Source organism: Bradyrhizobium sp. S3.12.5 (assembly GCF_040548225.1).
Taxonomy (GTDB): domain Bacteria; phylum Pseudomonadota; class Alphaproteobacteria; order Rhizobiales; family Xanthobacteraceae; genus Bradyrhizobium; species Bradyrhizobium cytisi.
Window position 1 is genome coordinate 54,808 of sequence record NZ_JBEPRF010000030.1, and the last position, 41,888, is coordinate 96,695.

Below are 41,888 nucleotides of genomic sequence, written 5' to 3' on the forward strand. Positions count from 1 at the left end.
ATGGCGGCGATGGCTGATTGGGGGATCGAGCATCGTTCGGCCGTCGCTAAACCGGCAGGCAACACTAAGTCTGGGAGCGAGCGCAGAGGTTCACAGCGGTGACGGTGCTGGTTAACTAGGCACGACTAGGCACGAGCGAAGTTTAGTGCACTGTCACCGAAATTGCCCAAGCCTCCACCAACGTGCCGGCCTGCTCCTGCGTGCCCGGTACGGGGCTCATATCCGCAGGGCAGAGAGCTGCGCCACGAGGAATTCCATCGCGGCACGGACACGCCGCGGCAAAACGCCGGCGCCCCGCCTGACCCAGACGATCTGGAGTGGAATTGGCGGCGGCTCGTGGCCGACAAGGATTTGCTCCACGATCCCTTGCTCGATGAGCCTTCGCACCTGCCAGAGCGGCGCGAGTCCGATGCCAAGGCCTGACGCTACGGCCGCATTGCGCGCAGCGGCATTTTCCGATCGAAAGCGGCCATGCACTTCGATGCGCCTCTTGTCGTCGCCAAATATCCATCTGTCATCGTCGCCGGCCCGCAACACGCACGCATGATGGGATAGCTCTCGCGGATGCTCAGGACGACCGTGTGCGGCGAGGTAAGCCGGTGAAGCGAAGACCGCCCAATTCAATCCGCCGAGGTGGCGAACCCGTAAGTTCGAGTCCGGCAGGTTGCCGATGCGGACGACGAAATCCAGCTTCTCGGCGACCAAGTCGACGTGCTCGTCAGACAAGACAAGTTCGATGTCAACTTCCGGATTCCGCGTTAGAAATTGGCTCAGGGCAGGGCTCACATATTCGGGGCCGAACAGGCTCGATGTGCCGATGCGGATGGTGCCGGCGAGGCGCCGGTCTCTGGCAATCAGATCTTCCCGCGCACCGTCAATGGTCGTGAGTGCCAGACGGATGCGGCCGGCAAAATCGAGCCCTGCCGTCGTGGGACGCAGGCGCCGGGTCGTCCGCGACACGAGCTCCACCCCAAGGTCCTGCTCGAGCCGCGCCAGCGACCGGCTCACCGCCTGAAGCGATCTGCCCAGACGAACAGCCGCCGACGTCAGGCTACCTTCATCGACAATAGCGAGAAACGTCGTGTAGTCCCAAAGCGAGGTCAGAGCTATTCTCTCGTAAAGTGAGATAATGTATCCTCAGTATCATGTATTATCATCAGATGCGCGGTATGCTGTTGATGAGCTCTCACCAATCTGGAGCTCTCCATGATGAAAATTGACCCCTCTACGGCAGAGGCACCTCTGGCGGCCCTGACGCCTCTCTATGGTGCCCCGATCACGCTCGACGAGGCTGTGCTCGTCGCCGGTGCGGCGCGCGCCGAAGCGCAACGTCATGGATGGCCTATGGTGATCGCCGTCACCGACAGCGGCGGCCATCTCGTTCTGCTATACCGTCTCGATCAGGCTCAGCACGGCAGCGTGCTCGTCGCTCAGCAAAAGGCGAAGACGGCGGTCGATTTCAGGCGGTCGACAGGAGCGTTTGAATCCGCGCTTGCCGAGGGCGGCCTTCATCTACGGCTTCTGGGCATGACCAATCTGACGCCCCTGGAAGGTGGCCTTCCGATCGTGCGCGAGGGCAGGGTGATCGGTGCAATCGGCGTATCGGGCATGCAATCAACCCAGGACGCGCAGGTCGCGTCGGCGGGTCTTGCGGCTTTCGGATCCTGACCGGTCTTAATCCCGAGGCAGCGGAGAAGCGCGGATACTACGTGTCGGATGTCATGCGGCACGAGCTCACGGCGCCGGACACGCCGCTCCCGTCTTCACCCACGCCTCCACGAGCGCGCCGGCTTGCTCCTGCGTGCCCGGCGCGGGCGCGCGGCCGAAGCCGGGATGCCAGGCCCAGCCGACGAGGGTGTCCTTGCCGATGTGGTCGATCAGGGCTTCGACCTTGCGGCCGCCGTTGCGCGCGGGGTCTCTGATCTGCTCGCAGATCTCGCCGATCGTCTTACCTTCCCAAGCCATTTCGCGCGGCGCCAGATGCCATTCGGGATGGCCGGGAATGCGGCCGGGCTCGAAATTGGCCTTCTGGTGGCAGGTGTGGCAGCGCATCGCCTCCAGCCCATGGCCGTCGGCGCCGCGCGTCACCGGCGGCTGGTGGATGCGGGGAGTGTCGCCCTGGCGCGGGCTGTCGCCGGCCGGATGGCAGTTGGTGCAGCGCGGATGCGTCAGCACTCTTCCAAGTTCGGTGAAGATCGCGGCCGAGCGTTTTTCGGTGTCGGCGATCCCGTTAAAACTTTCGGGCGAGGCGAGGCCGTGGCTCGTCGTGTCCGATGCCGCGTAGCCGGCGCACAGGCTGCTCGTCAGCGCCGCCATCACGGCCATGATCCTGAAGCGCGCGTTGATCATCGCTGGCGCACTCATTTGGTGGCGACGAGGTAGCGGCTGGAATCGGCGAGGATCACATCGCGCACCGCCTCGTGATATTTGATGTAGCCGGTGCAACGACAGAGATGCCCGTCGAGCGCGTCCGCAATGGTCTGCTCCAGCGCCTCGCGGGCGACCGGGGCGCGCGACAGGCGTTCGAGCAGCACCTGGCCCTCGCCAAGGAAGCCGGCGGTGCAGTAGCCGCACTGGAAGGCGAAGTGCTCGATGAAGGCCTTTTGCAGCACCGAGAGCTCGCCGTCTTTGGCGTGGCCTTCGACGGTGCGGATCGACTTGCCATCGAAATTCACCGCGGGTGCGACGCAGGTCGGGCTTGTGTAGCTGGTGCCGTCAGGCGCGTCGACGATGATGGCGCAGCTCAGGCACTGCGCGGCACCGCAGCCGAACTTGGTGCCGGTCATGCCGAGCATCTCGCGCAGAAAATCGTTCATCGAGAGATCGTCGCGGACGTCGATCGGACCGTGCTTCCGGCCGTTGATGGTGAGGCTGAGGGTCGTCACGCCAAAACTCCCTTCAAGAGGCTTGCCGTGACCGGCAGCGCACGGAAGCGATGGCCGGTGGCATCGTGAATGGCATTGATCAGCGCCGGGACGATCGGGACCATCACGACTTCAGCCATGCCCTTGGGCGGCTCGTCCGGCGTCAGCGGCTTCAGCATCTCGATCTCGAGATCGCGCAAGGGCAGATCCGAACCGCGGGCGACCAGATAGCGCCCGAGATTCCATTCACCGTTGCCAGGGCCGCCCTCGAACGGCGGCAGCGCCTCAAGAAGCGCGTAGCCGACACCCATGGCGAAGCCGCCCTGGGACTGGCCTATCACCACCTCCGGCACCAGCGCGGTGCCGCATTCGAGCACGCTGTAGGCCTTGGCGATGCGCAACGCGCCCGTCGCGCGTTCGATCTCGACGCGGACGAGGGCGCCGCACATCGAGGTGTAGGCCGTGCCGATGCGGTTGTTGTCGGTCGGCGGAAACTTGACGCTGCTCCGGTTGATACGTTCGAACCTGCCGCTGCCACGGCGGATCGCGAGCGCGTCGATCTCGGCACGATATGGCTCGCCAAACAGTGCAAAGCGTGCGCGCGACCAGGCCCAGCGCGAAAAGCTGTGGGCGATGGCACCGGTGACGAAGCCGCGGGCATGAGCGGTCGCGGCGAGCGCCGGCAGCGCCAGCGGTTCGAGACCCGGCATCGTGAGCTGGCCGTCCTGCCAGCTTGCGTTCGCCCATTGCCGCGCGCGCGCGTCCGTCTTCGGAATGCGCCACAGCTCCAGCGCGGCGGGCCACAGGCCGAAGCGGAAGATGACGCGGGCGGCTTCCGCGGAGGAGTGGGTGCCGACATGGGCGCCGACCGAAGCTGATGTCGCCGAGCTGATCCTGGGCACCCAGCGCGGATTTCGCTGCGCCGCGTCCTGGGTCTTTTGATCCATCGTGTAGGGATCGCCTGAGGTGACGAGGCCAAGGACGTCATAGCCATCGACCCGGGCAATCGAGACCTCGTCGGCGATGGCGCCGAGATGGCTGGCGACGCGGTTGGCGAGCGCCGTGCCGATGCCGTTGCCCATCTCGACGTGATCGCAGAAGATCGCGATCCTGCCGTCGGGTCCGAGCTCGACGCGGCCGAGCGAGCAGTCGGCGCCGGCGCCGTAGTCCTTGGTCACGCAGGCAACCCCGGTGCCGACCAGGCGGTCTCCGGAGGCTTGCCTGAATTGCGCACGCTGCTGCCAGATCGGATGCTTTTCGAGCTTGTCGAGGATCTCGGGCGTGCGCACCGAGACGATGTAGGGATTGCCGGTCATGGTCCGGCCGTTCTGCTTCAGCGCATTGCGGCGGCGGAATTCGATCGGGTCGAGCTGGAGCTCGCCGGCGGCTTCGTCGATCAGCGCTTCGAGCGCGGTCATGGTCTGCAGCGCGCCGTAGCCGCGCATCGAGCCTGCAGTCACGCCGCGCGAATGCAGCGCGACCGTGGTGACATCGACCTTCGGGATATCGTAGATGCCGATCGCGGCGGTGGCGGCGACGGTCGCCACGTTGGCGGAGAAATTGGCCTGGCCGCCGCCGTCGAGCACGTGGTCGGCAGCGAAGGCCTTGATGATGCCGGTCGCGCGGTCGATGCCGATGCGCGAGCGCATCTTGATCGGGTGACGCTTGATGCCGCCCTGGAACTGCTGATAGCGGTCATGGGCGAGCCGCACCGGCTTTCCGGGGAAGAGAATCGCCGCCAGCGCGACGTAAAGGATGAACGGCGTGTGGTCGCGGCCGCCGAAGCCGCCGCCGACATGGGCAAATTGCGCGTTGATCTGGGTCGGCTTGTAAGGCGTGCGGGCCTTGGCCAGCAGAAACGCGAGCGAATCCGCCGCCTCATAGGGCGATTGCACGCCGAGCACCAGCTCCAGATTGCCGCCCTTGCCGGAGTACCAGGCGAGCCCGCATTCCGGCTCCAGGAACATCGGGTCGACCGACTGCGTCTCGAACTCGCGGTCGAGGACCAGCAGCGAGGCGTCGTCCGCGGCGAGCTCGGCGCGGATCTGCTCGCCAAGCTTCGCCGCCTTGGCATAGTCGGCCGGCATTTCCTTGGCGAGCGACGACCACACCGGAAGTGCCGTGGTCTGCAGCTTCCTGGGCGAGACCCAGCCGGCCTGGAGCGGCGAATAGACGTCCGGCTTCTCAGGGGAGGGACCTGCCACGCGCGTGAAGCGATAGGAGCCGTAGTCGGGCGCCATCACCGGGCCGGTTTCTTCGCCGAATCTGACGAAGGTGCCGTCACGCAAGGCGAGGCGGGCCTGGTCGAAGCTATCGAACGTCTCGAAGATCAACAGCGCGACCGGTTGGCCCAGATAAAGCGGCGTCTTGCCGGGCGGGCAGAACAGGTCGCCGGCATAGAACTCCGGCGCCTGCGTGCCGACACGGTCGAGATCGGCGGCGGTGACGACGACCGAAGGCTTCAGCGCGCCTTTGAGCCGGGCGAGGTCCATGCCGGTGTAGACATGCGTGGCGTCATTGGCGCGCACCAGGATCGCGTGCGAGGTGGTCCGCGGCCATCCCGGCAGATCGTTGGCGCGGAAGTCGGAGGCGTAGAGCTTTGCACCGGTGACCTTGGCGACGCCGTCGACACGGCCGGCGCCCTTTGTCGCCGGATTGAACTTGCCGCGTCCGGGCAGCGTCTCATGGGCCGCGAAGGGCGCGTTGGCCGCCCCCGCAAGATGCGACAGGCTGACCGAGATGCCGCCCGCCGATAACCACTTCACGAACTCGCGTCGCGAAGGCCGCATGGTCTCATCCTTGTGCAAGGTTTTCAGGAGCTCGCGATGCTGACGGCATCGTTGCCAAAGCTACGAAACGGGTACGCGCCAACGCTGGCCTGAAGCTGTCATGATTCGTCATGCGGGAATAGAACAGCGCAGCGCCTTACCACCTCGTGAAGACGCGGCCGCATTGCCGCCGCGTATCCCGATGTTTCGTGCGCTATTTGAGATCTGCGATCGTCGCGGGGCCGGGACCCGGCGTGACCAGGGTCGGCCACTGCCTGGAGCCGAACGGAACCAGCGGCGGCAGGAACGGCGTCATGCCGCGCTTTGCCGTCTCCGCGACGATCGCGGCCCGCCCGTCGCCTCCCATCAGTTCGTAGTCCATCAAATGATAATTGCCGAAGAACAGCGCACCAACCGAACGATCGGCGATGATCCGCGTCAGCGACTCCAGCATGTCGGCCGGTGTCGTCGTAAAGGAGACGGTTTCGATCAGCAGCAGGCGCGAGTTGACGGCATCGGGGCCGAAGAATTGCGCAAGCACGCTGAAGATCACGTTGTTCTGCCGCGTCACGTAGATCGTGTTGCTCGCGGCATAGGTCTTCTCCCAGTCCGGACCGAGCTGCGCCTTCCAGTCGGCCAGCACGCCCATCCAGTGCGCGACCTGGGTCTGCGCCGCCCACGCGACGTTCCTGGCGAGGAACGGGGCCTGCTGCTTGCCGAAAGCCTCTAACTTCGCGAACGGAATGACGCCGCTCGCAAGGCATTCGTCCATGAAGGCGATGTTGTTCTTCAGGATGGTGCGGTTGTTGTCGCGCCAGTCGGCCTGCATCGGGGTGGCGTCGAGGCTGTCCAGCGCCGACTGCATCCGGCTGCGGAACGCCAGCATCGCGCCGCGCCAGGATTTGTTGTCGGGATTGTCGAGATAGGGACCGACCACCTCGGCCAGCGCCATGGTGCTATGGCCGACCGATTTCAGCAGCTGGTACACGACCGGCACCTGCGGCGCATCGAGCGGCGGCTGGCCCGGCCGATACAGGATCAGGCGACCGCCGGCGCCGGAGAACAGGCCGAGGATTACGGGGTGCTTGTCGAGGATGTTCTTCTGGAACACCTTTGCAGCGTCGTCATAGAGCTCGAACATCGCGGTGTTCAGCGCAAGCACGTCCCTGGTGGCGATATCGCCCGGCGCGGCATTGGTCTTGCCGGAGATCGGCGCCATGTAGTCGGGCAGGGTCTGGGCGATTGCGGCGCCGCCGCCGAGCATCAGTGCGGCGGCCATGGCCAGGCCAAAGCGAGTTTTCATCGGTATTCCCCCCAAAGTGCATTCTCAGCAAGCGTCAGCTTAAGGACGTCCGTCAGATTCGCTGGACGGCGCCACCGCGTTTCTGGCTGAAAATTGCTAAGGATTTGTCAGGAAAGGACAAAACCCGTACCCCGCCGGGCTTCCTTTGGCCGCCCTCATGGCCTATTACGCCGCAACGCAACAATTCCCCCAAAAAGACCTCATGATCCGCCTCGACAACGTCAGCAAGCAAGCCGGCCACCAGATCCTGTTCATCGAAGCCTCCGCCGCCCTCAACAAGGGCGAGAAGATCGGCCTCGTCGGCCCGAACGGCGCCGGCAAGACGACCCTGTTCCGGATGATCGCCGGCGAGGAGCTGCCCGACGAAGGGCAGGTCTCGACCGATCGCGGCATCACCATCGGCTATTTCAACCAGGACGTCGGCGAGATGTCTGGCCGGAGCGCCGTGGCCGAGGTGATGAATGGCGCGGGTCCCGTCAGCGAGGTCGCGGCCGAGTTGCGCCAGCTCGAGGCCGACATGGCCGACCCCGACAAGGCCGACCAGATGGACGAGATCATCGCGCGCTATGGCGAGGTGCAGCACGCGTTCGAGGAGCTCGACGGCTACGCGCTGGATGGTCGTGCGCGCGAGGCGCTGTCCGGCCTCGGCTTCAGCCAGGAGATGATGGACGGCGATGTCGGCAAGCTCTCCGGCGGCTGGAAGATGCGCGTGGCGCTGGCCCGCATTCTGCTGATGCGTCCCGACGTCATGCTGCTCGACGAGCCGAGCAACCATCTCGATCTCGAAAGCCTGATCTGGCTGGAAAAGTTCTTGCACGATTACGAAGGCACGCTGTTGATGACCTCGCATGACCGCGAGTTCATCAACCGCGTGATCTCGAAAGTGGTCGAGATCGATTCCGGCTCGCTGACGACCTACACCGGCAATTACGAGTTCTACGAGCTGCAGCGTGCGCTGAACGAGAAGCAGCAGCAGGCGCAGTTCGAGCGCCAGCAGGCCATGCTCGCCAAGGAGATCAAGTTCATCGAGCGCTTCAAGGCGCGCGCCTCGCATGCCGCCCAGGTGCAGAGCCGGGTCAAGAAGCTCGACAAGATCGAGCGGGTCGAGCCGCCGCGCCGCCGCCAGACGGTGGCCTTCGACTTCCTGCCGGCGCCGCGCTCGGGCGAGGACGTCGTCGCCTTGAAGAAGGTGTTCAAGGGCTATGGAGCCAAGCGGATCTATGACGGGCTGGATTTCATGATCCGCCGCAGGGAGCGCTGGTGCGTCATGGGCGTCAACGGCGCCGGCAAGTCGACGCTGCTCAAGCTCGTCGCCGGCGCGAGCGAGCCGGACGAGGGCACGGTCGCCTTGGGCGGCAGCGTCAAGATGGGCTATTTCGCCCAGCACGCGATGGATCTGCTCGACGGCGAGCGCACCGTATTCCAGTCGCTGGAAGACCAGTTTCCGACCGCGGGGCAGGGCTCCTTGCGCGCGCTCGCCGGCTGCTTCGGTTTCTCCGGCGACGACGTCGAGAAGCGCTGCCGCGTGCTCTCAGGCGGCGAGAAGGCGCGGCTCGTGATGGCGAAGATGCTGTTCGATCCGCCGAACTTTCTGGTGCTGGACGAGCCGACCAACCATCTCGACCTCGCCACCAAGGAGATGCTGATCACGGCGCTGTCGGATTTCGAAGGCACCATGCTGTTCGTCTCGCATGATCGGCATTTTCTCAGCGTCCTGTCGAACCGCGTGCTGGAGCTGACGCCGGACGGCATCCACCAGTTCGGCGGCGGCTACACGGAGTATGTCGCGCGCACCGGCCAGGAAGCGCCGGGGTTGCGGAGCTAATCTTTGCTTTTGCTCGAGATCGTGGCGATTGCTTCGATCTCGTTGGTCCAGATGCCGCCGGAATAGCCTCGCGGGAGCCGGGCGAAGAATTCCGGCGTATCGATGCCGGTTGAGAACTCTCCGCCGCTGTAGGGGCCGAGCACGAAGACCGCGCTGTCGGCGCCGTTCATGCGATTGAGGAAGCGATCGGGCCAGCCCCAAAGCCAGGGTGCAACGTTGATCGGGACCAGCACCATCGCGTTTCGGCAGGCGGCTGGGACCAGGCCGGTCCAGCCATAGCCGATATAGCGGATCAGGCAGCTTCGGATGGCCGCGCGTGAAATCGTGCGGACTTCCGGGGTGAGGCGGCGGATCACCTCGATCGGCTCATCGCCGCCGTAGACCATGATCGTCCGGCGGCGATCGGCCGTGAGCGCGTTCAACATGGCAGCGAGTTTCTCGCCTTCGCCAGCGTCCCGGCTCTTTACATTGATGAGGAGTTTCTTGTCGGGAAACGCAGTGAACACCTCCGACAGTGTCGGCATCATCCCGATGCCCTTGCCGCGAAACGGAAAGGTCTTGCCGCCGTCGGCGGTGTAGCCATAGCCGATATCGAGCATCTTCAGCTTCGCCATGCTCTGCTCGCGCGTGACGCCCTGGCCGTCGGTGCGGCAGTCGAGCGTCCAGTCATGGAATACGGCGAACTCGCCGTCGGTGGTCGGGTGCACGTCGAGCTCGACCACATCGGCGCCGGCCTCAAAGCTCGCGCGCATCGAGCGCAGGGTGTTCTCCAGATAGTCGTGCGACGGCGGCAACATCCGCGCGGCAGTGCAGGTGTCGTTCTTCAGATCGCGCTCATCGAAGCGCTGCGCCATGCCGCGATGGGCCAGCAGCACCGGCTTGCCGTCGCGATGCGGCGCCAGCAGATTCGTGTTGTTGATGTAAATGCCCGCAGCAACGACAAGCATAGCTGTCGTCGCGAATCTCAGTTTCCTGCCCACCGATTCCTTCCCATTTCACGGACACCCTTGTCGGAGTTTTGGGTCGATTTGCGGCAATCGCCACGCATGGGAGGTGGACGCGCTTCACGGCTTGAACCGTCCAATGCTGCCCGTTACGCTTCCCTGAAAAAAGGAGCTAACGGCCATGAAACAACTCCGGATCGGCGACATCACCATCGATGCGGTGATCGAGCGGGAGGGGCCCTGGCGACGGCCACAGGACTTTTTCCCGGCTTACGACGAGGGCGTGTTTGCCCGCCACCTGCCGACCATGGAGCCGGAGGTGTTCGATGCCGCGCGCGGCATGATAGTCATCACCTACCAGACCTTCGTGGTGCGCACGCCGCGCTACACCATCCTGGTCGATACCTGCACCGGCGAGGACAAGGGGCATCCGCCGCCGTTCGACTTTCCCGGCAAGGAGCGCTGGCGGAACGAGCTGTTCGCACTCGGCATCGGCTTCGAGCAGATCGACTACGTCTTCTGCACGCATCTGCACATCGACCATACCGGCTGGAACACGACGTTGCGCGACGGCCGCTGGGTGCCGACGTTTCCGAACGCGAAATACGTCTTCCACAAGGGCGAGTACGCGGCCTGGGAAGCCGAGAACGCCAAAGGCAACAATCCGCCCGGCACGGTCTTTCGTGACAATTGCCTGCCGATCGTCGAGGCGGGGCAGGCGCTGCTTGTCGACGACGACTATGCGCTGGACGATACCGTGACGCTGACGCCGACGCCGGGGCATTCGCCCTGCCATTGCTGCGTGAACATTTTCTCCGGGGGACAACGCGCGGTGGTCACCGGCGACCTCATGCATCACCAGATCCAGTGCCGCGAGCCGGACTGGTCGGCGAAGCCGGATTGGGATGCAAAGCAGTCGGCGGTGTCGCGGCGGAAGTTCTTCGCTTCCGTCGCAGACACCGACACGCTGATCCTGCCGATCCATTTTCCGGCGCCGACCGTCGGCCTGATCAAGCCGCTCGGCGCCGCCTTTGATTACCGCTTCAGGCGCGAATAGAGCGGATGCTCTAATAGGTGTAGAACATCCGCTGGATTTCCTTGCTGTCGGTCGTCTTGGTCAGCGCCAGCATCAGCAGAATTCGCGCCTTCTGCGGATTGAGCGTATCCGAGACGATGAAGTCGTGTTCGTCGTCCTTGGCTTCGCCATTGCGCGCGACGATGCCGTTGCCGACACGGCTGCTGCGAACGATCGCGACGCCCTTCTTGTGGGCCTCGTCGAGAGCCGGCTCGACCGCGGGCCGGGCCAAGCTGCCGTCACCCGTGCCGGCATGCACGATCCCCTTGGCGCCGGCGGCGACAAAAGCGTCGATCGCGACCCGGTTCATGTTGGCGTAGCCGTAGACGATATCGACCTGCGGCAGCGTATCGAGGTTGGAGACGTCAAACTCGGAATCCGCCGTGTGCCGGCGGGTCGATTGGCGATAGAAATACGGCTTGTTGCCCTGCATGTAGCCGAGAAAGCCGAGCTCAGGTGTGCGGAAGGTGTCTGCCGTCGAGGTGTTGTTCTTGGTGACGTCGCGAGCCGCGTTGATCTGATCGTTGAGAGAGACGAGCACGCCCTTGCCGACCGCCTCCTCACTGCCTGCGAGGATCACCGCATTGAACAGGTTGATCGGCCCGTCCGCGCTGATCGCTGTCGACGGCCGCATCGCGCCCACGACGACGACAGGCTTTTTGCTCTTGACGGTCAGGTTCAGGAAATAGCTGGTTTCCTCGATCGTATCGGTGCCGTGCGTGATCACGATCCCGTCGACGTCGTCCTGCGCGAGGAGCGTGTTGACGCGCTTGGCGAGCTTGAGCCAGTAGTCATTGTTCATGTTCTCGCTGGCGATCTGGAAGACCTGCTCGCCCTTGACGTTGGCCACCGTCTTCAGCTCGGGGACGGCGTTCAGGAGGGTCTCGATGCCCACCGTGGCTGCGGTGTAACCGACCACGGTGGTGCTGCTCGCTCCGGAGCCGGCGATGGTGCCGCCGGTTGCCAGAACCATGACGTTAGGCAGACCGACGCCCCTCGCGTTCGCGACGTCAAAACTGATGAGCAGCGCGAACAGCAAGCTCAATGTTGCCAATATCCGATGACGCACTCGAAGTTGCCACATCTTGACGTCCTTTTGCTGGAAAGCCTTCTCGACGCGCCCCAATTCGCTCAGCATTGCATGATCCGTCAGCCGACGGCTTCTGTCTAGGGTTGTGACGTCATCGGATGATATGGCTTGGGCGCTCGGCGCGCGCAAGAACGTGGATGGCCGGGACATCTAGCGCGAAGACGCGCTTCGCGCTTCTGCCCGGCCATGACGGAGTTCGGTCGCTGATTGCTCGCTAAAGAAGCAACGAATTCGCAGCGCGCCTTACGCGCCCATCTCGCACTTCTTCATGAAGCTGTTCTTGGCGGCACCGGCGAGCGGCTTGCCGTCGGAGCCGACCGCCTTGGGCGCGCAGGCGTCTTCCTTGCACTTCTTCATGAACGAGGTCTTAGCCGCACCGGCGAGCGCCTTGCCGTCCTTGCCGACCGCCTTGCTCTCGCAGGTGTCGTCTGCAAGCGCCGAGCCTGCTGCAAAGGTGGCAACGATCGCAGCCAGGAAAATTCGCTTCATCATGGGTGTCTCCCTAAACCAAAAGATGGCGCGCGAATTGGAGCCCGAAATCGTGGCGCAATCAAGCAGGATCGCGCGCCGGGAGGTCGATCGCAGCTTCTTCCATTCATCCGTGGTTCAGACAGCCCGCTCCAGCAACGCCTTGAAGTCGGCGCGTGCACGCTGCGCTTCGGCGCGGGCGACCTCGGAGGCGTCGCCGAGGCCGAAATAGCCATGGATCAGGCCGGCGCCCTCGTGATGCTTCACCTTCACGCCGGCGGTCTCCAGCGCCCGCGCATAGGCGGCACCCTCGTCGCGCAGCGGATCGAACCAGGCGGTGGTCACGATCGCGGGCGCGAGGCCTGCGAGCGAGGCGGCACGCAGCGGCGAGACCCGCCAGTCGGTGGCGTGACTGGCATCAGCGAGATAATGGCCGGCGAACCATTCCATGACGGCTCGCGAGAGGAAGTAGCCTTCGGCATTCTCGGCGCGCGACGGAAAGCGCGCGTTCTCGCGCGCGTCGGCATAGCCGCCCACGACGTCGGTGACGGGATAGACCAGCAGCTGTGCGGCGAGCTTGATGCCGACATCGCGGCAGGCGATAGCTGTGGCGGCCGCGAGATTGCCGCCGGCGCTGTCACCGGCAACGCCAAGACGCTTTGCGTCGTCGCCAAATTCCGCGACGCGGTTGAACACGTCGCTGGTCGCGGTGAAGGCATCCTCGAAGGCGCCGGGAAAGCGCGTTTCCGGCGGGCGGCGATAGTCGACGGAGACCACGACCGCGCCGGTCTCGATCGCGAGATTGCGCGCCTGCCGGTCGTGGGTCTCGAGGTCGCCCGCGACCCAGCCGCCGCCGTGGAAGAACACCACGGTCGGCGCGGGCACGCTGCCGACGCGATAAACGCGTGCATTCAGGGGGCCGGCGCCGCCCTTCAACTTGATATCCTGCACGGTATCGACGGGCGGCGGCGGTACGGCGGCGCGCGAGGCAGCCAGTGCGCGCAAGGAATCGCGGGCGCTCTGTGGCGTCATCGTCGCGGGATCGCGCAGCGGCAGCAGCGGAATGATCTGGGCGATGACGGGATCGAGCGGTGCGGCCATGATCGGGTCCTTACGGGGGTTCTTGGTCTTGCTTGCGGGTTAGCATAGATTTCGCGCGCCGCATCGGCAACCGGCCAGGTGTTGCAGATGTGGCATCATGCGCTCCGACATCATGCGCGAGGTCGCAAAGAATCCCGAGGACGAGGTCATCATGACTTGCGTTGCGATGGGCTATCCCGACGACAACTTTGCCGCGAATGCCGTTCGTTCCGATCGCGAGGGCAACACAGAGTTCGTACGCTACGTCGGCTTCGCCGACTGACGCGGAAAGGCCGGAGGAGATTATTCCCTCACGAAATTTTTCGTGCGGACTCGTTACGTCCCCTTGCAATCTCTACCGTGCAGGAGGAACAATACGCAGACTCAAGGTTTGTTGCTGGCGCGAGGGAATTGACATGCGGCGGCTGGCTAGCCTGGTTCGATGGTTCTTCGGTCCGCGGATGCGGCGTCCGATCGATGATGATCCCAGCCTTCCTTTTACGCCTGAAGAGTTCAGCAGGCTGGTCCGCAGCGGCCGGCACGAGGACATGAAGCTGCTCGCCGAAGGACTGGCTTGTCGCTCGATGCCGCGCCGCATCAAATACCGGGCGACGCACTAGGCGCACCCGTGACGCCGTTGCCCGCCCGCTGGTTTGGCGCGCGCTCAGCGTGAGAGTGCGACCTCCTTGAAGGATCTGACCAGCGCCTTCTCCAGCCTTCCGGTTATCTCGCAGAGAATATGATTGGCCTCCGTGCGCGGCATCGTCGGCTTGTAGGGCCGGTGCTCGATCAACGCGTCGAAGATGTCCGAGATCGTGAGAATGCGCACGATGTCGTTGATGCTCTCGCAAGGGGCTGGCCAAGTGTGACGGCCGTGAACATCGATGCGATCGCGGTAATCGGTTGATGGAGTTTCGAGCCTACTTGCTCCGGGCGGTATTCTGAGCCGCCGCCGGTCTCTTCTTGCCGTCCGCGTTAATGAAATGAACACCGGCCATGGTGCCGTCGATCCAGACCAGCTCGCAGCGCCGGTACGCGAGCCCGGTCGAGGACAGCAGCATGAAGAACTCCTTGGCTTGCAGCACGTCGAGGGTACCTTCGACCTCGATCTTGGCGCCAGTCTGGGACACGTCGAGCAGCACGCAGCTGCGCCGCCAGGTGCCGTCCGAGCCCATCAGGTTGACGGACTGCTTGTGGTCCATCCGTACGCGAAGCGCCTTGCGACCGTCGAACTTCATCGGCTAACCCCCATTTTCGCGCCGCGATTTCCCGGATCGCCTGTGCTGGCGCTGGCTGCAATTTCCCCCCAGCGCACTGTCCATTGGCTGGTCGACAAAAGAAGCGTTTCGAAAATCAGTTGCGCGCGTTCGCGCTGGGCGAAGGAGAGGCGCGTACCACCTCGATTGCTGAGGATCGCGAGCGTGGTCGTCCAGTTCAGGCGCGAAGCCCGGCAGGCCATCACCAGGCCCTCGCAATCGTCATCGCTCATGACATGCTCGACGATCTCGATCGGAGCCCCCGACAGCACCGACAGGGCGGTGAACAGATTGGCGGTCTCGCCGCGGATGGCGAAGCGGTTCACGGTGGAATCGTTGAGCTTGCCGACGCGGCTGAGCGCAACGATCTCCGGTCTGGCGCTCGCATAGTCGGCGAGGGTGGGCGGCTTTGGCGGAATCGGCGCGGCTGCTTGCGCGGGCGGAGCGGCGGAGGGGTTGGGCTTGGCGGGTGCTGACTTGGCAGGGCGGGCGGAGAGCAGCTTCCGCACGATCAAGTCTGGGGTGCCAGGCCGCAGCACGAGCGCCTTCGCAATCTCGCCGTCCTGGTCGGCCCCACCAAGAGTGGCGTAAGCTGCCTCGGAGAATTTTGTTCCCGGGTTATTTATCAGCACAAGGCAGATCTGCTCGCCTCGCTTGATGAGCGCCTCGGTCACCGCAGGCTCGATGCAGTCGCGCGCCGCGATCGCGCGTTGGTGCCGCTCGCCGCACGAGGCCGCGACTGCCGCAAGATCGGCCGTGGAGAGTGCCTGCGATCTGAGCAGCACAGGACACGCCACGTCGGCGTTGTCATGGGAGGCAAGGCGCCGCAATGTTTCCGGCGGAGCCACCTTCAGGTCGGCAAGCGTCGTGCTGAGCTGAATTAGCGCACTGGCCTCAACCCGTTCCGTTAGTCGCAGCAGAACGCCATCGACCACACCGGACAGCAGTTCCTGAGAGCGGTCGCGGCTGCCGGTGAGCAACTGCACAATGCCGGAGAGAATGCGAGCGCAGCGGTCCAGCGGGCAGCTTGCGACCGCCTCTTCCAATTCGACCAAAATATCAGCAGGCAAATTTGCCATCATGGCAGGGGCCTGTACTCAAATAAAATTCGACTAAGCAATGCCCTTCATTCCGCACCACAGGCGTTAATTTGAAATTTAGACCCCGCCCCTCCGGGTATCAGCGCACCGCCTGCTTGACTGGAAACGCTATCGAAATTTGGCAGGAGGCGAACACCCTTCTTGTCCTTTGCATTGGACGCTCGCCAACTGATCGAGGGAGGCTCGCATGAGTCTCTCGGTCTCAGGGGAAACCGAAAGGGGGAATTCAGACCGGCGTAGTGCCGGACACGCGTCGTTTCCTGGCGCGGTTTTTCATTTGTCATGAACAACAGTGATGCTGCGCCAGCGCTGGCGCCCAAGATATTTCGTTTTGCAGACGTCGACGAGTTTCGCAACGCGATCCGCGGCCTGAATTTCGAGTTCACGCCGCTTGTGCGACGGATTGCGGCCGAGCAGACCATTCTGCAATTGCCCGGCTGCGACGTGAATATGACGCGGGCATTTCCGCGCGTCGTGGACGCGCAGCTCGTTGCCGATTGCACGGCGGTGGGCTTCGCGATGGACGACCTCGAAATCCCGATCCGCTTCAATGGCGCGCAGCGCGACCGCGCCGTCATCGTCATCGGCAGCAGCGGCGCGGCCTACAACACGATCGAGGAGGTGCAGCGGCAAATCGCCTCGGTCGTGTTCCACCCCGAGGTGAGGGATCGCGGCTGGCCCGAGACGAACTCCAGCTTCAAGATATTCGAGACCAGTCCATTGGCGCTGCATAGGTTGCGGAAGCTGGTCAGGGAAGTGCTGGCGGCTGCGCCCGAGCCGATCGATGCAGCCGAGGTGCCGCTGAAGGCGGCAGCGATGAAGGAGTCCCTGCTCGGTGCGGTCGATGCCGTATTCGCCGATGTCGTGCCCGCGCGCTGGACCCGGCGTCCGAACGACGAGCGGCAGTTCAAGCTGTTCCAGGACATCCGCGCACTGTTGTCCGACGACCTCTCGCAGCCGATCTACAGCGAGGAGATTGCGCGCAAGCTCGGCCTGTCCGTCCGCACCTTGCACGATGTCGTGCGCCGCTATCGCGGCATGAGCCTGCACCGCTATTTGCGCCTACGCCGCCTGTGGCTGGTGCGGCAGCGGCTGCTTGCCGGCGCCGACAGCGTCAAGGCCGTCGCGCTCGCGTTCGGCTTCTGGCATCTCAGCGATTTCTCGCGCAGCTATCGCGATCAGTTCGGCGAGACGCCGTCGCAGACGCTGGAATTCGGGCGAAAACGATAGTGCGGCAAATCGGTTGGGGCCGTCCCGCCGTTTCGTGCTAGCCTGCCGGCCATGAGCAATCGCATCCTCGTCCTCTACGGTTCCTACCGGTCCGACCGCATGGGCATCCGCCTTGCGAATTTCGTCATCGATCGCCTGCGCAGTCGCGGCGAGGAGGTCGAGTTCATCGACGCCAAGGCGATCGGCCTGCCGATGCTCGACCGCATGTACAAGGAGCACCCTGCGGGCACCGCGCCCGAGGCGCTGGAGAAGCTGGCCGGACAGATCCGCGGCGCCGACGGCTTCGTCTTCGTCACCGGCGAATATAATTGGGGCATTCAGCCCGGCCTGAAGAACCTCACCGACCACTTCCTGGAAGAGTGGTTCTGGCGGCCGGCTGCGATCGTGAGCTATTCCGCCGGCCGCCTGTCCGGCGCGCGCGCCTCGACCGCGTGGCACGGCACGCTGTCGGAGATGGGCATGGTGGTGATCTCGAGCACCATCGGCGTCGGGCCGATCGCGCAGACGCTGTCAGCCGAGAGCGAGCCGATCGGCGAGGGCGGCAAGGCGCTGGAACGCTCGTTCCCGCGCTTCGCCGATGACCTCAATTGGTGGATCGAGGCGGCCAAGGCGCAGCGCGCGCGCAAGGCGCCGCCGTATTAGGCGCGAGCGCCTTACGCCGCCCTGACTTCGCCGAGGAAGCGGTCGAACTGGCCGGCGAGATCGCGGGACTGCGTCGAGAGCTGCTCGGCCGCGCCGAGAACTTCCCTCGCGGCCGCACCGGTGTCGTCGGCGGCGCGCTGCACGCCTGATATGTTGGTGTTGACCTCCTGGGTGCCGCGGGCGGCTTCCTGGACGCTGCGGGATATCTCCCGGGTGGCCGAACCCTGTTGCTCGATCGCGGCTGCAATCGCGGTGCCGATCTGGTCGATCTCGGCGATGACGTCGGCGACGTTGCGGATCGCAGTGACGGTCTCGTCGCTGGCGGACTGGATCGCCGTGATCTGCTCGGAGATCTCGGTGGTCGCCTTGGCGGTCTGGCCGGCCAGCGACTTCACTTCGGACGCGACGACGGCAAAGCCGCGGCCGGCGTCGCCGGCGCGGGCGGCCTCGATGGTGGCGTTGAGCGCCAGCAGGTTGGTCTGTTCGGCGATGCTCTGGATCAGCGTGACGACGTCGCCGATCTTCTGCGCGCCCTCGGCGAGCGCACGGGCAGTGTCGCCGGTGCGGCGGGCGTTGTCGACGGCGCGGGCCGCGATCTCGGTCGATTGGGCGACCTGACGGCCGATCTCCGCGATCGACGAGGTCAGCTCTTCGGTCGCGCTTGCGACCGTCTGCACGTTGGTCGAGGTCTGCTCGGAGGCGGCGGCCACCACCGCGGCCTGGCTGTTGGTCTGGGCGGCCGTCGAGGTCATCGACTGCGCCGTCGTCTCCATGGTGGAGGAGGCCTGCGACAGGCCGCCGACGAGCTCGGTGACCTTGGCCTCGAAGGCGCGGGTCAGCTCGTCGAGCGCCTGGGCGCGGCGCATCTTGCCGTCGTTCTCGGCTTGCTTCTCGGCCGCGAGCCGGTCGGCCCGGATCATGTTGTCCTTGAACACTTGTACCGCCGCGGCCATCGCTCCGATCTCGTCGGAGCGCTCCGCGCCGGGGATGGCTTCAGCAACCTCGCCGTCGGCGAGCCGCGACATCCGGGTCGTCAGGCTGACGATCGGAGCGCAGACGCGGCGGCGGACCATCGCGATGAGGCCGGCGCTGGCGATCAGCACGGCGAGGAGCCCTGTGAGCGCGATCGCGAAGCTCGTGCGCGCGGCAGCGGACGCGCCGGAAAGGATCTGCTCGGCATTGTCGTAGAACGCATCGCGGACCTCGATGATGGTGCCGAGGCCGCGCTGCGTGGCGGCGTAATAGGTATCCATGTCGTGTTCGTACTTGCCGCTGATCGCACCGTCCCTCACCAGCTTGAGCTCGCGGCCGAACTCCTCGATATAGACCGAGTTGAACTTCTCCAGCGCAGCGGCGACGTTCGCCGGAGTTGCCGGATTGCCGCGCAACTCCTGCAGCGCCATCACGATCTGGTCGTTGCGGCCCTGTGAGCGGCTGATCTCGGCCTTCTCGGCGTCCGTCGCCGGTTTCTTGCCTCCGACGAGATTCTTGTGCAGGCTGGAATTGAAGCCGCCCACGTCTCGCAGCGTCATCGCGATGTTGGCGTAGCTGGCCTGCCGATAGGCGTCACCGTTGAGAATCGCCATGCGGCGGACCTGCTCGTTGAGCAGCGCGGTGACGCCGGCGTTGAGCACGGCATTGTCGGCGACGATCTTCTTGGCGGCGTCCTTGCGCGCCTCCGCCGGTCCCGCCAACGCCTTGTCGATGGCGTCGCGCAAGCCGGTGAATTTCGAATTGATGCCGTCGATGCTGCCGCCGATGGCGTTGCCGTCGTCGAACGGGCCAGGCAGCTCCTTGCGCAGCGCATTCATCCTGTCACGGGCGCCGTCGGTCTGCTTGCGCAGCCTGTCCTGCTCGGCGAGCAGCGCCGGGTCGACAGTGGCTGGACCATAGAGAATGTTGGTGGAAAAGCCGCGCTCGGGGTTGAGATAGCGCGGGATGTCGCTGACGGCGCGGACGATCGCGAGCCGCCCTTGCGCTTCGGTGATCCGCTCCATCGTCTGGTACTTCGTCACGGCGACGTAGACGGCGAGGCCGCCGCCGACGGTCGAGAGCGAGACGATGGCGGTGGTCAGCAGCGTACCGATTTTCATGATCTGTCCGGCAATTGGCGCGGGGAGAGAAAGAAATTCTCCGAAAAATAGGGGGCGCGTGTTAATCGCAGGTTTACGCTGCTCGCTGCGGTTGTCGCGGTCAGTTGGCCCCATCCAGTGAGATTGCTTCCGGCCGCGGGCCAGCTCCGCCAGAACGCCGCGAAAAACCGGGTCCTGAGCCCTGAGGAAGCGATCTAGATCGAAAGGATCGGTCATTGGATACCCTCAGGAGGGCTTGCCGGCCGCGATTATGCCTAACTTTTGGCTCCCAATGTGGTAGCTGGTAGAGAGTCTCCGGGTGGGGGTTGGGTCCCCCGGAGGTGTCGACTTGGGGATCTGATGGTTTCCGACCGCGCAAGCGCCGAGGGGCTTTTGCCGCGCCGCCGAATTGGGCGAGCCGAGACAATATTGCTGTCTATGGCTGCCATCGCGCTGGCGCTGGGCGCCGCCGCTTGGGTCGCGGATATCGGCGATTCCACCCCGCTGGTCACCGCCGCGCTGCCGCCGGCCAATACAACTTCATTCAACGACCGCTACACCTCGCTGTCGGGCAATCAGTCCGGCCTGCGGACGCTGGAGCGCTCGGCGCTGAATGCGGTGGAGCTCAAGCTGCGCGATGCCAAGGCGATGCTCGCACAAAAGCTCCAGGGCGATGACTGGCGCTCGACCTTGACCGATGACGACCGGACCGCGGTTGACGAGAGGCGGCCCGCGCAACGTGCCGACGCCGTGCCGGTGCCGCGCTCGCGGCCGGTTCAGGCGGACTTCAGCGCCCAGATCGCGTCCAGTCAGGCTTATGCCGACACCACGCCCAGGGCCGACAACCGCAATTTCTTCGAAAAGTTCACCGACAAGATCAAGCTGGCCTCGCTGACGCCCGACAGCGGCCTGTTCGGCAAGGCGCCGGATCTGGCCGCGCTCGGCTACGATTCGCGGACGGCGGTCTATGACATCAAAGCCAAGGCGCTGTATCTGCCGAACGGCGCCACGATCGAGGCCCATTCGGGCATGGGCGCGCTGATGGACGACCCCGATCATGTCGACCAGCGCATGGTCGGTGCCACCCCGCCTGCGACCTACGACCTCAAGCCGCGCGAAAAGCTGTTCCACGGCGTTCGCGCGCTGCGCATGACGCCGGCGGATGGCACCAGCGCACTCGGCCGTGTCGGCCTGCTCACCCACACCTACATGCTCGGGCCGCGCGGCGATTCCAACGGTTGCGTCTCGATCAAGGACTATGATCGCTTCCTCAAGGCCTACGACAATGGCGAGTTCAACCGCCTAGTCGTGGTGCCGAGCCTGAGCAGCCCGGCAACTGTCGCGCAACGCGCCAGCACCGATTCCTGATATTCGTCGGACGGCGGGGCTGCCGTTTTCCCTTCATTAAGCCGTTGTCGTCCAGAACCAGCCGATGAGTGATCCAGCAAGCTCCGAGACCCCGCTGCGCACGACGTTCAAGATCAAGCTGAACGGTGACACGCTGGCGATTGCGACGGTCGGCCAGGCCTATCAATTCCTCACCAACTTCAAATCGGTCGAGTGGATGGAATTCCGCTCGCTGCATGAGGATGCCGTCCACGCGCTGGAGGGTGCCGCCGACAATGCCATGCTCGTGGTGCAGGCGACGAACGCGATACGCGCGTTGTTCGTGAGCGCGAAGCTGCTCTGAAGCAAACGTTGTTCTCTTCGAGCTCGCTTAATCTCCTCTCGTGCCCCGGACGCAGCGCAGCGTCTCTTCGACAGTGCGCTGCCGAGCCGGGGCCCATGCTGCATAGGAATTCGTCGCCCCCGGGTCCCGGCTCTGCGCCGCAACGCTATAAGCGCGTTTACGCGCATCTTCGACGCGCTATGGGGCGTTGCAGCGCGTCCGGGACACGAGACTGAGCCGCTACGCTCAGTGCCTGTCGTTGCCGTGGCCGTCGTCATCGTCGTGGAAGTCGTGGTCGCCGCCTCGGCTGAAGCCGGGGTCGACGCACGCAAAGCTCGCGGCATCGCTGGTCAGGCCGCTGCCCTTGTACGCGGGAATGCTGGGATAGACGCAGAGCGGCCGCGTGCCTCCGGTCGGGAAGTTCTGGGCAATGCGCGGATCGAACACGCCGCCGGCCGGGTAGGGCGAGGTGGTGTTGGTATTGGCCGCGACGATGCGTTCCGGCGCGACGCCGTGTTCGACCCAGTCCGTGATCGCCTTGAGCTCGTTGGTGGCGAAGCTCGTGGTCGCTGCGCCGCCGCCGCAATGGGCCATGTTGGGCACCATGAACAGCCGCGCGAAATCGGTGGCGTGATTGTCCATGCGCTGGTTCATCTTGCGGTACCAGCGGGCGATTGCGGCGCCCGAGAAGATGCCGTCATTGACCGAGGACGAGATGATCAGCTTGCCGCCGCGCGCCCTGAACGGACGCAAATCGGTTGCAACCGCCGCCATGAAATCCATCGCGCTTTCCGGATAGGCCGCGGTCTTCGTGAAGATCTTCGGCGCGTCGGTGTCGAAGTTGAATTTGAACACGAAGGCTTCCTGTCCGTTCGGTCCGTTGACGGGCGTGACCACGGGCGGCGTCTGGAAGATCATCGGGATCGCGCCGGCGCCGAGCGTCAGGTTGATCGCGGTGTTGACACCGGGCACCGGCGCGGTGACGACGTTCCAGAATTGCCAGCCTGCGCCCGGCGCTGTCGGCGGCGTCCAGATGCCGGCATCCCAGAACCAGTTCGAATAGAGTCGCTCGCCCTTCGAATTGACCGGTCCGGCGTAGATCTTCTTGAGCGCATCGACCTGGGCGCTGGTGAGGCAGGTGCCGCCATGCGGCGTGCTGCCGTGCGAGCCGGTGCCGCAAGTGTAGCTCGCGAGTGCCGGATACACCTTCCTGGCCGTGCAGGCGTGGTAATTGTCGACGATGCCGTCGACGAGGCCATCGAGCGCGTCGCAGGCGCTCAGGATCGCAGCCGAGGCCACCTGAAGGTCCTGCTGTGGGAACGTGTCGGGAATATACGGTTGGCCGTTGATGTCCTTGCTGGTCGAAAGCGTGCCGAGCACCTGCTCGTTCCAGGCCTCCGCGAGGCCCGCCTGCGGCAGGTTGAAGCCGGGGTTTTGCGAGATCACGCCGTCGAACAGCCAGGGCGATCGTTGCGAGGCGACCATCGCGTCGCGGCCGCCGTTCGAGCAGCCCATGATGTAGGAATAGACGGTGTCGAGGCCGTAGAAGTAGGAGATGATCTGCTTGGCCGTCGTCGCGGTCTTCTCGATGCCGTTATAGCCGTAGTCGCGGCGTGCCTGCGCATCGATCGCGAAATGCGCGGAGCCGCCGGCATTGGCGTCGTCGTCCTGATAGCCGCCGAGGACATTGGTCGCGCTGTCCTCGTGGCCGCCGTCATCGGCCGCCACCGCCCAGCCCTGGCCGAGCTCGACGCCGGCAGCACCTTGCGGATCGCTTTGCAGGCTGCCGTCGGTGCCGCCGCCGCCCATCATCTCGAAGCGGCCATGCCAGGTGTTGGGCAGGTTGAGCGCAAAGCCGATGCCGTAGGTGAAGTGATCGGGATCCTGCGTGGAAACGCGCTTGTTGATGAGGCCGACCACGTTGCAATAGCCCGACTTCTGCGTCGCGCTCAGGATCTGCGTGTTCGGCAGAGTGAGCCCGGTGAGGGCGGTGCAGGACGAGCGCGGGGCCACGCCGCCCGGCGGCAGCCCGTGTGCGGCCGCTTGCGGCCCGAGAGAGGCCCATGTGGCGACGATCGTCGAGGCGAGGAAAAATCGTTTCATGTCATGCCCTCCCAGTTTCAACGTTGATGATTGAACGAAAGCACCCGACGCGCCGCGAGCTGACGAGGCGTCGCGTGGTCAGAGATGTTTTCTGAATTGCTGTCGGGAGACATGCGCATGCGCCGGCAATGAGCCATGACGCAGTTGCGGTTGCGCGCAAAACCATTCTTCCGCGATGCGCTGTGGCACGCGGATCGTCGCCCACCCCTGATGACGGCACGGACGTTCGCTCCCCTTGAACCTGCTCGCGAAACGGCAGGCTTTCACGATCCTTAGGCGAGCCATGTTGCCGTGTCAACATGACGCATTGCGCGATATTGCCGTGCAACCTGTCATAGAAGGTGTAGGGCGCGAGCGTGGGATCGCGTTCGGCTTCTCGATCCGGCTGCGTTGCGTTAGACTCGCTGTCCGAATCCCTGAGGATACCGCCGGATGCGCCTATGCCGGCTTTGCGAAAGATGCGCGGCGATGCAGCCAGGCAAGGCACGGGTCGGCAAACGGATGGCGCGACCGCGGCGGGCGGCACGCGTGACAAAACCATCGCGACCGGCACCGCGCGTGGTACCCGGCACCAAGACGGCTAAGGTGAAACCGCTTGCGCTCGGGGACCTTTCGCAGCTGCTGGGCTACAGCATTCGCCGGGCGCAGCTCTGGATCTTCAAGGAATTCAGCCGGCAGTTGGCGGCGTTCGAGATCAGTCCCGCCCAATTTTCCGTGCTCTGCGTGATCGACGCCAATCCCGGCGTCAACCAGCTCGCGGTCGCGCAGCTTCTGTCGATCGAGCGGGCCGGGCTCGGAAGGCTGGTGGATCATCTGGAGGCTCGTGGCCTGGTGCGGCGCACGGCGTCGGCGATCAACCGTCGCTATTACGTGCTCTATTTGACCGAGGCCGGAACGGCGCTGCTGGGCCGGCTGAGGCCGGCGGCCGCAGAAAGCGACAAGGCGCTCGCAGCCAAGATCGGACCGCGCGCCTACAAGGAATTGCAGCGGGCGCTATCGGTCTTTGTCGGCGATGCCTGAGCGATCCGCGGCGCCGACAACTATCTGCTCGGCAAGATGCGCAAGGGCTGAGGACGCCGTCATTCCGGGGCGCGCCTCTTGGCGCGAACCCGGAATCCATTTCACCGCGTGTCTTGCCGCCCGATGGATTCCGGGCTCGCGACTTCGTCGCGCCCCGGAATGACGGCGGAGGGGCTACCGAATATCACGCCGCGCCCAAGCCCAGCTTCGCATAGATCCGCCTCGCATACGCGCCGAACGCATCCGTGGTCTTGAGCGTCAGGTCGCGCGGGAAGGGCAGGTCGATCGGGAAGTAGTCGGCCATCTTCGCCGGGCCCGCGGTCAGCACGGCGCAGTGCGAGGACAGGAACACGGCTTCCTGGATCGAGTGGGTGACGAAGATGATGGTCTTGCCGCTCTCCCGCCAGATCCGTAGCATCTCCAGATTCATCTGCTCACGTGTCAGCGCATCCAGCGCGCCGAACGGCTCGTCCATCAGGATCAGCTTTGGATCGTGGATGAAGGCGCGCGCGATCGCGGTGCGCTGCTGCATGCCGCCGGAGAGCTCTCGCGGATATTTCTGCTCATAGCCGGCAAGCCCGACCAGCTTGAGCAGGTCGCGTGCCCGCTCGCGCGCAGCCTTCATCGGCAGGCCGACGATCTCGGCCGGCAGCAGAACGTTGTCCAGGATGGTGCGCCATTTCAGGAGCAACGCTTGCTGGAACACCATGCCGATGTCGCGGGTCGGGTCGAACGGACTTTTGGCGTTGCCGATTGTCACTGTGCCGCCGTCGGCGCCGTGCAGGCCCGCAAGAATCTTCATCACCGTGGTCTTGCCGCAGCCCGACGGGCCGACCAGCGACACCAGCTCACCTTCCTGCACGTCCATAGTGACGTCGGACACCGCGAGAAACTCCGTGCCGCCGCTGCGATAGACCTTTCGGACGCCTTGCAGGCTGATGAAGGGTTTTGAGCTCATGCCAGCCATTTATCCACATTGGCTGCGACGAAGGCATCGTCGCTGAGGTCGGCGTGCTCGCGCGTGACGCGGTCGATCTCGCCCGTCTGGCCCGGGCTCAGGCCCTCGTTCGGATCGAGGCACCACAGGCCCTGCATCAGGCCCTGGCGCCGCAGCACCTCGTGGCAGCCGGCGATGCAGCCGTGAAAATTGTTGGCGACGTCGAAGAAGGCGCTGTTGCAGTCGGTGACGCGGGCATCGAGCGCGAGCAGATCAGCCGGCACGCTGTCCTTGTGCCGCGCCGCCTTGCAGCGTTCGAACTGTTGGATGGCGCTCGCCGTCCACACCGACCAGTGGCCGAGCAGGCCGCCCCTAAAGTAAGTGCGCGTGGTGACGCCCCTGTCGCGCAAATCGAACGGCAGCATCAGGTCGAGCAGGATGTGATCGTCGTTGCCGGTGTAGAGCGCGACGCGGTCGAGCGCGCCGGCGGCTGCGACGCCGCGCAGCACGTCGAGCGTCCGGTAGCGGTTGAACGGCGCGATCTTGATCGCGATCACATTGTCGATCGAGGCAAAGCGCTGCCAGAACCGGCTCGACAGGATGACGCCGCCGACCGCCGGCTGAAGGTAGAACCCGACCAGTGGAATCTCGGCCGCGACGGCGGTGCAGTGCGCGATGATCTCGTCCTCGGAAGCGCTCTTCATCGCGGCGAGGCTGAGCAGGCCGGCGTGATAGCCGATGTCGCGCGCGGTGCGCGCCTCGGCAGTTGCCTGCTTCGTCGGACCTGCGAGCCCCGCGACCATCGCCAGCGGACGCTTGGTCCAGCTCGCTGCGGTCTCGGCTGCGAGCTCCAGCACCGGCCGATACAGGCCGACATCACGGATCGCGAACTGCGTCGTGTGCACGCCGACCGCAAGGCCGCCGGAGCCGGCGTCGATGTAGTAGCGCGTCAGCGCGCGCTGATGCTGTTTGTCGAGCTGGCGCTCGGCGGTGAGCGCGAGCGGATGCGCCGGCAGCACGGTGCCCTCGGCAATCAGCTTGCGGATGTCGCTGTTGATCTGGCTGTGGTGCATGGTGTCCTATCCGAATTCGGGGCCGGCGACGGCGAATGGCATTTCCTCGGCCATGGCGGGGGCGGGGCCGAGCCGCATGCGCTGGAACGGCCGCTCGATGGTCCAGCCCGAGGTCGTCAATCCTTCGAGGAACGCGGCCTGCGGGGCGACGGCGTCGAGCAGGAGAGGGCCGGTCTCGGAGCGTACGATCGTTTGCACCAGGGCCAGCGCTGCCGCGGCATTGTCGGCGAATAGCGGGCCGATGTGGCGGGCGGTCCGCCCGTCGCGAACCAGCGCGATGGCTCCGTTCGCGGAGACGATACGCGAGCCGGAGCGCTGTGCGAAGGCCGACAGCAGGGCGGTGCGATCGAACCCGGTGGCTCGCCGGTCGCGCGCGCGAAGTGCATCGATGCTCGCGGATGAAGGTGGTGGCGCTTCGGCCCGCGTCTGCTTCGTGAGCTTCAACCGCCGCAATTGCAGCGTCGGCGTGAAGCCGAGCGGCCCGTACACCGCGACCCCGTCCGGCGTGGCGTCAAGCCAGCTGGTCAAGCCGTTCTTGCGCGCGGTTTCCAGGCAGGCATCGACGAGGCGCGTGGCGAGGCCGCGCCGGCGGTGGCTGGCCGTCACCAGCACCATGCTGATCCAGGCGTTGTTGCCGGAGTAGGGCAGCAGCGCCGCCGTTGCGACCAGCAGCACGCCGGTGCGGATGCCGAACACAACGCCGTCGCGGAGGAAAATGCGCCAGTCCTCTTCGGTCTGGTTCCAGTGGGCTTCCGTCGAGAGCACGAGCCCGGCCATGGCATCATCCAGGCCGAGCTTGAGGACCGGAGGCCCGTCAGTAGCGGCCATCGCGCACCTCGTATTTGGTCGGCTTGCCGAGGCTCGGCATGGCGCGCGAGACCCAGTCGGCGGTCCAGGCGATCAACTGCTCGGTATCGACGACGGGCAGGCCGAACAGCTCGACGGCTTTCGACGTGTCGGTCAGCCACGCCGTCGGCTCTTCCGTGCCTGTCAGCACCGGCGCGCGGCCGAAGCGGGCGCCGAATTTTTGCGCGAGGTCGCGCACCGCCAGAATCTCGTGGCCGCTGATATTGATCGGCGAGGTCGGCGCCGTGCAATGCGCCAGGCAGCGCAGCGCCTGCGCCGACGCATCGCCCTGCCAGATGAAATTGACGTGACCGAGGCTGACGTCGATCGGCGTGCCGCTGAGCACCTTGATCGCAATGTCGTGCAGCACGCCGTAGCGCATGTCGATCGCGTAATTGAGCCGGAACAGGCGGCCCGGCGTTGAAAATCTGTGCGAAAAATACTCGAACATGCGCTCGCGGCCGACGCAGGACTGGGCGTATTCGCCGGGCGGGTTCGGCGCCATGTCCTCGGTCGAGCCCTTGCCGTCGACGGGCACGAAGGGATAGACGCAGCCGGTCGAGAACGCCACGATTCGCGACGACGGGAAGGCCTGTGCCACCAGCGCCGGCACATGCGCATTCATCGCCCAGGTCAGCGACAGATCGCCCTCGGCGCCGAACTTGCGGCCGGCCATGAACACGATATTCGGCGCCTTCGGCAGCGCCTTGATGGCGGCCTCATCAAGCAGGTCGCAATTGATCGTCTCGACGCCGCGCGCGTGCAGCCAGTCCTTGACATCAGGATCGCTGAAGCGGGCGACGCCGATGACGCGGCGTTCGGGGGCGGCGGCTTTGGCAAGCCCCGCCAGCGTCGGCCCCATCTTGCCGGCGACGCCGAGGATCATGATGTCGCCTTCGACCTTTTTGAGGTCGTCGATCAACGCCTGCGTCGGACGGCAGAGGAGATCGTCGAGGGCTGCAATATCAGGAATGGTCTTCGGCAGCGTCTGGCGGGTCAGCAGCATGAATTTCGTCCTTGGTCTTCAGGTCTGCCTGGCATCGCCGACGACGAACATGCGTTCGAGGGCGAGCACCAGGCCGTAGAGTGTGACGCCGAGCAAGGTCAGCAGCACGACGGCCATCACCATCGCAGGCGTGTCGAGCGACGACTGCACCTGGATCATGAGGTAGCCGAGCCCGCGCTCGGAGGCGATGAACTCGCCGACGATGGCGCCGGCGACCGCAAGGATGGCGCCTACCTTCATGCCTGAGAACACGTAAGGCAGCGATCCCGGCAGCTGGATCTTGCGGAACAGCGTCCAGCGCGAGCCGCGCAGCGATTTGACGAGATCGAGCAAATCCGGCTCGACCTCGCGCAGGCCGCGCGCGGTCGTGAGCAGGATCGGGAAGAAGCAGATGCTGAAGGCGATCAGGATGTTCGGCAGGATGCCGTAGGAGAACCAGACGATGAAGAGCGGCCCGAGCGCGACCTTCGGGATCATGTTCAAGGTCACGAACAGCGGCAGCAGCACGAGGCTCACGAGCGGCGCCCAGCTGAAGATCACCGCGAGTGCGACGCCGACGAAGGCGCCGAGCGCGAACCCGCCGAGGATCTCGACCGCGGTCACCAGCGTGTTGGCGCCCCAGGCATAGCTCGCGGTTCCCAGCGTCTGCACCGTCGCAAGCGGCGAGGGGAGGATGAATTTCGGCACGTGGAAGGCATCGACCAGGACCTGCCAGAGCACGAGCACGGCCAGATGCACGATCAGGATGATCGCAAAGTTGCGCGCCGGACTGCTGGCTCCGTCACCTGCCACCGTCTGCTCCCTGTTGCCTGGGCCTCACTGCCGCAACGCCGAGCCTAACCGGCCTTGGTGCAAGTTTCAACCAGTTGGTTGATTACGGCCGGAGGGACTGCAGCACCAGATCGGCGACATGCCGGCGCCGGGCGCGGCGGGCGGTGCGGCTCGACAGGTCCTTGCCGAAGATCGCCGACAGCGTCGGCGTGTTGGAGAAAAAGAAATAGCTGAGGCCCGCGATGGAGATGTAGAGCTGGAGCGGGTCGATCCCCTTGCGGAACATCCCGGCGCGCACGCCTTCGTGGAGGATGTGGGAGACGCTCTTCACCAGCGGCGAATGCATCGCCTCCAGCCGTGTCGAGCCGCGGACGTGGCGGGCGCCGCCGCGGTTCTCGTCGTTCAAAAGCACGATAAAATCGGGGTTTTCCGCGAGATGATCGAACGAGGCCTCGGTCAGCCGGCGGATCGCCTTGTCCGGTGGCAGACCCTCGAGATTGAGCTTGCGCTCCTGCTCGCGGATGTCCTCATAGACCCATTCGAGCACGGCGAGGTAGAGCGCGTCCTTGTCGCCGAAGTAGTGGTAGACCAGCTGCTTGTTGACGCCGGCGCGCTCCGCGATCTCGTCGACGCGGGCGCCCGCAAAACCGTGCCGGGCGAACTCCAGCCGCGCCGCGGTGAGCAGTTTCTTGCGGGTGGCGACGGGGTCGCGGCGCTGCGGCACGGTGTCGCCGGATCGTTTTGCGAGCATTTCCAACCAAACAGTTGACAAGTTGAGGACGGGCTTGTTGCATTGGTAGCCTCACATCGGGAGAGCGACAAGCCGGGTCGCGGCAATGGGGAGACAGGCGATGAAGCGTTTGCAGGCGGCGATTGTGGCTCTGACGCTGGGTTTGCCGGCAATGCCGGCGAGCGCAAGCGAGGCGGTCAACCTGATCCTGAACTGGACGCCGACGGCCGACCATTCGCCGTTCTATTACGCCAAGGCGCAGGGCTGGTACGAGAAGGCCGGCATCGACCTCACCATCGAGGTCGGCAAGGGCTCCGGCGTGTCCGCCGCCAAGGTTGGCTCCGGCGGCTCGCCGTTTGGCATCGCCGATCTCGCCACCATGCTGGTCGCCAAGAGCAAGGGCGCCGACGACGTCGCGCTGATGAGCATCTACGCCAATACCGGCCAGACGTTCTATTGGCTGAAGAGCTACGGCGTGAACGGTGCGAAGGAGTTTGCCGGCCACAAGATCGGCAATCCGCCGGGCGACGCCTCGCGCGTGATGTGGCCGGCCTTTGCCAAGGCCGCCGGTCTCGCGCCCGACTCCGTCAGCTTCGTCAATATCGGGCCGACCGCGAAGATCGCCGCGCTGAAGAGCCACACCGTCGATATCATCAGCGACTTCTACAACGAGCACGACCTGAAGGTGATCGAGTTCGGACAGGACCTCGGCTACGTCAACTGGAAGGATATCGGCCTCAACCCCTACGGCAACTCGCTGATCGTCAACGGTGCCTATCTCCAGAAGAATCCGAAGCTCGTCGAGGAGTTCGTGCGCATCTCGCAGAAGGCCTTTGCGGCCTGCGTCGCCGACGTCACGCCGTGCCTGAAAGCGCTGCTCGACCAGGTCTCCGGTCTCGACAAGGAGAACCAGGAGCGCCAGTGGGAGCGCATCAAGTACCTGATGACCGACGAGTTCACGACCACCAAGGGTCTCGGCTGGATCGACGGCGAGCGGATGAAGAAGGACTATGAGCTGGTCCAGACGTATCTGGGCATGGAGAGGCCGTTCGACGTGGCGACGGCGTTTTCGACGAAGATGCTGGATTCCGCGATCAAGATGGATGCGAGCAAGGTGAAGAAGTAGGGGCTCTCTCCTCGTCATTGCGAGCGAAGCGAAGCAATCCAGAGTCTCTCAGCGGCGGCAGTCTGGATTGCTTCGCTTCGCTCGCAATGACGGCGTTGGGGCAGTTGTGCCACACATCGTCTAAATGCTGTTCGGCGAGAGTGCCCGTCATGCCATCCCGCCCACGTAACCGCACGGAGAAATTAACTAGCCATTAACCATATCGGCGGCATCGTTAACTATTCAATAAGGGAACGAGTCGGTCGCTATGGAGGCTGTAGCAAAAGTCCAACGCCAAATGGTGCGCCTGCGCGGGCGCTCCTATGTGGCCTTCGTGTTCGTGCCGACGGTTCCGATCCAGGACTGGCTGCTGGAGATCGACACCACCATCGCGCGCTCGCCGGGCTTCTTCGCCGGCCGGCCCGTGGTGATCGACCTGTCCTCGGTCGATCTCAGCCAGTCCGGCATTGGTCATCTCCTCACCAGCTTGCAGGACCGCAATATCCGCGTGCTCGGCATCGAGGGCGTGGAGGAGGCGCGGCTGACGCCGTCGATGCCGCCGCTGCTTTCGGGCGGGCGCAGTTGCGTGATCGAGCCGAGCGCGCCCAAGAAGCCCGAGGCAAAGGTCGAGACCAAGCCGACCTCGCTGCTGCTCGATAGCCCCGTGCGCTCCGGCCAGACCGTGATCTTCCCCGAAGGCGACGTCACCATTCTGGGCTCGGTCGGCTCCGGCGCCGAGGTCGTCGCCGGCGGTTCCATCCACATCTACGGCGCGCTCCGTGGCCGCGCCATGGCGGGCGTGAACGGTCACACCAGCGCGCGCATCTATTGCCAGAAGATCGAGGCCGAACTGCTTGCGATTGATGGATTTTATCAGACTGCGGACGACATCGACGCCGCCTTGCGCGGCAAGCCGGCGCAGGCCTGGCTGCAGGGGAATACCATGCGAATTACAGCACTGAACTGACCAGCAAAGGAGATATTTCAGATGAGTAAGGTACTGGTCGTGACATCAGGCAAGGGCGGGGTCGGCAAGACCACGACGACCGCCGCGCTGGGCGCCGCACTGGCGCAACGCGGCGACAAGGTCGTCGTCGTCGATTTCGACGTCGGCTTGCGCAACCTCGACCTCGTGATGGGCGCCGAGCGCCGCGTGGTGTTCGACCTCATCAACGTGGTGCAGGGTGTGGCGAAACTCCCGCAGGCGCTGATCAAGGACAAGCGGCTTGAGAACCTCTGGCTGCTGCCGGCCTCGCAAACCCGCGACAAGGACGCGCTGACCGAGGAAGGCGTCGGCAAGGTCATCGACGACCTGCGCAGTCGCTTCGACTGGGTGATCTGCGACAGCCCGGCCGGCATCGAGCGCGGCGCCTCGATGGCGATGCGCTTTGCAGACGAAGCCGTGATCGTCACCAATCCGGAAGTCTCCTCGGTGCGCGATTCCGACCGCATCATCGGCATGCTCGATTCCAAGACGGTGCGGGCCGAGAAGGGCGAGCGGGTCGAGAAGCACATTCTCATCACCCGCTACGATCCCTCGCGCGCCGCACGCGGCGAGATGCTGACCATCGAGGACATCCTCGAGATCCTCGCAACACCCTTGCTCGGCATCATTCCGGAGAGCCAGGACGTGCTGAAGGCCTCCAATGTCGGCACGCCGGTGACGCTATCGAACGCCGAAGGCGCGCCTGCGCGGGCCTATATCGACGCGGCGCGGCGGCTGTGCGGCGACACTGTGCCGATGCAGGTGCCGACCGAGCGCAAAGGCTTTATGGATCGTCTGCTACGACGGAGGGCTGCATGAGCATGGGTCTGCTCCGGCTTCTCCGTGGCAACAAGGCGTCTGCACCCGTCGCTCGCGAACGGTTGCAGATCCTGCTTGCCCATGAACGCGGCCAGCGCGGCCAGCCCGATCTGCTCGGTGTGCTGCGCGAGGAAATTCTCGCCGTCGTCTCCAGGCACGTCACGCTGGATCCGACCAAGGTGATCGTGCGGCTCGAACGCGGCGACGAGGTCTCGACCCTCGAGGTCGATATCGAAGTGCCCAACGATTTCGAGCGCAAGCGCGTGGCGGTCGCGTAGGGGACGCGACTGAAACTGAGTGGGTGATCTGGGGTGGGTGAGAAGGCGGTCCGCCGGGCATGGCGGACCGCCTTTGTTTTTGCGGGCCGCGTGAGCGGAACGCGACACGCGGCTCGGTCGTTGTCAGCACTCCGGGGGGCGCGCGGGAGCGATGCACCGGGGCTACGTCAAACGGGAGAGCGCTCATGATGTCCGAGGTCCAGGTCCACACCGTCGCGCGGCAGATGCTGGAACGGCATGGCTTTGCTGCGATCGCGAAGGCCGCGGAGCAGGCGCAGGCTTGCGAGGGCCGCGGCGAGGCCGACGAGGCCAAGGAATGGCGTCATATCGCGGACGCCATGAAGATCATGCGCGGTCCTGCCCACAGCTGATCCGCGATCAAGCAGGTTAAGGCCTGCCGGTTCCCGCTCGGGAGCCTAGTGTTCGCTCTGGTCGGCGCCTTGCGTCATCGGCTTATGCTGCGTCTGCGGCTGCGCGCGCTCGCCGGTCTCCTTGCAGGGGAGCTGCTCCCAGGAGCCGTCCGCCGCCTGCTGATAGGCGCTGCAGGACGATGACGATGAGATCGCCTTGTCCTCACCCTTCTGGGCATCGGAATTCTTCGCGACGGCCGGGGCGGTCAGCACGGCGCCGGCCGCGAGAGCTCCGGCGAAAACGAGATGGGCAATTCGCATGGGGGTCTCCTGTTCGAAGAAGCCGCATGCTGGCGAGGATTGTGACGATTCTTGGCCGCGACGGCGGTTCCGTCGCGGCGTGCTTAACGGCGAGGGAGTGCCTAGCCGCCCTTGCTGCGGATCAGGCCGGCAAGGCTCGTCTTCTGCTTTTCGCACCAATTGCTCATGCCCAGCCGGCGCTGGTCGAGATCGGTCGCTTGCGTCGCCACCGCGACCTCGGCCATGACGTCGTCGGCCTGCTTCTCGCCCATCTTGCCGCCGGTATGCATGAAGGCGATCGCCTTGCGCACCTGCTCAGTGGTGCCGTCGGGCAGCTGCATCTGCTGCGCCTTCTGCACCAGATCCTGATAGACGACGTCCGTGCCCGGACACTGAACCTTGGCGGCAAAGGCCTGCAGGACCAGTGTCACGTAGGTCGAGCGCGGATGCTCGTCAGCCGCTTGGGCTGGAGCCGCGATCAGCAACAGGCCTGCTATCAGGAAAGGGGTGCGCATCCTAGGGTCCTCTGCGTTTTTTTGGGAGGCTAGCGTCCGGCGCGCCGCAGCGCAATGGTCGCCGGCGGATTGTCGCTGACGAGCTGGTTCGAAGCGCCGGTGCTGGACACTCTTTTTCGACGCGTTTTCTTTACGCGAACCGGCACGTTCACTTCGCTCAAAAACGCTACGGCCGGGCTAGCGGCGCCAGGCCGGCACGGGATCGAGCGGCGTGCGATAGACCTCGTTGTGATCGCGATCGGTGACGCGCACCGCGCAACCCTTGCGCTGCAGCTCAGGCTTCACCTGCGACAGCTCGCTGGCCAATTGAACGGCGCGATCGGAGGCGACCTCGATGTCCTCGAGGATGATTCCGCCCTGGTTCTTGAACTCTTCACCAACCACGAGATCGAAGGAGTAGTACGGCATCCGAATTTCCCCGGTGTGACGACCCAAATCCTCAGACGAAGCCTTCAACGGAAGTCTTCAAAACGAGAGCGATCATACCACTGAGTCGATATTTATCCGATGAACGGAGCGCGCAATCTCTGTGCTTATGGCGCAGAAATGATGTGCAACATCCGAGTGCTTTAAGATTTTATTAAATATGTCGGCCTGATCATAAGGCATCGAATTGCAGCAGAACCGGGCTCCGGGAACCGGCAGCTGCAAGAGAAGGCCGGCGGCATAAATCCCGACGGCCTTTTCTCATCGCGCCGAGCTGCGTATCACCGTAGTTGCACGGATTCACGTCGTCACATCGAGTCTGACAGCTTGCGTTGTCGTTCGATGCAGGCCTAGTGCACCGGCATCGGTGGACGCACGACAGGTCCGTCATCATCGGCAACGGCTTGCGTCGTCGCGACCGGTGGTGCCACCGGCGGCGGGACGGCGGCAGCTTGCGACGGCGGAGGTGCGAGCGGCGGCGAATAAGCCGGCATGTAGGTATGCGACACGACCGGCTTCGGCTTGCGAACAGGCGGCGGCATCGACCCCGGAGCGCGCGGTGGCAGCGCAGACACGCGCGCGCGTGGATCGACCGGCGGTTTCGCTTCGGCGATCGGCTTTGGCGCTGATGGCTTCGCCATCTCGCGCACCATCTGCTCCTGACCGGCCTTCAACTCGGCGATGTTCGCCTTGAGCTGCTCGATCTGCTGCGCCATCGCGGCGATGTCGCGCGTCATTGACTCCACTGTTTGCGACTCCACTGCTTGCGTGGCATCGGCTTGTGTCGCGGCGGGCGCGGCAGCGGCCGTGACAATCGGTGCTGCGGGCGTTGCCGCAGTCTGGTCGGCGGCCTGATCCTGTGCGACGGGCGGGACTGCCTGCGCGGCTGCGACCGGCGCTGTCTGCGGCGTCGGAGGCAGTAGCGACGTCGAAGACAACAGCGACGCCAGAGCCGGTGTCCATTCCGCGAGCATCTGCGTCGCGGTGTCGCCGTGCTTCTCCCAGGCGATCGTGGCAGCGGCGCTGCCACCTGCAAACAGGAACGTGACGAACGCGCCGCGCAACCACTTACCAGCAGTCGATCGCTTCGGCCGGCTGCGACCATCGCTGGCCGTCACGCGCACGGCGGTGTCGACCGAGGGCGCTGCCGCTTGCGGCTTCGAGACGGGAATGAATTTCGGCTCCGGATGAATCTTCGGACTAATCTTGGGTTCCGGCACGAACTTCGGCTCAGGACGGGCCGTGAACGCGGGTGCAAGCGTGGCCGCCTCGCTGCTCACGCGCGAACCCCGCACCATTTCGGGTGAAATCTGGACGGCGTCGTGCGGATCGTTGTTGCTGACTGTGTCCTTCACGATCTCATCGACAATCTGCCGGCTGTTCAACGTCGCGAGCATCGCAGCTCCTCTGAAGATTGGTCGTCCGCATTGGCGCGAGCCGATCTGTTGCATGAGCTCACCCCAAATCTAATCAGGTTGGCCCGATGTGGCACGAGTCCAGCCGGGTTTGACCAAAGCAAGGCGAGGCGATGGAGACATCGCGACGGTCTTCCGCCGTTTGTGGTGACGGAACCCGGGCAGCCGAACACGGCCACGTGTTCCGTGCTGCCATGTTTTCAGCACGATTTGGGCAGCATCTACGGGGGCTGGGGGCGCTGCTATCCGCTATCGGGGGCCGGCGGTGCCAAAATCTCTACTCGCTTTGTTCGTGCTTGCCTTGCTGCCGCTCGGCGGCTGCATGCAGACGACGCTCTCGCCATCGACGGATGCGAGCATGACGGCGCGCGACCGCCAGTTGCTGGCGCACACGCCTTACGCCCAAGCCAACGTGCCCGAGCAATATCTCCGTCACATCGTCGATTATCCGCGCAAGGAGCAGCCGGGCACGATCCTGGTCGATACCGATGCGCGCTACCTTTACTACGTGCTGCCCGACGGCAAGGCGATCCGCTACGGCGTCGCGGTCGGCGAAGAGGCGATGGCGTTCTCGGGCGTCGCGCGTGTCGGTCGTCTGGCGGAATGGCCGGACTGGGTGCCGACGGCAGAGATCCAGGCGCGGTTGGGGCCGTATCCGGCGCGCGTGGCCGGTGGTCCCGCCAATCCGCTGGGCGCGCGGGGCATCTATCTCTATGTCGGCAACAAGGACACGCTCTACCGCATTCACGGCACCAACCAGCCGGAATATATCGGGCAGGCGATCTCCTCGGGCTGCATCCGGATGCGCAACGAGGACGTGATCGATCTGTTCGACCGGGTGAAGCTCAACGCGACCGTCGTGGTGCTGCCACCCGGGCAGAACGCGCGGGTCGAGGCAGGGCCGAGCTGGCACGGGTGAGGCGGCCGATCTGACTTGTCGCTTCCGCCGCGGGCGGCGACGGACGCGCGCCGTTCCGGCCCTAATCCTCTGGCCGAGCGACGCGCCATTGCAACGTTGTGGCTATGCCATTGGCTTCGCCCGGCGCCTTGTCGGCCACTGACGTGTAGAGGGGACGGTAGCGGAAGGCCCACATCTTGCTGCCGTCGTTGCGGGTAATCGGCGTGAAATCGCCGGTCGCTTGGGCATTCGCGGGCGCAGCAAGCGGAATCCAGGCCTCAGCGCATTTGCCGTCACAGCTCGACGTCTTGCCGCTGGTGTCACGCTCATAGAAGTAGAGCGTCATGCCCTTGAGATCGACGAGCTTGGGGCCCTGCTTGGTCAGAACGTAGCGCGCGGGGACGGGCACCGCCTCGGCCTTCGGCGCAGCAGGGGCTTCGCCGCCGCCGCCATGCCCATTCGCGAGCGCATGACCGGTAGACAGCGCGATGACCGCGGCGGCAATGACGAACCTGAACATCCGAAGCTCCAAACCGGCAAAGTTAATCGCGCGTTAAGCGCAGAATTGGAGACGACGGTAGCAACTGAAGGTTAGTTCCACGTTTCGCAGCACTGCGACAAATGCGGGCAAAACTACGGGGTTATGGCTTTTTGTCTGTCGCGTTTTCTTGACGCGAACCGGTACCCGCTTCGCTCGGAAGCGCTTTAGGCCTCGCGCAGGGGCGCGCGGCTAAGCTCGTTGCCGGCGGCGATGGCCTTGCGCAAGAGCCGCATCAAATCCCCACCTTCCTTCGCGCTGAGACCGCGCAGCATTTTCTGCTGCGCGGATTCGACCGCGGGCGTGATCTTGCGCAGCGTTCGGCGGCCCTCGTCGGTGATCTCGAGCTCGCGGGCGCGGCGGTCGCGGCTACTGGCGCGACGCTCAGTGAGGCCCTTCTGTACGAGGCGATCGACCACGCCGGTGATGGTGGTCCGGTCATAGGCGATCAATCCTGCGAGCGTGACCTGGTCGAGCCCCGGATTGGCCTTGATGGTCGCAAGGGCCGCGTACTGCACCGGGGTGAGATCGAACCCGGCTTCGCCGACCTCGGCCAGAAACACGGCGACCGCGATCTGCTGGAACCGCCGCGCCAGATGGCCGGGCATATCGTTGTTGTCTTTCACCGAATTCTCCGTGAGCCGGGACGACGGGCTATTATTGACAAGTATACTGATAGTCAGCATACTGAGCAATATCGGACAAGACGTCAACGGGAGAGGTGCTCATGCAATTCCATCTCAATGGATTCCAGCCGGGCGACCCCGAGATTGCCGATCCCGCCGCGCGCGTTCAGGCCTCGGGCGCTATCGGCGCCGTGCCCGACGAGGTTGACGTCCTCATCGTCGGCTGTGGCCCCGCGGGCCTGACGCTCGCGGCCCAACTCGCGCAATTCCCTGATATCAAGACCTGCATCGTCGAGCAGAAGCCGGGCCCGCTCTTGGTCGGCCAGGCCGATGGCGTCGCCTGCCGCACCATGGAGATGTTCCACGCCTACGGTTTCAGCGAGCGCGTGCTGAAGGAGGCCTATTGGGTCAACGAGACGACGTTCTGGAAGCCGGACGGGCAGGCGCCGGAGAAGATCGTCCGCAGCGGCCGGGTGCAGGATGTCGAAGACGGGCTGTCGGAATTTCCGCACGTCATCCTCAACCAGGCGCGCATCCATGACGGCTTTCTCGACATCATGCGAAGGTCGCCGGCCAAGCTCGAGCCCTATTACGGCAGGCGTCTGCTCGACCTCCAGGTCGATGCGGCCGCGGGGCCAGCCGACCATGCCGTGACGGTGGGCCTCGAATGCGTCGATGCTGCGAACGAGGGCAAGGTCGAAACCATCAGGGCGCGCTACGTCGTCGGTTGCGACGGCGCGCGCAGCACGGTGCGCAAGTCGATCGGCCGCGAGCTGCATGGCGATTCCGCCAACCAGGCCTGGGGCGTGATGGACGTGCTGGCGGTGACCGATTTCCCTGATATCCGCTTCAAGGTCCTGATCCAGTCGGCGAAGGACGGCAGCCTTCTCATTATTCCGCGCGAAGGCGGCTACTTGGTCCGCCTCTATGTCGAGCTGGCAAAGCTCGACGTCGGCGAGCGCGTCGCCAACCGTGACATCACGGCCGACGACGTGATTGCGAAAGCACAGCGGATCCTGAAGCCGCATACGCTCGAGGTGAAGGAGATCGCCTGGTGGTCGGTCTACGAGATCGGCCAGCGCCTGACCGACAAGTTCGACGACGTGCCGGAAACCGAGATCAACACGCGTTTGCCGCGCATCTTCATCGCCGGCGATGCCTGTCACACCCACAGCCCGAAGGCGGGGCAGGGCATGAACGTCTCGATGCAGGACGCCTTCAATATGGGCTGGAAGCTCGCCTCCGTCCTTCGCAAGCAGAGCACGCCGAGCCTGCTGCATTCCTACTCGGCCGAGCGGCATGCGGTGGCCAAGGAGCTGATCGACTTCGATCGCGAATGGGCGGGCATTCTCGCTTCCGCGGCCAAGGCAGGCGGCGCCGATGCCGCCAAGACGCAGGATTATTTCGTCAGGCACGGCCGCTACACGGCGGGCACGGCGACGCATTACACGCCGTCGATCCTCATCGGCGCGGCCTCGCATCAGCATCTCGCGCAAGGCCTCGTCATCGGCACGCGATTCCACTCGGCGCCAGTGATCCGGCTCGGGGATGCGAAGCCTGTTCATCTCGGCCACGCGGTGCAGGCCGATGGCCGTTTTCGCATCTACGCGTTCTCCGGCGCCGAAGACCCGGCCGCTGCCGGCTCCGCCATTCGCGCGCTGTGCAATTTCCTCGCCGAGGCCAGGGAATCGCCGCTCAGGCGATACACGCCAGCCGGTGCCGACATCGACGCCGTGATCGATCTGCGTGCGGTGTTTCAGCAGGACCATCGCGCGCTCGCGATCGAGGCGATGCCAACGCTGCTGCTGCCGCGCAAAGGGCGCTACGGCTTGCTCGACTACGAAAAGATGTTTTGTCCGGACCTCAAGAGTGGTCACGACGTTTTCGAGATGCGCGGCATCGATCGGAAGGCCGGCTGCATGGTCGTGGTGCGTCCCGATCAATACGTTGCACAGGTGCTGCCGCTCGATGATTTTGCGGCGCTCGCCGCGTATTTCGACGCCTTCATGTTGCAGGTGAACTGAAGCGTGCTCCGCCGATGAATGGCGGATGAATATTGAACTGCGCGCGCGGCGCGCCTCTCAATCTTTTGGCTGATACGACCTTTGCGCGCGGAACGCTTCGTTCCGTTCGTGCGTTCCGCCTCTCAGAGGAGGACTTTGCCATGAGATTGAAAACCGCTTTAGTTGCCGCATTGCTGCTCGCGCCGACGGCCGCATTGGCCGCGCCGGGCATCGTCACCGTCTCGACCGGCCTGCGCGCCGGCCCGGGGGCGGGCTTTCCGCTGGTCGACCGCGTCCCCGAGGGCGCCCGCGTCAACATCCATGGTTGCCTGCGTGGCAATGCCTGGTGCGACGTGAGCTTTTCCGACGATCGCGGCTGGGTGTCGTCGCAATATCTCGAATACCTCTACCGCAATCACTACGTCTATCTTCCCGACTATGCCGATGAGGTCGGCGTGCCCGTCGTCCCCTTCGTGCTGAGCTCGTACTGGTCGAGCTACTACGAGGGGCGCCCCTGGTATCGCCGTCACGCCTACTGGAACAACTACTGGACCTCGCATGAGCGCTTTGCGACGCGGATGACGATCGATCCGCGCGCCGCTCGCATCGGACGCGCGGCGACGCGTGACGCTGCGGTCGCGCTAGGCCGCGACGCGCATGCCAGCGACAACGTTAAGGGTAATGTCGCGGTCTCCGGCCGTGATGCCGCGACGGCGCGGCATCATGATGCGGCCATCGCAAAGCGCGACGCTGCGGTTGGCGTCGATCGCAATCGTGCCGAACGGAGCCAGCGTTTCGTCAACGAGCGGACCGCGGTGCAGGGTCGCAATCCCCGTGATGCGCAGGCGCGTATGATGCACGAGCAGGCGGCAAGTCGCGCTGCAGTCCACGCGCAGCCGGTGGCGCGTGCACATGAAGCGCCGCGCGTGTCGGCTGCGCCGGCGGCCCGGCCCGTGACGCCGCATATGGCTCAGCCGAATGTCAGCCACGCTGCGCCGATGAACGCTCATGCGCAGATGCCGGCGCCGCGTGCGGCCGCGCCTGCGATGCCGCATCCCGGTGGAGGCGGCGGCGCTCCGCACGTCAATGCGGCTCCGCATGGCGGCGGCGCGCCCAGCGGCCCGCAGAAGCACGAGCATTGAGCAATGAAAGCCCGGCCTTCGCGCCGGGCTTTTGCTTGGGTTAACCCGGTTCCGTGCGCGTACAATTTAAGAAAGTTCTTCGCGGGCAGATTTCATCGATCGTAATATGTGTATTCAAAGCTGTAAGCATCCACTCGGGGCAGCGGGGCACGGGAGGATGAAGATGAGACAAAGTCAGGCGGAGTCGCGTCGCCAAAATGTCGCGAAGCGGTCGATGACCAAAGAGGCAAAGCAACTGGCCGGCCTGATTGCCGGCTTGCGCAAATCCCTCGACGGCATCCACAAGGAGCGGACTAGCACAAAGCTTTCCGGCGCCGAGATGGGGCTGCTCGACGAGCGCCGCAACAATTTGTTGCTCACCATTGCTGCCCTGGACGATCGTCTGTCGGCTGTGCAGGGTCTGATTGATCTCGGCCGTCCACACATCATCCGCGTCCACTGAGCGGATCGGCTCGGCATTATCGGTTCCGTCGCGGCGGCGATGGGCCGGCGCCAGGCTGGCGGCTCTGCACCGCGTAAGGGTTAGAGCGTTAGCCCATCTGACTGAATCGTTGGGGATTCACAAATCAGCGTTTTGGTGATTCAAGCTACCCGCCGGGACGGGAGGCCGGCGGGC

General features: G+C 64.8%; 45 protein-coding genes and 2 pseudogenes (1 of these 47 running past the window's edge). 20 read left to right on the forward strand and 27 right to left on the reverse strand.

Going from position 1 to position 41,888, the window contains the following annotated elements; translation table 11 throughout:
* On the forward strand, positions 1-102 hold the end of the coding sequence (locus ABIC09_RS32845; RefSeq protein WP_354111853.1) for a winged helix-turn-helix transcriptional regulator. Its footprint begins 246 nt before the window's first position; the window shows 102 of its 348 coding nt (coding positions 247-348); its start codon lies off the left edge, out of view; the stop codon is at positions 100-102.
* A 114-nt stretch (positions 103-216) separates the two neighbouring features.
* On the opposite strand, the gene ABIC09_RS32850 is transcribed toward ABIC09_RS32845, so the two are convergent.
* Positions 217-1,131: a LysR family transcriptional regulator gene (locus tag ABIC09_RS32850; protein ID WP_354111878.1), complete on the reverse strand. Its 915-nt coding sequence runs from the start codon at positions 1,129-1,131 to the stop codon at positions 217-219.
* Between the two features lie 75 nt (positions 1,132-1,206).
* Between ABIC09_RS32850 and ABIC09_RS32855 the strand changes: the two genes are divergently transcribed.
* Positions 1,207-1,668 (forward strand): GlcG/HbpS family heme-binding protein, encoded by a 462-nt coding sequence (locus ABIC09_RS32855; RefSeq protein ID WP_148753021.1) that lies wholly within the window; start codon positions 1,207-1,209, stop codon positions 1,666-1,668.
* A 66-nt stretch (positions 1,669-1,734) separates the two neighbouring features.
* Here ABIC09_RS32855 and ABIC09_RS32860 read toward each other — a convergent pair whose 3' ends face one another.
* From ABIC09_RS32860 to ABIC09_RS32875, 4 genes are all read right to left on the reverse strand, one after another.
* Positions 1,735-2,349: an Isoquinoline 1-oxidoreductase subunit gene (locus tag ABIC09_RS32860; protein WP_354111854.1), complete on the reverse strand. Its 615-nt coding sequence runs from the start codon at positions 2,347-2,349 to the stop codon at positions 1,735-1,737.
* An 11-nt stretch (positions 2,350-2,360) separates the two neighbouring features.
* Positions 2,361-2,885, reverse strand: coding sequence for a (2Fe-2S)-binding protein (locus ABIC09_RS32865; RefSeq protein WP_354111855.1), 525 nt, complete (start codon positions 2,883-2,885; stop codon positions 2,361-2,363).
* Entirely contained in the window at positions 2,882-5,653 is a 2,772-nt protein-coding gene (locus ABIC09_RS32870) for a xanthine dehydrogenase family protein molybdopterin-binding subunit (RefSeq protein ID WP_354111856.1), read from the reverse strand. The genes ABIC09_RS32865 and ABIC09_RS32870 overlap by 4 nt, the downstream gene beginning before the upstream one ends.
* Positions 5,654-5,846: 193 nt before the next feature.
* The gene (locus ABIC09_RS32875; RefSeq protein ID WP_354111857.1) at positions 5,847-6,935 is read right to left on the reverse strand and encodes a hypothetical protein; all 1,089 of its coding nucleotides are present in this window, start codon (positions 6,933-6,935) and stop codon (positions 5,847-5,849) included.
* A 202-nt stretch (positions 6,936-7,137) separates the two neighbouring features.
* On the opposite strand from ABIC09_RS32875, the gene ABIC09_RS32880 reads away from it, so the two are divergent.
* Positions 7,138-8,760, forward strand: a complete 1,623-nt coding sequence (locus ABIC09_RS32880; protein WP_354111858.1) for an ABC-F family ATP-binding cassette domain-containing protein — start codon at positions 7,138-7,140, stop codon at positions 8,758-8,760.
* Here ABIC09_RS32880 and ABIC09_RS32885 read toward each other — a convergent pair.
* Positions 8,757-9,740, reverse strand: coding sequence for a glycerophosphodiester phosphodiesterase family protein (locus ABIC09_RS32885; RefSeq protein WP_354111859.1), 984 nt, complete (start codon positions 9,738-9,740; stop codon positions 8,757-8,759). The two genes, ABIC09_RS32880 and ABIC09_RS32885, sit on opposite strands and share 4 nt — an antisense overlap.
* A gap of 145 nt (positions 9,741-9,885) precedes the next feature.
* Between ABIC09_RS32885 and ABIC09_RS32890 the strand changes: the two genes are divergently transcribed.
* A complete protein-coding gene (locus ABIC09_RS32890) occupies positions 9,886-10,761 on the forward strand; it encodes an MBL fold metallo-hydrolase (protein ID WP_354111860.1) in 876 nt (291 codons plus the stop codon).
* Between the two features lie 10 nt (positions 10,762-10,771).
* Here ABIC09_RS32890 and ABIC09_RS32895 read toward each other — a convergent pair whose 3' ends face one another.
* The 3 genes from ABIC09_RS32895 to ABIC09_RS32905 all read right to left on the reverse strand — a co-directional run bounded on the left by ABIC09_RS32895 (position 10,772) and on the right by ABIC09_RS32905 (position 13,438).
* Positions 10,772-11,917, reverse strand: a complete 1,146-nt coding sequence (locus ABIC09_RS32895; RefSeq protein ID WP_283812749.1) for a type II asparaginase — start codon at positions 11,915-11,917, stop codon at positions 10,772-10,774.
* Positions 11,918-12,112: 195 nt separating this feature from the next.
* Positions 12,113-12,361 carry a hypothetical protein gene (locus ABIC09_RS32900; protein ID WP_148753029.1) on the reverse strand — a complete coding sequence of 83 codons (249 nt, stop codon included), beginning with the start codon at positions 12,359-12,361 and terminating at the stop codon, positions 12,113-12,115.
* A 114-nt stretch (positions 12,362-12,475) separates the two neighbouring features.
* Positions 12,476-13,438 carry an alpha/beta hydrolase gene (locus ABIC09_RS32905; RefSeq protein ID WP_354111861.1) on the reverse strand — a complete coding sequence of 321 codons (963 nt, stop codon included), beginning with the start codon at positions 13,436-13,438 and terminating at the stop codon, positions 12,476-12,478.
* A 97-nt stretch (positions 13,439-13,535) separates the two neighbouring features.
* Here ABIC09_RS32905 and ABIC09_RS32910 point away from each other — a divergent pair, with 97 nt between their 5' ends.
* On the forward strand, positions 13,536-13,700 hold the full coding sequence (locus ABIC09_RS32910; protein WP_246230024.1) for a nitroreductase family protein: 165 nt from the start codon (positions 13,536-13,538) through the stop codon (positions 13,698-13,700).
* A gap of 133 nt (positions 13,701-13,833) precedes the next feature.
* The gene (locus ABIC09_RS32915) at positions 13,834-14,037 is read left to right on the forward strand and encodes a hypothetical protein (protein ID WP_354082653.1); all 204 of its coding nucleotides are present in this window, start codon (positions 13,834-13,836) and stop codon (positions 14,035-14,037) included.
* Between the two features lie 44 nt (positions 14,038-14,081).
* Here ABIC09_RS32915 and ABIC09_RS32920 read toward each other — a convergent pair.
* The 3 genes and pseudogenes from ABIC09_RS32920 to ABIC09_RS32930 all read right to left on the reverse strand — a co-directional run.
* Positions 14,082-14,264 (reverse strand): annotated as a pseudogene (locus ABIC09_RS32920) (hypothetical protein); the annotation flags it as partial.
* A gap of 73 nt (positions 14,265-14,337) precedes the next feature.
* A complete protein-coding gene (locus ABIC09_RS32925) occupies positions 14,338-14,655 on the reverse strand; it encodes a PilZ domain-containing protein (RefSeq protein WP_354111862.1) in 318 nt (105 codons plus the stop codon).
* Entirely contained in the window at positions 14,652-15,755 is a 1,104-nt protein-coding gene (locus ABIC09_RS32930; protein WP_354082654.1) for a DUF2336 domain-containing protein, read from the reverse strand. Before ABIC09_RS32930 ends, ABIC09_RS32925 begins: the two co-directional genes overlap by 4 nt.
* 300 nt (positions 15,756-16,055) lie before the next feature.
* Here ABIC09_RS32930 and ABIC09_RS32935 point away from each other — a divergent pair, with 300 nt between their 5' ends.
* Together ABIC09_RS32935 and ABIC09_RS32940 are read left to right on the forward strand one after the other, a co-directional pair.
* Positions 16,056-17,003: an AraC family transcriptional regulator gene (locus ABIC09_RS32935; RefSeq protein ID WP_148753034.1), complete on the forward strand. Its 948-nt coding sequence runs from the start codon at positions 16,056-16,058 to the stop codon at positions 17,001-17,003.
* 51 nt (positions 17,004-17,054) lie between these two features.
* Complete coding sequence (locus ABIC09_RS32940) at positions 17,055-17,645, forward strand: NADPH-dependent FMN reductase (RefSeq protein WP_148753035.1); 591 nt, start codon at positions 17,055-17,057, stop codon at positions 17,643-17,645.
* 11 nt (positions 17,646-17,656) lie between these two features.
* Here ABIC09_RS32940 and ABIC09_RS32945 read toward each other — a convergent pair whose 3' ends face one another.
* Both ABIC09_RS32945 and ABIC09_RS32950 read right to left on the reverse strand, forming a co-directional pair.
* Positions 17,657-19,738 (reverse strand): methyl-accepting chemotaxis protein, encoded by a 2,082-nt coding sequence (locus ABIC09_RS32945; RefSeq protein WP_354111879.1) that lies wholly within the window; start codon positions 19,736-19,738, stop codon positions 17,657-17,659.
* 123 nt (positions 19,739-19,861) lie between these two features.
* Positions 19,862-19,954, reverse strand: a pseudogene (locus ABIC09_RS32950) (DUF1810 domain-containing protein); the annotation flags it as partial.
* A 201-nt stretch (positions 19,955-20,155) separates the two neighbouring features.
* On the opposite strand from ABIC09_RS32950, the gene ABIC09_RS32955 reads away from it, so the two are divergent.
* Both ABIC09_RS32955 and ABIC09_RS32960 read left to right on the forward strand, forming a co-directional pair.
* Positions 20,156-21,085: a DUF2778 domain-containing protein gene (locus ABIC09_RS32955; protein WP_502917723.1), complete on the forward strand. Its 930-nt coding sequence runs from the start codon at positions 20,156-20,158 to the stop codon at positions 21,083-21,085.
* A gap of 64 nt (positions 21,086-21,149) precedes the next feature.
* Positions 21,150-21,407 (forward strand): hypothetical protein, encoded by a 258-nt coding sequence (locus ABIC09_RS32960; RefSeq protein WP_148753038.1) that lies wholly within the window; start codon positions 21,150-21,152, stop codon positions 21,405-21,407.
* A 225-nt stretch (positions 21,408-21,632) separates the two neighbouring features.
* On the opposite strand, the gene ABIC09_RS32965 is transcribed toward ABIC09_RS32960, so the two are convergent.
* On the reverse strand, positions 21,633-23,489 hold the full coding sequence (locus ABIC09_RS32965; protein ID WP_354111864.1) for a tannase/feruloyl esterase family alpha/beta hydrolase: 1,857 nt from the start codon (positions 23,487-23,489) through the stop codon (positions 21,633-21,635).
* Positions 23,490-24,017: 528 nt separating this feature from the next.
* Here ABIC09_RS32965 and ABIC09_RS32970 point away from each other — a divergent pair.
* The gene (locus tag ABIC09_RS32970) at positions 24,018-24,509 is read left to right on the forward strand and encodes a MarR family winged helix-turn-helix transcriptional regulator (protein ID WP_354033413.1); all 492 of its coding nucleotides are present in this window, start codon (positions 24,018-24,020) and stop codon (positions 24,507-24,509) included.
* A 184-nt stretch (positions 24,510-24,693) separates the two neighbouring features.
* Here ABIC09_RS32970 and ABIC09_RS32975 read toward each other — a convergent pair whose 3' ends face one another.
* From ABIC09_RS32975 to ABIC09_RS33000, 6 genes are all read right to left on the reverse strand, one after another.
* Entirely contained in the window at positions 24,694-25,476 is a 783-nt protein-coding gene (locus ABIC09_RS32975; RefSeq protein WP_354111865.1) for an ABC transporter ATP-binding protein, read from the reverse strand.
* Positions 25,464-26,519 carry a dihydrodipicolinate synthase family protein gene (locus ABIC09_RS32980; protein ID WP_354111866.1) on the reverse strand — a complete coding sequence of 352 codons (1,056 nt, stop codon included), beginning with the start codon at positions 26,517-26,519 and terminating at the stop codon, positions 25,464-25,466. The genes ABIC09_RS32975 and ABIC09_RS32980 overlap by 13 nt, the downstream gene beginning before the upstream one ends.
* A 6-nt stretch (positions 26,520-26,525) precedes the next feature.
* Positions 26,526-27,347 (reverse strand): GNAT family N-acetyltransferase, encoded by an 822-nt coding sequence (locus ABIC09_RS32985; protein ID WP_354111867.1) that lies wholly within the window; start codon positions 27,345-27,347, stop codon positions 26,526-26,528.
* Positions 27,334-28,371: an NAD-dependent epimerase/dehydratase family protein gene (locus ABIC09_RS32990; protein ID WP_148755931.1), complete on the reverse strand. Its 1,038-nt coding sequence runs from the start codon at positions 28,369-28,371 to the stop codon at positions 27,334-27,336. Before ABIC09_RS32990 ends, ABIC09_RS32985 begins: the two co-directional genes overlap by 14 nt.
* A gap of 18 nt (positions 28,372-28,389) precedes the next feature.
* Positions 28,390-29,163: an ABC transporter permease gene (locus ABIC09_RS32995; protein ID WP_148755932.1), complete on the reverse strand. Its 774-nt coding sequence runs from the start codon at positions 29,161-29,163 to the stop codon at positions 28,390-28,392.
* A gap of 82 nt (positions 29,164-29,245) precedes the next feature.
* A complete protein-coding gene (locus tag ABIC09_RS33000; RefSeq protein ID WP_354111868.1) occupies positions 29,246-29,893 on the reverse strand; it encodes a TetR family transcriptional regulator in 648 nt (215 codons plus the stop codon).
* Positions 29,894-29,993: 100 nt separating this feature from the next.
* Here ABIC09_RS33000 and ABIC09_RS33005 point away from each other — a divergent pair, with 100 nt between their 5' ends.
* From ABIC09_RS33005 to ABIC09_RS33025, 5 genes are all read left to right on the forward strand, one after another.
* Positions 29,994-30,998 (forward strand): ABC transporter substrate-binding protein, encoded by a 1,005-nt coding sequence (locus tag ABIC09_RS33005; protein WP_354111869.1) that lies wholly within the window; start codon positions 29,994-29,996, stop codon positions 30,996-30,998.
* A 247-nt stretch (positions 30,999-31,245) separates the two neighbouring features.
* Positions 31,246-31,944, forward strand: coding sequence for a septum site-determining protein MinC (gene minC / locus ABIC09_RS33010; protein WP_148755935.1), 699 nt, complete (start codon positions 31,246-31,248; stop codon positions 31,942-31,944).
* A gap of 21 nt (positions 31,945-31,965) precedes the next feature.
* Positions 31,966-32,781 carry a septum site-determining protein MinD gene (gene minD / locus ABIC09_RS33015; RefSeq protein WP_354111870.1) on the forward strand — a complete coding sequence of 272 codons (816 nt, stop codon included), beginning with the start codon at positions 31,966-31,968 and terminating at the stop codon, positions 32,779-32,781.
* Positions 32,778-33,059 carry a cell division topological specificity factor MinE gene (gene minE / locus ABIC09_RS33020; RefSeq protein ID WP_148755937.1) on the forward strand — a complete coding sequence of 94 codons (282 nt, stop codon included), beginning with the start codon at positions 32,778-32,780 and terminating at the stop codon, positions 33,057-33,059. Before minD ends, minE begins: the two co-directional genes overlap by 4 nt.
* Positions 33,060-33,244: 185 nt before the next feature.
* Positions 33,245-33,430, forward strand: coding sequence for a hypothetical protein (locus ABIC09_RS33025; RefSeq protein WP_234682669.1), 186 nt, complete (start codon positions 33,245-33,247; stop codon positions 33,428-33,430).
* Positions 33,431-33,475: 45 nt separating this feature from the next.
* Here the strand turns inward: ABIC09_RS33025 and ABIC09_RS33030 are convergent, their stop codons facing one another.
* The 4 genes from ABIC09_RS33030 to ABIC09_RS33045 all read right to left on the reverse strand — a co-directional run bounded on the left by ABIC09_RS33030 (position 33,476) and on the right by ABIC09_RS33045 (position 36,047).
* Positions 33,476-33,730: a hypothetical protein gene (locus ABIC09_RS33030; protein ID WP_354111871.1), complete on the reverse strand. Its 255-nt coding sequence runs from the start codon at positions 33,728-33,730 to the stop codon at positions 33,476-33,478.
* Positions 33,731-33,831: 101 nt separating this feature from the next.
* Entirely contained in the window at positions 33,832-34,224 is a 393-nt protein-coding gene (locus ABIC09_RS33035) for a hypothetical protein (protein WP_148755940.1), read from the reverse strand.
* 177 nt (positions 34,225-34,401) lie between these two features.
* Positions 34,402-34,632: a DUF6894 family protein gene (locus ABIC09_RS33040; protein WP_280706853.1), complete on the reverse strand. Its 231-nt coding sequence runs from the start codon at positions 34,630-34,632 to the stop codon at positions 34,402-34,404.
* A gap of 368 nt (positions 34,633-35,000) precedes the next feature.
* Positions 35,001-36,047: a hypothetical protein gene (locus ABIC09_RS33045; protein WP_354111872.1), complete on the reverse strand. Its 1,047-nt coding sequence runs from the start codon at positions 36,045-36,047 to the stop codon at positions 35,001-35,003.
* Positions 36,048-36,387: 340 nt separating this feature from the next.
* Here ABIC09_RS33045 and ABIC09_RS33050 point away from each other — a divergent pair, with 340 nt between their 5' ends.
* Positions 36,388-36,984 (forward strand): L,D-transpeptidase, encoded by a 597-nt coding sequence (locus ABIC09_RS33050; protein WP_502917724.1) that lies wholly within the window; start codon positions 36,388-36,390, stop codon positions 36,982-36,984.
* A gap of 61 nt (positions 36,985-37,045) precedes the next feature.
* Here the strand turns inward: ABIC09_RS33050 and ABIC09_RS33055 are convergent, their stop codons facing one another.
* Entirely contained in the window at positions 37,046-37,483 is a 438-nt protein-coding gene (locus tag ABIC09_RS33055) for a COG4315 family predicted lipoprotein (protein WP_354033422.1), read from the reverse strand.
* A gap of 185 nt (positions 37,484-37,668) precedes the next feature.
* Entirely contained in the window at positions 37,669-38,127 is a 459-nt protein-coding gene (locus tag ABIC09_RS33060) for a MarR family winged helix-turn-helix transcriptional regulator (protein ID WP_148755945.1), read from the reverse strand.
* A 101-nt stretch (positions 38,128-38,228) separates the two neighbouring features.
* Here ABIC09_RS33060 and ABIC09_RS33065 point away from each other — a divergent pair, with 101 nt between their 5' ends.
* The 3 genes from ABIC09_RS33065 to ABIC09_RS33075 all read left to right on the forward strand — a co-directional run bounded on the left by ABIC09_RS33065 (position 38,229) and on the right by ABIC09_RS33075 (position 41,714).
* Positions 38,229-40,151, forward strand: a complete 1,923-nt coding sequence (locus tag ABIC09_RS33065; RefSeq protein ID WP_354111874.1) for an FAD-binding monooxygenase — start codon at positions 38,229-38,231, stop codon at positions 40,149-40,151.
* A 140-nt stretch (positions 40,152-40,291) separates the two neighbouring features.
* The gene (locus tag ABIC09_RS33070) at positions 40,292-41,272 is read left to right on the forward strand and encodes an SH3 domain-containing protein (RefSeq protein ID WP_354111875.1); all 981 of its coding nucleotides are present in this window, start codon (positions 40,292-40,294) and stop codon (positions 41,270-41,272) included.
* A 163-nt stretch (positions 41,273-41,435) separates the two neighbouring features.
* Complete coding sequence (locus tag ABIC09_RS33075) at positions 41,436-41,714, forward strand: hypothetical protein (protein ID WP_354033565.1); 279 nt, start codon at positions 41,436-41,438, stop codon at positions 41,712-41,714.
* Positions 41,715-41,888: the final 174 nt, after the last annotated feature.

What these genes read in the sequence shown, in the direction of transcription:
- ABIC09_RS32855 (WP_148753021.1), top strand. Translation starts at nt 1,207, where the DNA reads ATGATGAAAATTGACCCCTCTACGGCAGAGGCACCTCTGGCGGCCCTG.
- ABIC09_RS32860 (WP_354111854.1), bottom strand. Translation starts at nt 2,349, where the DNA reads ATGATCAACGCGCGCTTCAGGATCATGGCCGTGATGGCGGCGCTGACG.
- ABIC09_RS32870 (WP_354111856.1), bottom strand. Translation starts at nt 5,653, where the DNA reads ATGCGGCCTTCGCGACGCGAGTTCGTGAAGTGGTTATCGGCGGGCGGC.
- ABIC09_RS32875 (WP_354111857.1), bottom strand. Translation starts at nt 6,935, where the DNA reads ATGAAAACTCGCTTTGGCCTGGCCATGGCCGCCGCACTGATGCTCGGC.
- ABIC09_RS32880 (WP_354111858.1), top strand. Translation starts at nt 7,138, where the DNA reads ATGATCCGCCTCGACAACGTCAGCAAGCAAGCCGGCCACCAGATCCTG.
- ABIC09_RS32890 (WP_354111860.1), top strand. Translation starts at nt 9,886, where the DNA reads ATGAAACAACTCCGGATCGGCGACATCACCATCGATGCGGTGATCGAG.
- ABIC09_RS32895 (WP_283812749.1), bottom strand. Translation starts at nt 11,917, where the DNA reads ATGCTGAGCGAATTGGGGCGCGTCGAGAAGGCTTTCCAGCAAAAGGAC.
- ABIC09_RS32900 (WP_148753029.1), bottom strand. Translation starts at nt 12,361, where the DNA reads ATGATGAAGCGAATTTTCCTGGCTGCGATCGTTGCCACCTTTGCAGCA.
- ABIC09_RS32905 (WP_354111861.1), bottom strand. Translation starts at nt 13,438, where the DNA reads ATGGCCGCACCGCTCGATCCCGTCATCGCCCAGATCATTCCGCTGCTG.
- ABIC09_RS32910 (WP_246230024.1), top strand. Translation starts at nt 13,536, where the DNA reads ATGCGCTCCGACATCATGCGCGAGGTCGCAAAGAATCCCGAGGACGAG.
- ABIC09_RS32915 (WP_354082653.1), top strand. Translation starts at nt 13,834, where the DNA reads ATGCGGCGGCTGGCTAGCCTGGTTCGATGGTTCTTCGGTCCGCGGATG.
- ABIC09_RS32925 (WP_354111862.1), bottom strand. Translation starts at nt 14,655, where the DNA reads ATGAAGTTCGACGGTCGCAAGGCGCTTCGCGTACGGATGGACCACAAG.
- ABIC09_RS32930 (WP_354082654.1), bottom strand. Translation starts at nt 15,755, where the DNA reads ATGATGGCAAATTTGCCTGCTGATATTTTGGTCGAATTGGAAGAGGCG.
- ABIC09_RS32935 (WP_148753034.1), top strand. Translation starts at nt 16,056, where the DNA reads ATGAACAACAGTGATGCTGCGCCAGCGCTGGCGCCCAAGATATTTCGT.
- ABIC09_RS32940 (WP_148753035.1), top strand. Translation starts at nt 17,055, where the DNA reads ATGAGCAATCGCATCCTCGTCCTCTACGGTTCCTACCGGTCCGACCGC.
- ABIC09_RS32945 (WP_354111879.1), bottom strand. Translation starts at nt 19,738, where the DNA reads ATGAAAATCGGTACGCTGCTGACCACCGCCATCGTCTCGCTCTCGACC.
- ABIC09_RS32955 (WP_502917723.1), top strand. Translation starts at nt 20,156, where the DNA reads ATGGCTGCCATCGCGCTGGCGCTGGGCGCCGCCGCTTGGGTCGCGGAT.
- ABIC09_RS32960 (WP_148753038.1), top strand. Translation starts at nt 21,150, where the DNA reads ATGAGTGATCCAGCAAGCTCCGAGACCCCGCTGCGCACGACGTTCAAG.
- ABIC09_RS32965 (WP_354111864.1), bottom strand. Translation starts at nt 23,489, where the DNA reads ATGAAACGATTTTTCCTCGCCTCGACGATCGTCGCCACATGGGCCTCT.
- ABIC09_RS32975 (WP_354111865.1), bottom strand. Translation starts at nt 25,476, where the DNA reads ATGGCTGGCATGAGCTCAAAACCCTTCATCAGCCTGCAAGGCGTCCGA.
- ABIC09_RS32980 (WP_354111866.1), bottom strand. Translation starts at nt 26,519, where the DNA reads ATGCACCACAGCCAGATCAACAGCGACATCCGCAAGCTGATTGCCGAG.
- ABIC09_RS32985 (WP_354111867.1), bottom strand. Translation starts at nt 27,347, where the DNA reads ATGGCCGCTACTGACGGGCCTCCGGTCCTCAAGCTCGGCCTGGATGAT.
- ABIC09_RS32990 (WP_148755931.1), bottom strand. Translation starts at nt 28,371, where the DNA reads ATGCTGCTGACCCGCCAGACGCTGCCGAAGACCATTCCTGATATTGCA.
- ABIC09_RS33000 (WP_354111868.1), bottom strand. Translation starts at nt 29,893, where the DNA reads ATGCTCGCAAAACGATCCGGCGACACCGTGCCGCAGCGCCGCGACCCC.
- ABIC09_RS33005 (WP_354111869.1), top strand. Translation starts at nt 29,994, where the DNA reads ATGAAGCGTTTGCAGGCGGCGATTGTGGCTCTGACGCTGGGTTTGCCG.
- minC (WP_148755935.1), top strand. Translation starts at nt 31,246, where the DNA reads ATGGAGGCTGTAGCAAAAGTCCAACGCCAAATGGTGCGCCTGCGCGGG.
- minD (WP_354111870.1), top strand. Translation starts at nt 31,966, where the DNA reads ATGAGTAAGGTACTGGTCGTGACATCAGGCAAGGGCGGGGTCGGCAAG.
- minE (WP_148755937.1), top strand. Translation starts at nt 32,778, where the DNA reads ATGAGCATGGGTCTGCTCCGGCTTCTCCGTGGCAACAAGGCGTCTGCA.
- ABIC09_RS33025 (WP_234682669.1), top strand. Translation starts at nt 33,245, where the DNA reads ATGATGTCCGAGGTCCAGGTCCACACCGTCGCGCGGCAGATGCTGGAA.
- ABIC09_RS33030 (WP_354111871.1), bottom strand. Translation starts at nt 33,730, where the DNA reads ATGCGAATTGCCCATCTCGTTTTCGCCGGAGCTCTCGCGGCCGGCGCC.
- ABIC09_RS33035 (WP_148755940.1), bottom strand. Translation starts at nt 34,224, where the DNA reads ATGCGCACCCCTTTCCTGATAGCAGGCCTGTTGCTGATCGCGGCTCCA.
- ABIC09_RS33040 (WP_280706853.1), bottom strand. Translation starts at nt 34,632, where the DNA reads ATGCCGTACTACTCCTTCGATCTCGTGGTTGGTGAAGAGTTCAAGAAC.
- ABIC09_RS33045 (WP_354111872.1), bottom strand. Translation starts at nt 36,047, where the DNA reads ATGCTCGCGACGTTGAACAGCCGGCAGATTGTCGATGAGATCGTGAAG.
- ABIC09_RS33050 (WP_502917724.1), top strand. Translation starts at nt 36,388, where the DNA reads ATGCAGACGACGCTCTCGCCATCGACGGATGCGAGCATGACGGCGCGC.
- ABIC09_RS33055 (WP_354033422.1), bottom strand. Translation starts at nt 37,483, where the DNA reads ATGTTCAGGTTCGTCATTGCCGCCGCGGTCATCGCGCTGTCTACCGGT.
- ABIC09_RS33065 (WP_354111874.1), top strand. Translation starts at nt 38,229, where the DNA reads ATGCAATTCCATCTCAATGGATTCCAGCCGGGCGACCCCGAGATTGCC.
- ABIC09_RS33070 (WP_354111875.1), top strand. Translation starts at nt 40,292, where the DNA reads ATGAGATTGAAAACCGCTTTAGTTGCCGCATTGCTGCTCGCGCCGACG.
- ABIC09_RS33075 (WP_354033565.1), top strand. Translation starts at nt 41,436, where the DNA reads ATGAGACAAAGTCAGGCGGAGTCGCGTCGCCAAAATGTCGCGAAGCGG.